Source organism: Streptomyces sp. NPDC029296 (assembly GCF_055569255.1).
Map to the genome: position 1 here is coordinate 1 of NZ_JBVHXT010000045.1, position 54,766 is coordinate 54,766.

Below are 54,766 nucleotides of genomic sequence, written 5' to 3' on the forward strand. Positions count from 1 at the left end.
ACATCCAGCTCCGCAGACCCCCCGGACACCACCACCTGCTCCGGACCATTGACCACCGCAACCTGCAACCCATCCGACAACCAGTCCCTCACCCGCTCCACCGGAGCAAGCACCGACACCATCCCGCCACGCCCCGACAACGCCGTGATCGCCCGCGAACGCAACGCCACCACCCGCGCCGCATCCCCCAACGACAACCCACCCGCCACACACGCCGCAGCGATCTCCCCCTGCGAATGCCCCACCACAGCCGCCGGCCGCACCCCCAACGACCGCCACACCTCCGCCAACGACACCATCACCGCGAACAACACCGGCTGCACCACATCCACCCGCCCCAACAACCCCTCATCCCCACCACGCACCACACCCAGCAAATCCCACCCCTCCACATACGGCTCCAACGCCGCCGCACACTCCCCCATCCGCCCCGCGAACACCGACGAAGACTCCAACAACCCCCGCGCCATACCCACCCACTGCGACCCCTGACCCGGAAACACGAACACCACACCAGACGCCACACCCGAGCGCCCCGACACCACACCGGCGGCCTCACGACCCGCCGCCAACTCACCCAAACTCGAGACGAGTTCGCTCACCTCGGAGCCGAGCACCACCGCCCGGTGTTCCAACGCCGCACGCCCCGACGCCAACGTGAACGCCACATCACGCGCGTCCGGCTCCCCACCCTCGGCCACCCGCTCCAGCAACCGCGCCGCCTGCTCCGCCAACGCCCCACCACTACGCGCCGACAACACCCACGGCAGCGGACCCGGTGCGGCCTGCGGTTCCGGAAGGGTCCGCGTCGGAGGCTGCTCCAGGATGACGTGCGCGTTGGTGCCGCTGATGCCGAAGGAGGACACCGCCGAGCGGCGCGGCCGGTCCACTTCCGGCCACTCCTGCGGCGCGGTCAGCAGCCGCACCGCGCCGGACTCCCAGTCGACGTGGTGCGACGGCTCGTCGACGTGCAGGGTGCGCGGCATCAGGCCGTGGCGCATCGCCTCCACCATCTTGATCACACCCGCAACACCCGCAGCGGCCTGGGTGTGCCCGATGTTCGACTTGACCGAACCGAGCCACAACGGCCGCTCCCGGTCCTGGCCGTAGGTCGCCAGCAGCGCCTGCGCCTCGATCGGATCACCGAGTGCCGTACCCGTGCCGTGCGCCTCGACCACGTCCACGTCCGCCGGCGACAACCGCGCACCCGCCAACGCGGCCCGGATGACACGCTGCTGGGACGGACCGTTCGGCGCCGTCAGACCATTGCTGCCACCGTCCTGGTTCACCGCCGAACCCCGCACGACCGCCAGCACCTGATGCCCGTGGCGTTCGGCGTCGGAGAGGCGCTCGACCACGAGGAGACCGACTCCCTCGGCCCAGCCGGTACCGTCGGCGTCGTCGGAGAAGGCCTTGCAGCGGCCGTCGGGGGCGAGGCCGCGCTGGCGGGAGAACTCGACGAACATGCCCGGCGTGGACAGGACGGTCACGCCGCCGGCCAGGGCCAGGGAGCATTCGCCGTTGCGCAGGGCCTGGACCGCGAGGTGCAGCGCCACCAGGGACGACGAGCAGGCCGTGTCCACCGTCATCGCCGGGCCTTCGAGCCCCAGCAGGTACGAGATCCGGCCCGATGCCACGCTGGTGGTGTTGCCGGTGAGGCGGAAGCCCTCGGTGCCGTCGAGCGGGGCGTGCAGGCGGGGGCCGTACTCCATGTTCATGGCGCCGACGAAGACGCCGGTCCGGCTGCCGCGCAGGGAGGACGGGTCGATGGCGGCCCGCTCCAGCGCCTCCCACGACGTCTCCAGCAGCAGCCGCTGCTGCGGATCCATCGCCGCCGCCTCGCGCGGACTGATCCCGAAGAACTCCGCGTCGAAGTCCCCGGCCCCGGTGAGGAAGCCGCCGTGGCGGGCGTAGGTGGTGCCGGGGTGGTCGGGGTCGGGGTCGTAGAGGCCGGCGAGGTCCCAGCCGCGGTCGGTGGGGAACTCGGAGATGGCGTCCGTCTCGCCGGTCACGGCCTGCCACAGGTGCCGGGGCGAGTCGATGCCGCCCGGCAGCCGGCAGGCCATGCCGACGATGACGATCGGGTCGTCGTCGGTGGCGGTGGTGGTGGGGCGGGCGTCGTGCTCGTGCTGCGGGGTGTCGAGGACGCCGGTGATCCGCTCGTGCAGGTGGGCGGCGAGGGCCTGGGGGGTGGGGTGGTCGAAGAGGACGCTGGTGGGCAGGCGCAGTCCGGTGGCGGAGACGAGCCGGTTGCGCAGCTGCACGGAGCGGGCGGAGTCGAAGCCGAGGTCGCGGAAGGTGGCGTCGGGGTCGGCGGGGGTGTCGCCGAGGGTTTCGGTGAGGTGGCCGGCGAGCCAGCGCAGGAGGAAGCCGTCCGGTTCGGTGCGGATCCGGTCGCGCAGGGCGAGCGTGGCGGAGCTGAGGTGCTGTTCGGCGACGGTGGTGGCGGGGCGTTCGTCGAGCCAGTGGCGTTCGCGCTGGAAGGCGTAGGTGGGCAGGTCGACTATGCGGGCGGCGCCGATGGTCTCGGCCCAGTCGACGTGGACGCCGGCGGTCCACGCTTCGGCGAGGCCGGTCAGCAGGGTGTGCAGTTCGGGGCTGTCGCGGTGCTGGAGGGCCACCGCGATCTCGGTGTCGGTGGGGTGGACGAGCGGGGTGAGGACGGAGTCGGGGGCGAGTTCCACGAACCGGGTCACGCCCTGCTCTCGGCAGGCGGTGATCGCGTCGTGGAAGCGGACGGTGGCGCCGACGTGTCCGAGCCAGTACTCCTCGGTCATGGCGGTGCCGGTGCGGCCGGTGACGGTGGAGACGATCGGGATGTCCGGTTCGGCGACGGCCAGGCCGTGGATGCGGCGGGCGAACTCGTCCAGCATGGGCGCGGTGAGCGGTGAGTGGGCCGCGTTGCGCACCCGGAGCCGGGTGGTGCGCCGGCCGTCGGCCCGGAACCGGTCGGCGATCCGGGTGACGGTGTCCTCGGCGCCGGACAGGACGACGGCCCGGGGTCCGTTGATGACGCCGATGGAGACGTCGTCGATGCCCTGGAGGGCGGCGGTGGCCTCGTCCTCGGTGGCCTCTACGGCGATCATGGCGCCGCCGGGCGGCAGGTCCTCCATCAGCGCGCCGCGGGCGGCGGCGAGGGCGGCGGCGTCGGCCAGGGAGAGGGAGCCGGAGACGTGCGCGGCGACGATCTCGCCGAAGGAGTGGCCGACGAGGAGGTCCGGTCGGACGCCCCAGGAGGTGACCAGGCGGTACAGGGCGACCTGGAAGGCGAAGAGGGCGGGCTGCATGTACCGCATGCCGTCGAGGGCCGCCGCGGCGTCCTCGCGTTCGCCGAAGAGGACCTCGCGCAGTCCGAGCGCGGGGTCGAAGTGGCCGAGCACCTCGTCCAGGGCGCGGGCGAAGACGGGGTGGGCGTCGTACAGTTCGCGCCCCATGCCGATGTGGTGTGCGCCGCCGCCGGCGAAGAGGAAGGCGGTCTTGCCCGGGGTCGTGGCGACGCCGGTGACGGCCTCGTCGTGGAGCCGGGTGAGGCGCGTGGTGAGGTCGGTCCGGTCGGTGCCGATGACGACGGCGCGGTGTTCGAGGGCGGAGCGGGTGGCGGCGAGCGACAGGGCGATGTCGGCGGCGTCGGCTTCGTGGTCGTCCTGGAGGTGGCCGAGGAGTCGTGCGGCCTGGGCGTCCAGGGCGCGGCCGGTGCGGGCGGACAGGACCCAGGGCAGGGGGCGGCCGGTGGCGGGGGGTGTCGTGGGGGCGTGGGGCCGGCCGGTGTAGGGGCCCTCGGTGAGGACGACGTGGCAGTTGGTGCCGCCGACGCCGAAGGAGCTGACGCCCGCGACGAGGGGGGCGTCGGAGTCGGGCCAGGCGCCGAGTTCGGTCTGCACCCTCAGGTTGAGTTCGTCCAGCGGGATCGACGGGTGGGGGGTGTGGAAGTGGAGGGTGGGCGGAAGCTGCCGGTGGCGTACGGCGAGGGCGGCCTTGAGCAGGCCCACGATGCCGGCGGCGGCTTCCAGGTGGCCGATATTGGTCTTGACCGAGCCGACGCGCAACGGGCGGCGGTCCGCGCCGCGGCCGAGGACGGCGGAGACGGCGGCGGCCTCGACGGGGTCGCCGACCGGGGTGCCGGTGCCGTGGAGTTCGACGTACTGCACCGCCTCCGGGCTGATCCGCGCGTTCGCGTAGGCGCGGCGCAGGACGTCCTGCTGGCCTCGGACGTCGGGGTCGGTGAGCCGGTCGCCGCCGCCGTCGTTGTTGACGGCGCTGCCCTGGATGACACAGTGGACGGGGTCGCCGTCCGCGATCGCGCGCTCCAGCGGCTTGAGCAGGACGACGCCTCCGCCTTCGCCGCGTACGAACCCGTCGGCGCTCGCGTCGAACAGTGCGCACCTGCCCCGGACGGACAGGGCCCCCAGTCCGGCGGTGGCGACCATGCCGTCCGGTGCGAGGATCAGGTTGACGCCGCCGGCGAAGGCGAGGTCGGACTCGCCGCGGCGGATGCTCTCGCAGGCCAGGTGGACGGCGACGAGCGAGGAGGCCTGTGCCGCGTCGACGGCGAGGCTGGGACCTCGCAGGCCGAGGGTCCAGGAGACGCGGTTGGCGATGATGGCGCGGTGCCGGCCGGTGAAGTCGTGCGCTTCGCCGCGGCCGGTCCGCTCGCGGGAGGCGAGGGTCGCGTAGTCGTCGGAGGAGACGCCGACGAACACACCGGTGCGGGAGCCCTGGAGGCGGTCGTCGCGCAGGCCGGCGTCCTCCATCGCCTCCCAGACGAGTTCGAGGGCGAGCCGCTGCTGCGGGTCCATGGCGGCGGCCTCGTCGGGCTGTACGCCGAAGAAGGCGGCGTCGAAGGAGCCCACGTCGTCGAGGAAGCCACCCCGCCAGGACGCGCGGCCCGGGCCCCGGTCCGCCGGCCAGGAGGTGACGGCGTCGGTTCCCTCGGTGAGCAGGCGCCAGAACTCGGCCGGGTTCGCTGCCGCGGGGACGCGGCAGGAGATGCCGATCACCGCGATGGCCGTGTCACGGGAGCCGTCGATCACCTGGTCACCAGACATGGATGGCTTCATGGCGGAAGTATCCGTGTGCGGCCGGGGCGCGGCTTCTGCCAGAGGAACGGGCCCGGTGCCAGGGCTTCGGTACAGGTCGCGGCGGCCGGTCCAGGACTTTAGGTCAGGTCGTCTTTCGGCCGACCGCCGTGCCGCAGTTGGCGGTTGGAGTGCGCGCACGCCGACGGGGGGCCTGTCCGCGGACAGGCCCCCCGTGCCGGCGCTGGGGTGTGCGTCAGCCGGCGGCGGACGCGATGAGCTGCGCCCGGGACGCCATGTGTGCCTTGGCGAGCACGTTGGACACGTGGAACTTGATGGTCTTCTCGCTGAGCCCGAGCTGGCGGGCGATCTCCTTGTTGGCCAGGCCGCGCCGTACGAGTGCGAGCACCTCGGACTCGCGTGAGGTCAGGGGCGTGTGGGTGGGGACGAGGGAGAGGCGGCGGGGCGGGGTGGCGCGTACGCAGCGGAGCAGCGAGCCACTGAGGCCGGGTGAGACGTAGCCGCTGCCGTCCTGGGCCCGGCGGACCGCCGTGACGAGTTCCTCCTCCGGGTCGTCGGAGTGGACGAGCGCGGTCACGTCGGCGTGGGCGCTGCGGATCCAGTCCGCGGCGGTGTCCGCGTCGGCCACGACGACCACCACGCAGGCGTCGAGACGGACCAGGTCGTGGGTGTCGCCGTGCGACCGCGCGGGGCTGTCGACGAGGACGACGACGTCGGGTGCGCACCGCGCGGCGACCGAGACGAGTTCGCCGAGGTCTCCCGCCTCGCCGACCACGGTCAGTCCAGGGTCCTGCTCCAGCGCCGCACGCATACCCAGGCGCGCGTAGGGATGTCGATCACATACAACGATCCTTGTCTGGGGTCGACTTTCCAAGTTTTTCCGCTTTCCTGCTTGAAGTGGAATTCACGCAGGGGTGAGAACGCGCCCCGGAATACCGGTTCCGGGGATTTTTTGGGCACGGCTTTGCCGGACGGTGGCATGGGAAAGGAAATGCCGGAATGTTCCCGCGGAAAGGCGCGGTGGTCCGCTCCGTGTGTGCGGTGAAACCGTGTCCGGGCCGTCGGCCGCCGGTTCGCATCGGCGGGCGACGGGAATTCAACGGGCCGGCAGGAGGCGCGGCCCGCGGTGCACGGCGTACTCGACCCCCGTCTACGGCCTCGTCAGTGCGAGGCGACCTGGTCCGTGACGCCGATCGCGCCGACCGGACACAGCTGGGCGGCCGTCTCCACCGACGCGCGCAGGTGCTCCGGTGGCTGTGGGTCGCGCAGCGTCACCAGTCCGTCCGCGTCGTCCTGGTCGAAGACGTCGGGCGCGGTCACCACGCAGTTGCCGGAGCCGCAGCACAGCTCCCTGTCGACTGAGATCCGCATGGTCCTCACCAGGTCACCGGCAGCTCGGCCACGCCGAAGGTGACGGCCATGGGACGCTTGGGCACGTCCGCCAGGGTGGTCTCGGAGCGCAGCGTGGGGAACCGCCGGGCGAGTTCGACCAGGGCGATGCGCAGTTCGGCGCGGGCCAGCGGCTGGCCGATGCACTGGTGCAGGCCGAAACCGAACGCCATGTGGCGGTGGGCCTCGGGCCGTGCCGGGTCGAACAGTCCGGGGTCGTGGAAGACGGAGGGGTCGCGGTTGGCCATGGACAGCATGGCGACGACTCCTTCGCCGGCCCGGATGGTCGTGCCGCCGATCTCGGCGTCCTCCAGGGCCAGCCGGGGCAGGCCGGTGCGGACGACGGTGATGTAGCGCAGCAGTTCCTCGACCATGCCGGGGGCCACGGCGGGGTCGTCGCGGACGGCCTGGAGGCTTTCGGGGTGCTCCAGGAGGGCGAGGGCGGACAGCCCGATCATGTTCGCGGTGGTCTCGTGGCCGGCGACGAGCAGCAGCATCGCCATGCTGAGCAGCTCGTCCTCGCGCAGTTCGCCGGGGACGACGCGCTCGGCCACCAGCCTGCTGAGCAGGTCGTCGCCGGGTGTCGTCCGCTTGAACTTGATCAGTTCGCCGAGGAAGCCGCTGAGCGCGCCGAGGGCGGCCTCGACCTCCTCGGGGCCGGAGTTGCGGTCCATGATCGCGCGGCTGTGGAGCTGGAAGAAGTCGTGGTCGGAGTAGGGGACCCCGAGCAGGTGGCAGATCGTCATGGACGGCACCGGCAGCGCGAAGTCGTTCATCAGGTCCGCGGGCGGACCGGCGGCCCGCATGCGCTCCAGCGCCTCGACCACCGTCTCCTCGATCAGCGGCTCGATCCGCCGGATGTTCTTGATCATGAACTCGGCGGTGAGCATGCGCCGGAAGCGGCTGTGCGCCTCGCCGTCCATGAAGATGAACAGGCCGGAGGCGTCCTCCTGCTTCGGCGGGATCGGGTTCAGTACCGGAAAGCCGGGACGGTACTGGTCCGAGCTGAAGCCGGGGTGGCGCAGCAGCTGGCGGACGTCCTCGTGCCGGGTGACCAGCCAGGCCCAGCCCCCGAACGGAAGCCTGACCCTGCCCGTCGGTCCGCCCAGCCGGGCCTCGTCGTCCGGCATGACGGGAATGAAGGGATTGCTGTCCGGACCGATGAAGGGGAAAGCTGGAAGCTCTGTGACATCAACGCTCGACAATTCCGTCAATTCGACCCCCGTAGAACTGCGTTGAAATGACGGATTAACCCTAGCAAGAAACCGGCCAAATATCGGCTGTGACCTGGGTCACAGACCGTTGAGTACGCTCCGGGTGTAGGCGCCATCCGGGGGATGCGTCCCCTTTCCGTAAAACGGGCGTCAACATCCGGAAAACTTCGGCGGGGGCCCGATCCATCCGGTGGGTGGGATAAAAAATGACCGTCAGGGAAATGCGCAGCTCAAAGCCGTCCCGACCGGTGCCGTCGCGAGCGGACGCCGTCGCCCCGGGGACGCGGGGGCCGTCGGGAAGCGCGGGATCCGGAGGCCGGTGGCGAAGGTGTGGTCACCGGCCTCCGGATCCGGTCAGGCGGCGGCCGGAAGCGCGAAGCGCACGCCGGTCAGTCCCTCCGACAGCTCCCACAGCCGGCTGCCGGTCGCCGGGTCGGCCGCGCGCGGGGCCAGCCGCACCTGCTTGGGCGCGCCCCGCAGTTCGGCCATGCCGTCCGGCCCGAACAGCTCGCCGCCGCGCACGCCGTCGGCGGTGGCCGCGTACAGCTGCGGCAGGGCGCCCTGGTCCGGGGCCTGGGCGAGCGGCAGCAGCAGGCGGCCGAAGAGGAATTTCACCATGCCGACGGGGGCGGCCGTCTGCAGGTTGGTGGCCGTGTACCCGGGGTGGGCCAGCACGCTGCGGACCGGACTGCCGGCCGCGCTCAGCCGCCGGTGCAGCTCCCAGCCGAAGACGGCGTTGGCCAGCTTGGACTGGTTGTAGTAGCCCATGGGCGAGTACGAGCGCTCACCGGTCGGATCGTCGAAGAACAGCTTGCCCTGGCGGTGGTTGGTGGAGGTCACCGTGACCACGCGGGGGTCCTCGCCCTGCGCCAGCTGGTCGAGCAGCAGCCCGGTGAGGGCGAAGTGACCGAGGTGGTTGGCGGCGAACTGCACTTCCTGGCCCTGCGCGGTGAGCGTCCTGGGCGGGGCCATCACGCCGGCGTTGTTGACGAGCACGTCGGGGCGCACACCGTCGGCACGCAGCCGGTCGGCGAACGCGCGGACCGAGTCCGGGTCGGACAGATCCAGCCGCCGCACCTCCGCCCGGGCCCCGGACACGCCGGCCGTCACCTCCGCGACCGCCCGCCGCCCCTTGGCCTCGTCCCGCACGGCGAGGATCACATGGGCGCCCTTGCGCACGAGCGCCCGGGTGGTGGCCAGACCGAGGCCGCTGTTCGCTCCGGTGACGACGAACACCCGTCCCTTCTGGTCCGGGATCTGATCGGCGGTCCAGCGCTTCTGACTCGTCATACGGCTCACCGTGCCTTACCTGTCACCAAGTGTCAAGTGTGACACTCTGGGCCATCAGCGGCACGGCGGATACGATGGGTGGATGACTTCCCGCCCTGTAGGAACCCTGGCCCAGCGCAAGCGGCAGCTCGTCGCGGACGAGTTGACCCAGGCGGCGCTGGGTCTGCTGGCGCGCGGCGGATTCGACGCGGTCACGGTGGACGAGATCGCCGCCGCCGCGGGAGTGTCGAAGCGGACGTTCTTCCGGTACTTCGCGTCCAAGGAGGACGTGGTCGTGCAGTTCCTGACCGGGCTGGGCGCGGCCATGCGGGAGGAACTGGCGGGCCGTCCGGCGCCGGAACCGCCGTCCGCGGCCCTGCGGCACACGGTGTGGCGTTCCATCGACGCCTGCGCGGGCGAGACCGAACGGACCCTGAGTGTCGTGCAGTTGATCCTCGGGACCCCGGCCCTGCTCGCCCGTTTCCTGGAGCGGCAGGCCCAGTGGCGCGAGGAGCTGGCGGCGGAGGTGGCCGGACGCCTCGGCCTCGACCCGGTGACGGAGCTGTACCCGCGCCTGGCCGCGGGGATGGCGCTGACCGCCTTCCACACGGTGCTGCAACGGTGGAGCGAGAGCGACGGCACGGAGGATCCCGCCGCGCTGACCGACCGGTGTTTCGCGGTCATCGCGCCGGCGCTGGACACGGTGCCGGGCGAGTAGGCCGCCGTCGGCGTCACGGCCGGACGGTCCGCGCGCCGCACGGAGTACGGGCACGGGTGTATCACGGCACATGCGCACGGTGCCGCACGTGCTCAGGCGAGGGACACACCTGAGACGCCAGGCCCCGGCCGGCCGTCTCGTCCGGCGGCCGGACCGGGCCTGGCGCGGGTACTCACCAGGCGCTCAGGACGACGCGTCCGCCCCGGCGCCCGCCGTCTCGCGGGCGGGCACGGTCGCCGTGGCCTCGCGGGCCCAGGCCGCGCGCCGCCCGGCCAGCCGGCAGGCGACACAGCCGGGGTGGCCCTGCCGCGCGGACTCGTCGCGCACGCCCAGGGGGTGCTGCCCGGCGGGCCGTACTCCCGGCGGCTTGCCCCAGCCCGCGAGGTGGAGGACCCATGTGACGACCACTGCGGCCACCGTGAGGGCCAGGCCCAGCCAGATTCCCGGGCGCCAGCCGCAGACGCCGACACCGATCACCGCGGTGCCTATGGTCGCCACGGTGCAACCGGTCCATCCTGCCACCGTGTGGCCTTCGTCGTGTGCGCTCACGTGCCCCCTCCTCGCGCCGCCGGAATCGGCCTGTTCGCGTCATGGCCGGACAGCGGCACTCGACCTAAAATAACTTAGCGAGTAAGGAATCTATCCCAGGGACCAAGGGAGTCGCAATGGAGGCCCCGCAGCGGAGATCTGACGTTCCATCAGACACGATCCGCGCACTCGGCGACCTCGTCGCGACCAGCGTCGTCGGGCAGCAGGAGTTCGCCCGGAGCCTGGGACTGAGCATGATGGACCTGATCTGCCTCGCCCACGTCCTCGCGGCCGGGGACTCCCCCGTCACCGCCGGCGACCTGGCCGCCCGCGCCCACGTGACCACGGGCGCGGTGACCGGCATCCTCAACCGCCTGGAGCGCGGCGGTTTCGTCACCCGCGAGCCCGATCCCGCCGACCGCCGCCGCGTCCTCGTCACCGCCGTCCCGGCCGCCGCGGACCGGGTCCGGACCGCCTACGGCCCCTACTACGCACGGCTCACCGAACTGTGCGCCCAGTACACACCGGCCGAGATCTCGATCGTCACCGACTGGTTCACCCGCGCGGCGACGGTGACACGCACGTATCTGGAGGAGGCCTGCGAGTCGTAGCCCGAGAGCCCGAGGGCCCGGCCGAGTCCGGTCCAGGACGCGTGGGTGTGGGGGGCTGCCGCTTCCACTGCAGGGCCCAAGGCCCGCGCCGACGGGCCGCACCGGAGACAACGAAGCACCGGGGAGCCGGATCGATGACCTATGCCGACTACCAGTACGAGATCTACCTCGACGGGCTGCGCGGAGTGCTGCCCGGCCTGCCGATGACCTACGCGGACCTCGAACCGCCGGCCCTGGCGGCGATGCCGCCGTCGGTCCGCTCGTACGTGGCCGGGGGCGCCGGCGACGAGCACACCCAGCGGGCGAACGTCACCGCGTTCGAGGGATGGGGTCTGGTCCCGCGGATGATGGTCAGCCCGACCCGACGCGACCTGTCCGTGGACCTGTTCGGCCTGCGCCTGCCCACGCCGCTGTTCATGGCACCGGTCGGGGTGATCGGGCTGTGCGCCCAGGACGGCCACGGCGACCTGGCCGCCGCGCGGGCCGCCGCCCGCACCGGCGTGCCCATGGTCGCCTCCACCCTCACGGTCGACCCGATGGAGGACGTGGCCCCCGAGTTCGGCGACACACCCGGGTTCTTCCAGCTCTACACCCCCGCCGACCGGGAGGTGGCGGAGAGCCTGGTGCGCCGGGCGGAGGACGCCGGGTTCAAGGGCATCGTGGTCACCCTCGACACCTGGATCCCCGGCTGGCGGCCGCGCGATCTCAGGGACAGCAACTTCCCCCAGCTGCGCGGCCATTGCCTGGCCAACTACTTCTCCGACCCGGTCTTCCGCTCCCGGCTCGCCAAGTCCCCGCATGAGGACCCGGCGGCCGCCGTGATGCACTGGGCGCAGATCTTCGGCAACCCTCTCACCTGGAACGATCTGCCCTGGCTGCGGTCGATGACCGATCTGCCGCTGATCCTCAAGGGCATCTGCCATCCCGAGGACGTCCGCCGCGCCAAGGACGGGGGCGTGGACGGCGTCTACTGCTCCAACCACGGCGGCCGGCAGGCCAACGGCGGTCTTCCCTCGCTCGACGCCCTGCCCGGCGTGGTCGAGGCCGCAGACGGCCTGCCCGTCCTGTTCGACTCCGGCGTACGCACCGGGGCCGATGTCCTCAAGGCCATCGCCCTGGGCGCCACGGCCGTCGGCATCGGCCGCCCCTACGCCTACGGCGCGGCCCTCGCCGGCGCCGACGGCATCACCCATGTCCTGCGCGCCCTGCTCGCCGAAGCCGACCTGATCATGGCCGTCGACGGCTACCCCGCCCTCGCCGACCTCATCCCCGAGGCCCTGCGCCGCGTCCGCTGACCGGCAGCGCGGCCGTGCATGCGGGCGGCGGAGCGGCCGGAAACGGCCGCACGGCCGCCGCACGCCGTCGGTCGCCGCGGTCCCGCCGTACGTCGGCGTCGGGCGAGGGCGGTGCCCGCCCGGCCGACGGCACCGGCGGCGCGGTGACAAGCCTTGCACCCCGTCGCAGTCACCTGTCAAGATGGTGATGTGAATCTTGATCATGTCTTCGTGTGCGGGCACCCGGCGCTCGACTTCGCGGCCACGCTGCGCGCCCGGCGCTCGGCCCGCTTCGAGATGTTCGCGACACCGGACCGGCTCACCGCCTGGTACCTGGAGTCCGGGCTCGTGGACGCGCTCACGCCCGGCGAGGAGGACGACGTCCGCGAGGCGATCGCGGTGCGCGAGGCCGTCTATCTGCTGGTCACCAACCGCCGCCTCGGCGAGGACTTCGACCGGCGGGCGCTCGCGGTGCTGAACGCCGCCGCGCGCCAGACCCCGGCGACGCCGCAGCTCACCCCGGCGGGCCGGCACACCGAAGCGACGCCCGGCCAGGCCCTGGCCACCCTCGCCCGGCAGGCCGTCGAACTGCTCGGCGGCCCGGACGTCCCGCTGCTCAAGGAGTGCGGCAACCCCGAGTGCACGCGGGTCTACATCGACCGCTCACGGGGCATGCGGCGCCAGTGGTGCGGCATGGAGTCCTGCGGCAACAAGATCAAGGCGGCGGCCTACCGCGCCCGGAAGAAGACGGCGCCCGTCGCGGCCGGAAGCTGATCCGGCGGGCGCGGGCGCCCGTACGAGGGACAGTTCAGGTGATACGAGCACCCGGGGTGGCGTAGCCCGCGATGATGAACGCGGACGGACCGGCCCCCGAGGCGAGGGAACCCGTGGCGGACTCGCGGCCGGCGGAACGCGAAGGAGAGCGACCCCGATGAGCATCCCCGGCCAGGCCGGCTCCGCGGACACACCCTTGCACGCACACCAGTGGGCCGACATCGGCCGTCTCGCCGCACTGTTCACGACGCTGGACACCGCGCGCGGGATGACCCCGGAGCAGCAGTGGATGCTGCAAGCGCTCAAGATCTCCGAGGAGGCGGGCGAGACCGCGCAGGCCGTGATCGGCGCTTGGGGCACCAACCCCAGGAAGGGCCGGAGCCATACCTGGCGGAACGTGCAGGAGGAGGTCGCCGACACCGCGATCACCAGCTTGGTGGCGCTGTACCGGATGCTCGGCGAGGAGGCTCCCGCGTTCTTCGCCGCCGTACTCTCCGAGAAGTCCGCGAAGTTCCTCTCCTGAGCCCGCCGTTCGCGGGAGGAGTGCTGAGGGCCGCGGCACCCTTCGCCCTGTGCGGTCCGGCAGCCTTCCGCCGGGAAAACCATGTGCCGTCGCCCGGACGGTAGTTGATAATCCACGCGTGGCCACCATGAACGTCGACGGGGCGGAGCACGGCCCCTCCCCCCGCTCCTCGCTGACCGCGTCGGCCCGACGCGGCTTCGACGCGATCCCGCCGACGGCACTGGTCCTGCTCGGCATCGTCAGCGTTCAGGTGGGCTCGGCGCTGGCCAAGCACCTGTTCGACGCGGTCGGCAGCTTCGGGACCGTCGCGCTGCGCCTGTTCTTCGCGGCGGCGGTGCTCGTGCTGCTGTGGCGGCCCTCGCCGCGCATGCCCCGCCGCACCTGGGCGGTGGTCCTCGGCTACGGCGTGACGCTCGGCTTGATGAACCTGTGCTTCTACCTGGCGCTGTCCCGGATCCCGCTGGGGATCGCGGTGACCACCGAGTTCCTCGGGCCGCTGGCGGTGGCGCTGGCCGGATCGAGGCGCTGGCCGGACGCCCTGTGGGCGGTGCTCGCGGCCGGCGGCGTGGTCCTGCTGATGGAGGGAGGCGGCGATCTCGACCTGGTCGGCCTGCTGTTCGCCCTCGCCGCCGGCACGTGCTGGGGCCTGTACATCCTGGTCGGTGCCGCGCTGGGCCGCCACACCTCGGAGGGCGGCGGTCTGGCTCTCGGCATGGCCGTCGCGGCGCTGATCGCCGTGCCCTTCGGCGCGGCCGACAGCGGGACGGCACTGCTCCAGCCGTGGGTCCTGCTCGCGGGGCTCGGCGTGGCGCTGTTGTCGTCGGTGATCCCCTACTCGCTCGATCTCGAAGCGCTCCGCAAGGTCCCCCCGCACGTGTTCGGCATCCTGATGAGCCTCGAACCGGCGATGGCGGCCCTCGTCGGCCTGGTCGTCCTCCAGGAATCGCTGCACTGGACGCAGTGGATCGCCGTCCTGTGCGTGGTGGCAGCGTCGGCGGGCGCCACCCGCGGCACCCGCGCCGACGGCTGAACCCGGACACACCGGCACCGCCCGCGGCAGCGCGGCTACCGCGTCGGCCGGCCGGCCACCGGACGGCTCAGGCGAACGCCGACCGCGCCGCCGCGTGGAACTGCACGTACTCGATGGTCGCCCCTCCGGGGTGGCGGACGGTGAGGTTGCGGCCGGTGGGGACCTCGTTGGGGCCGTCGAGGATCTCGCCGCCGCGCCGCTCGGCGAGGCGCAGGACCTCGTCGATGGACTCGACGATCGTGGTGGCGTGGGTGCCGCGGTAAGGGGCGAGGGCCTCCTCCGTGCCCGCCAGGAGCAGATAGCCGCCCACACTCGCGAGTTCCAGGTCGCGGTAGGTGAACCGGAGTCCCGGCTGCTCCCCGGTCAGTTCGACGAAGGTGGGCAGGGCCGTGTCCAAGTCGTCGACGTAGACGCGGGCGAGGGTGGCAAGCACGGTCACGGTCGTCCCCTAGGTCATTTCGAATTTCCCGAAACGTGGAAGCGATCGGCATACTACGGGTTCGCGGGAGCGGACACGAGGGAGGGCCGGTGCGGCAACACGAGCACGAGGACGGGGACTTGGCCGCCGTACTCCATGCCCTGGGCGATCCGGTGCGGCTCGCACTGGTCCGCCGGATGGCCGAGGACGGCGAGAGCGCGTGCAGTCCGGACGGCATGGACGTGCCCAGGTCGACGCTGTCCAACCACTGGCGGATCCTGCGCGAAGCCGGGGTCACCGAGACCCGCCGGGCGGGAAAGGCCCGCCTGATGACACTGCGCCGCACCGATCTCGACGCCCGCTTCCCGGGGCTCCTCGCCGCCGTGCTCGGCGAAGACGGGCCATGAACCGGCTCCCCTGCGCCGAACCCGGTCCCCGGCCGCCTGGGCGCCGACCCCGCATACGGCCGACCGCACTGGCCTCACCCGGAACACAGCGCCAGCCGGAACCGAGACGGAAAGACGCTCCGGCCAGGCCGTCCAGCGCGGTGGGTCGCCGACGTACGGCCGAGCCGGACCGAGCGGCACAGCGTGGTTGCCGGTGAGGTCCCGCCGGTACCCGGTCAGCGGATACGCCTCGCGCGACGCCGCCGGCGCGCAACTCCGGACGCCCACGCGTCGCCGCGGCCTGTGACGCCCCGGGCGAACGCCCCCCGCGAGAGCGAACTCCCGTCTCGGGCCGGGACGTCATCCGTCCCGTTCACCGGCCCTCGCCGCACCCGGCCACGCCGTGGCCGTCCACGACGCACTCCACCTCCCCGGCCTCCGCCGCACTCCCGTCATGCTGCGCCGCCGGGCCGAGAAGAGTCTCGATGACCGCCCGGAGATACCGCTCCAGCTTGGCGTCCGGCGCCGACTGGAGGGCGGGGGGCCGGATCTCCGTGAGCACGAGACTGGTGCCGAGCACCCACGCCGCCAGGAGTTCCGCCCTCAGGTCGGCGTCGGGTCCGCCGAGGCGGGCGGCCAGGCGCGTGGAGAACACGTCGGTGAAATCCGCCCGCAGTTGCGCGAAGGCCGCGTCCCTGCCGGAGGACCGGAGCACCGAGAGCACCGGGTGGGGGAAGTCCCCGTCCTTCGGCGCTCCCAGGAGCAGCGCGCAGAACCAGTCGGGTATCGCCTCCACCGGTTCCTGGAGCAGCGGCTCGAAGATCTTGCCGGCGCCTGTCACGTCGTTGAACAGCGCTTCCTTCGAGCCGAAGTAACGGTAGACGAGCGCCGCGTCCACCCCCACGTCGCCCGCGATGTCGCGCACGCTGGTGCCCTCGTATCCGTACTTGCCGAACCGGAAGGCCGCGGCGCTCCTGAGCGCCGTACGCGTGGCCGAGGCCGAGCGCCTGCGGGCGGGCCGGTCGGCCACCGCCTTCGACGCCTCGCCGTTGTGTACTCCCGTCACGTCACAAACCTCCATCGCCGGCGGTCCGCCCGCCAACCGCCCATGTTCCAGCCTGGGGCGGCTGGCTCAAAGTCACCGATCGTTGTCATCAATCGTTGACTTCTGTTCGCGCCGCATGCCATACCTGAACGGGTCAACGATGGATGACTTCACTGCTCACTGTCCCAGGGCCGTACGACGGAGTCGGCCCGTTCCAGGTCGCCCGCGCGGCCCGGCGGCACGCACCCCCACCGCGTGCCCCAGACGCCGCGATGCGGGCCCCCTCGACCGGAAATGGTGATCTTCTGTGTCTGCTCAACGCGTCGCCGTGGTCGGAACCGGCTACGTAGGACTGACCACGGGTGCCTGCCTCGCCTCCCTCGGCCATGCGGTGGTGTGCGCGGACGCCGACCCCCGCAAGGTGGAGCGGCTGCGCGAGGCCCGGGTGGACATCCTGGAACCCGGCCTGCCCGAGACCGTCCGGGACGCCCTGGAGGCGGGCCGGCTGGAGTTCACCGGCGACACCGCGGCGGCCGTCGCCGACGCCGAGGTGGTCTTCCTGTGCCTGCCCACCCCCATGGGCGCGGGCGGTGCGGCCGACCTCGCCGCCGTGGAGGCCGTCGCGGAACAGATACGCGACGTACTGCCCTCCGGCTGCGTCGTCGTCAACAAGTCGACGGTGCCGGTCGGGACGAGCGAGCGCGTCGCCGCCCTGCTCGGCCGGCCGGACGTGGCCGTCGTGAGCAACCCCGAGTTCCTGCGCGAGGGCCGTGCCGTCCACGACTTCCTGCACCCGGACCGGATCGTGATCGGCGCCGCCGAACGGGACGCCGCCCGGCGGGTCGCCGGGCTGTACGCCGCGCTGGACGCGCCGCTGGTGCTCACCGACCCGGCGAGCGCGGAACTCACCAAGTACGCGGCGAACTTCTTCCTCGCGATGAAGCTGTCCTTCGCCAACAACCTGGCCACCGTGTGCGAGCGGTTCGGCGCCGACATCGGCGACGTCACCGAAGGCATCGGGCGGGACCCGCGCATCGGCTCCTCCTTCCTGCTGCCCGGGCCCGGCTGGGGCGGTTCCTGCCTGCCCAAGGACACCCACGCCCTGCTCACCGTGTGCGAACAGGCCGGCGTCGACTTCCCGTTGCTGCGCGCCACGATCGACACCAACGTCACCCATCAGCGCCGGCTGGTCGAGCGGGTCGCCGCCGCGTGCGGGCGCGGCCCGGACGGCTCACTGCACGGGGTACGGCTCGCCTTGTACGGCCTGACGTTCAAGGCCGGCACCTCCGACCTGCGCGACTCGCCCGCGCTCGCCGTCGCCCGCCTGCTGCGCGAGCGGGGCGCCGAACTCACCGCCTACGACCCGGCGTTGTGCGACGAGCAGCCCGATCTGAGCGATCTGGCCGAGCTCGCCGACGATCCGGTGCGGGCGGCGGAGGGAGCCGTGGCCTGTGTCGTCCTCACCGAGTGGCCGCAGCTGCGCGACCTCGACTGGGCGGCGATCGCCGCGCGCATGACCGGCCACGAGGTCCACGACTTCCGCAATCTGCTGGATCCGGACCGGCTCGCCCGGGCCGGGCTGAGCTGGCAGGGCATCGGACGCGCGAGCGCGCCGGCACGGGTGGCGTGAGGCCCGGCCGGGTGACCGGCACCCGGACCGCGGGCGCCTGACGCCCGCGCTGCCGGCGTGTCCGGTGTCCCGCGCACACCATCGCCCTCCGCCGCCCGTCCGCCGCGTACGCCGGGCCGTACCCGTCCCTCCTCTCCCACGGCCGGGTTCGCGCAGGCCGTCGTTTCGCGTGTCACCGCCGCAAGTCCACGAGAGAAAGGCCCACCCCCCATGCGCGTTCTCTGCACCACGCTCGGCAGTCCCTCGCACGGGCGTGCCCAGCTGCCGCTGCTGCGTGCCCTCGCCGAAGCGGGGCACCAGGTGCTGGTCGTCACCACCGACGCTCTCGCCCCCGTATTCCGCGACGACGACGTGGAAGTGCGGGCCGCCTTACCGGAGTTCGACCCGGTCGGCATGCTCGGCCCGGACCTCGGTGAACTCAAGGACAGCGGCGGCGACGAGCTGTCCCTGTCCTCGCCGGTGCTGTCCCGGCTGCTGATGCGGGCCCTGGCCGGGCCCGGCGTCAAGCCGCACCTGGACATCCTGCGGCCCCTCGCCCTCGACTTCCGCCCCGATCTGATCCTGCGGGACGGCATGGACATGGGCGCGGTGCTCACCGCCGAGACGCTGGGCGTGCCGCAACTGCCGACACCCTCCGGGTTCTCCAACATCCTGGAGCCCGCCGAGGTGCTGCCCCGGCTCAACGAACGGCGCCGGGAGCTGGGGCTGCCCGAGCGGGACGACCCGCTGTCCGTCGTACCGCACGGCCGCGTCGACTACGTACCGCCCGCCTTCTCCTTCTCCCTGCACCTGCCGCCGACGTTGTCGTACCGGCAGACGGTGGACGTCGAGCGGTACGGGGTGCTGCCCGGGTGGATCGCCGACCTGCCCACGGACCGGCCCCTGGTGTACGCGGCGATCGGCACCGCCCTGCCGGTGCTGCGCGAGCAGAAGGCGGGCGGGGCCCCGCAGTTGCCGGTGAAGATGCCGGAGCCCGCCGAGAGCCTGACGGAGATCCTGGGGGCGGCGGCCGAGCTGGAGGACTGCACGGTGATCGTGTCGACGTCCGGGGTCCCGGTGGACACCGCGGGGCTGCCCGGGCACGTCCACGTCACCGAGCGGGTACCGCAGCCGCTGCTGCTGGAGTCGGTGGACCTGTTCGTCACCCACGGTGGCTTCAACAGCGTCCGCGAGGCCCTGCGCACCGGCACACCGCTGGCGGTGCTGCCGCACTTCGGGGACCAGCACACCAACGCGCGGCGCGTGACGGAGCTGGGGCTCGGCGGTCACCTCACCGAGCGTGACGCGCACGGCATCGCCGACCTGTGCCGCACGCTGCTCACCGACCCCGCGCCCCGGGCCCGGGCCCGGTCCGCGCAGCTGGCGATGCTGACGCTGCCGGACATCGGGCAGTCCGTCGCCGACCTGGAGGGCATCGCCGGGTAGCTCCCGGCCCCGGCACACCGGGGCCGTGCCCGCGGCACGGGCGCGGCCCCGCATCCTCCCCGGCACCCACTCCCTAGGACGGCATGTGACCTCCTCCGAAACCCGACAGCAGGACGCCGCCGGGGACGCGCCCGTGCGGCTCGGCCACCGGCAGATCACCACGGTCATGTCCGGACTGGTGGTGGGCATGTTCCTGGCGGCGCTGGACCAGACGGTGGTCGCCTCCGCGCTGCGCACCATCGCCGACGACCTGCACGGCCTGACGGCCCAGGCGTGGGCGACCACCGCTTACCTCATCACCGCCACCATCGCGACCCCGCTGTACGGCAAGCTCTCCGACATCCACGGCCGGCGGCCCGTGTACCTCGTCGCGATCGGTCTGTTCACGGCCGGCTCGCTGCTGTGCGCGGGGGCCACGTCGATCTACGAACTGGCGGTGTTCCGGGCCGTGCAGGGGCTCGGCGGCGGCGGGCTGATGTCGTTGGCGATGACGATCGTCGCCGACATCACCACTCCGCGTGAACGGGGCCGCTACCAGGGCTACTTCATGGCCGTGTTCGGTGGCGCCAGCATCGTCGGCCCGCTGGCGGGCGGGGCCCTCGCGGACCGGGAGGTGCTGCTGGGCATCGCCGGCTGGCGCTGGATCTTCCTGCTCAACGTGCCGCTCGCCGCCGTGGCGGCCGTCGCGATCGTCCGCGTCCTGCGGTTCCCGCACCAGCGGGTGCGGCACCGGCTCGACTACCCCGGAGCACTCGCCCTGGCCGTCGGGATCGTGCCGCTGCTGACCGTCGCCGAGCAGGGCCGCACCTGGGGGTGGGGTTCGCCGTCGGCGCTGCTGATGTACGCCGTCGGCGCGCTGGGGCTCGTCGTGTTCGTCCTGGTGGAACGCCGGACGGGCGCGGCGGCGCTGCTGCCGCCGCGGCTGTTCGGGATCCGTGCCTTCCGGCTGGGGGTCGGGCTGCACTTCGTCGTCGGCATCGGCATGTTCGGTGCGATGACGACGCTGCCGCTCTACCTCCAGATCGTCCGCGGCATGAGCCCGATGGCGGCGGGGCTCGCCACCCTGCCCACGGTCGCCGCGAACCTCGCCGTGACGCTGCTGGTGGGGCGGCTGATCGCGCGCACCGGCCGCTTCAAGGTGCATCTCGTCGCCGGTATCGGCTCGTTCACCGCCGCGATGCTCGTCTTCGCGACCCTGCGCGTGGACAGCCCGCTGTGGCAGGCGGCCCTCGGCATGGCGCTGATGGGCGCGGGGCTCGGCGCGTCGATGCAGACCCTCACCACGCTCGCGCAGTCCGAGGTGCCCCGTGCGGACATGGGCGCGGCGACGGCGTCGGTCAACTTCTTCCGCTCCAACGGCGGCACGGTGGGCACCGCCGCCTTCCTCTCCCTTCTGTTCTCCACGGCGGGCGGGCGCATAGCCGAGCGGCTGGCCGAGGCCCGCGACGACCCGGCCTACCGCCGGCTGCTGGCCGAGCCGGACAACGCCCACGCCCTCGCGGGTGTCCTGCGCCCGGGCGGCGCTGTCGACCTGGAGGACTCGGCGTTTCTGCGGGCGCTCGACCGGAGTGCGGCGCTGCCGTTCCTGGAGGGGTACGTCGCCTCGATGCGGCTCGTCTTCCTCACCGGTGCGGCGGTGTCCCTGGTCGCCTTCCTGATCGCGGCGTGGCGGGTCCCGAACCTGACGCTCGCCGACGAGTGACCCCCGCCGCCGGGCCGCCCCCGTCCGGGTGCGCGGTGCTCAGTCGGGGCTGGTCCGGAAGCGGCGCCGGTACTCGGTGGGGGTCGTGTCGATCCGGCGGCGGAACGCCCTGACCAGGGTGTCCACGGTGCCGAACCCGCAGGTGGTCGCGATGCGTTCGAGGGTGGCGTCGGTGGTCTCCAGCTCGTGGCGGGCCCGTTCGACGCGGACGGATTCGATGTAGGCGTGCGGGGTCATGCCCAGCTCGTTCTTGAAGATCCGGGTGAGCTGCCGGTCGCTGACGTGGGCGTGTTCGGCGAGGTGCGCGACGGTGAGCGGTTCGGCGATGTGGCGCAGGATGTGGTGGCGGAGCTCCTCGATGCGCCGGGTCGCGGCGACCTGTTCCAGCGGCACGCTGAACTGGCTCTGTCCGCTCGGCCGTTTGAGGTACATCACGAGCTGCCGGGCGACGCGCAGCGCGACGGCCTCGCCGAGGTCGTCGGCGATGAGCGCGAGCGACAGGTCCAGGCAGGCGCTGATGCCGGCGCCGGTCCACACGTTGCCCTCGCGGATGAAGATCGGATCGGAGTCGACCTCGATCGCGGGATGGTCGGCCGCCAGCTGCTGGGCGGTCGACCAGTGGGTGGTGGCGCGTTTGCCGTCGAGGAGTCCGGAGGCGGCGAGGATGTGCGCCCCGACGCACACCGAGGTGACCCGCCGGGTGCGGGGGGCGAGCTGTCTGACGCGTTCCACCACGGCCGGGTCGACGAGCGCGTGCACCCGGCGATGGCTGTCGACCTCGACCGCACCCGGCACCACGAGCGTGTCGATGCTCCGGGTGGTCAGCTCGTCGAAGGTGATGTCGGGCAGGACACGGACGCCGGCGGCGGTGACGGTGGGGGCCATGGTCTCGGCGGCGAGGACCACGTGGTAGCCCGCCGCCTCCTCCGTCTCGCGCCGGGCGAGGGAGAACACCTCCGGAGGTCCGGTGACGTCGAGCAGGTCGACACCTTCGAAAAGGACGATGACGATGAGTCGTTCCACGGTGTGCACGAGCCTCCCCCTGACCGGCGACGGTGATGTCGGTTTCTGCATGCTAGACGACATTGCCGACGCGTGGGGCGGGCCGTAGCGTCTTAGGTGCAGGTCAACGCACCGAATGCACTGCTTTCTCAACTCCCTTTCCTCAGGTGGTACTCCATGCCCAGAACGACGCTGCGTCAGCTCAACGGCTTCGACGAGACGCCCGCGAAGCTCGCCGACTCGACCGTGGTTCTGATCGACTATCAGAACACCTACACGACCGGCGTCATGGAGCTGGACGGCTGGCAGCCCGCCCTCGACGCCGCCGCCCGCTTGCTGGAGCGCGCCCGCCGCGAGGGTGCCAAGGTCATCCACGTCGTCAACGACGGCGGTGAGGGCACGCCGTACGACATCCGTGCCGAGATCGGCCAGATCCACCCGAGCGTCGCGCCGGCCGACGGCGAGGCCGTGGTCGTCAAGCAGGTCCCCAACGCCTTCCACGGCACGAACCTGGGTGACCTCGTCGACGAGGCGGGCAAGAGCGACCTCGTGATCGCCGGGTTCATGACCCACATGTGCGTGGCCTTCACCGCTCAGGGCGCCTTCCTGCGCGGCAACCGGCCCACGGTCGTGGCCGACGCCACCGCCACCCGTGCGCTGCCGGTCGCGGGCGCGGAGGTCGACGCCCGCCAGGTGCACCTCAGCGCCCTCGCCACCATCGCCGACCTGTACGGGGTCGTCGTAGAGACCCAGGAGGACCTCGGCTGATGAAGTCTTCGCGTATCGCCGTCGCGCTCGGCGCCGCCGCCCTGCTCGCCGCCACCGTCACGGCCTGCGGCGGGGATTCCGAGGCCGCCACCGCCAAGGACAAGCCGTCGGCGTCGGCGTCCGCCGCCCGGACGAATGTCGCCAAGGACACGAAGACGCTGCGGCAGCTCAACGGCTTCGACGAGACCCCGGCCACGCTGTCCGACGCGGCGCTCATCCTCGTCGACTACCAGAACACCTACACCGAGGGTGTGATGGAACTCGACGGGTGGCAGCCCGCGGTGAACAACGCGCAGGCCCTGCTGAAGCGGGCCCGCGAGGCGGGCACCCCGGTCATCCACATCGTGGACAAGGGCTACGACCTGAAGTCGAAGGCCGGCCAGATCATCCCGGCGCTCAAGCCCGCCAAGGGCGAGCCGGTCGTCGTGAAGAGCGTGCCCAACGGCTTCCACAAGACCGATCTCGCCGAGAAGGTCAAGAAGACCGGCAAGAAGAAGGTGATCGTCGCCGGGTTCATGACCAACATGTGTGTCCTGTTCACCACGCAGGGCGCCTTCCTCAACGGCTACCAGCCGACCGTGGTCGCCGACGCCTCGGCCACCCGGCCGCTGCCGCTGAAGGGCAACCCGAACGGCATTCCCTCGCAGCAGCTCCACGAGTCCGCGCTCGCCACGGTCCAGGACCTCTACGGCGTCGTGGTGCCGTCGCAGAAGTCGCTGACCTGAGTCCGGCGAACGCGGACCGGCCCACCGGCACACCCCACGCCGGCGGGCCGGTCCGCACGCCGGGCCGCTCCACCCGCGCTCGTCTCCCCCACCCCTGGACTTCCCCCCACGCCTGACCCCCACGCTGAACTCCCCCCGCGCCCCCCACCTTGAACTCCCCCCACGCCTTTCCCCCCCACCCCACGGAACATCGACACCGATCACGGAAAGACGGGGCATGGCAACTCGTAGAGGATTTCTGGGTACCGTTTCGGCAGCAGGGGCGGCCACCTTCCTCACTCAGACACAGACAGCCACCAGCGCGTCGGCCGCACCGGCAGCGACCGACGAGAAGGCGGCACGGGACGCGATACGCAACGTCAACGCCGGGATGCGCGCCAATTACGCGTCCCTCAAGGCCGAGCTGGTCAAGCACCTCAGCCCGGTCATCGTCGTCCAGAACAACGCCGTCGGCGGACGCTTCACCCTGATCAACAACGGAGTTCAGGTCGAGACCGTCGACCCGGTCCCGGAGTACTTCGAACTGGCCAAGTCCATCGCCCACGTTCCGCTGGGCATCTATTCGGTGATCGCCGCCTACCTGAGCGACCAGGTGCCGAACATCCCCAACGCGGACCGCATCGACCCGCACGACCTGGACATGGTCGCGTTCAAGACCCCGGGCGACAAGGGCTGGATCACTCCGCTGAACAGCTTCCGGACCACGCTGAGTTCGGCGCTCACGAAGCTGCCCACCGCGAACCTCCCGCTGGATCTGGAGAACTCCTGCACCAAGATCCTGTCGGAGGCCGTCAAGTTCATCGACACCATCGTCAAGGCGCAGTCCTTCGACATGGTCGCCTACAACCGGTTCGCCGCGACCGTCTACCCCTCGATCCGCGTCAACATGACCTTCGCCGCCACGGCGCAGATCACCGGCATCGAGACCCTGATGAAGCGGTGGCGCACGCAGCTCGGCGAGGCGGCGTGGAGCGACCTGTACGTCACGGTGCTGTCCATCTGGACGACGTCCGAGCTGAACCAGGCGTCCATCATCATCCGCCGCACCATGAACCAGGCGAAGGTGGACACCCACCTGATCGACCTGCCCACCGTGGAGAACCCCTCGGACCCGATCGCCGTGGCCCTGGACAACCTCGCGCGCATCGTCCAGGACAACGTCGCGGCCGAGATGGTCTTCAACACCGACCTGAAGGTCGCCGACGCCCTCAAGGGCAGGGAGGACCTGCTGTCGGACGAGATCCTCCAGCAGGTCGGCGGGACGGCGTCCGCCGCCAAGACCGCCGGCTTCGGCGCGACCGCGGCCGCCGCCTGCCCCATCACCGGACGCACCGCGACGGTGTGACCCCCGGGACCCCGGCCCTGACCGGCCGGACCCCGGAAGAGACCGACCGCTGAACGATCCGTGCCGCTGCGCGACGGGCCCACCGCCCCCGAGGACCGGCACGGATCTTCGGCATGCCCGCGCGGGCGCCCCCGGAGGCCGCGGAGCCGGGCCTCCCGGCGTTCGCGGGTGCCGGTGCGGTGGCCGGTGTCGTGTACGGTTCGGGGCGGCTGTCCTGCGGTGATCGGCGAGAATGGGCCGTCGCGCGCGGCAGTGCGGCGGCGATGTCCCAAGGAGAAGGAGGTGGACGGCGGTGGTCGAGACGAAGCGGGACGGGGACGGCTCCGCCGGGTCCCCTCCGGAGCGGGCGGCGCGGGTGCGCAACCCGCGCGGGCAGGGCGAACGGCTGCGTGAGGAGATCCTGCGGGCCGCCGGGGGGCTGCTGGAGCAGGTCGGCAGCGAGGACGCCCTCTCCCTGCGGGCGGTGGCCCGGGAGGTCGGCATCGCCACCCCGAGTATCTACCGGCACTTCGCCGACAAGACCGAGCTGGTGTGGGCCGTACTGGCGGAGCACTACGAACGGCTGGCCGCGCTGATGGCCGAGGCCGACGCCTCCGCGCCCGCCGGCGCCCCGCTGGAACGGCTGCGGCACCAGCTGCGCGCGTACTGCCGTTTCGCGGTGGCCAACCCGGCCAAGTACCGCCTGGTGTGCGAGATCTGGCAGACCCCGGTGGACGAGGACCGGCTGCACGGCCACCCGGCGGGGCTGCTCCTGCGCGGGCTGAGCCAGGCGCTCACCCACTGCGAGGAGGCCGGCTGGCGGGTACGGGGCACCCGCGCGGAAGCCCCGTACCTGCTGTGGTGCGCGCTGCACGGCCGGGTCACGCTCTGGCAGGTCATGCCGCGCCGCAAGGACACCGCCCGGCTGGACCGGTTCGTCGACGAGCTGCTCGGCCTGCTGCTGGAACGCTGACCCGTCCCGGGTCCTCTTCGGGCACCCCCGCGGCCGGTCGCCCGCCGGCCGCCGCCGTCGCCTGACGCCGCGTCATCTCTGCACCACATCACCTTGTTTCCTTCACCCCTCCTGCCGCCTCCGCCGCACCACACCCTAAGGAAACGGTCGTAAGCTAACGAGTGTTAGTCGAAGGTCTTCTCCCACAAGGAGTGGCATGACCACCACCGCACCGCTTCCGCCGCTGCCTTCCCGGCCGCCGGCCGGCTGCCCCTTCGATCCGCCCGAGGGTCTCGCGCGACTGCGCCTGGAAGAGCCCCTGTCCAAGGTCGCGCTGGACGACGGCGGCTGGGCATGGCTCGCCACGCGGTACACGGACGTCCGGGCGATCCTCGGCGACGCGCGGTTCAGCTCCGACACCTCCGCCCCCGGCTACCCGGTCAGCGGGATGACCGGCGGCAGCCCGCGCCCCGGCGCTACGCGGGGCTTCATCCGCATGGACCCGCCGGAGCACACCCGGCTGCGCCGCATGGTCACCCGGGACTTCATGGTCAAGCGGGTGGAGGCGCTGCGCCCGACCCTGCAACGGCTCACCGACGAGCTGTGCGACGCGATGGAGCGGACCGACCGTAGCGAGCACCCCGTCGACCTGGTCCAGGCCCTGGCGCTGCCGCTGCCTTCGCTCGCCATCAGCCTGCTGCTGGGCGTGCCCTACGAGGACCACGACACCTTCCAGCGGCTGACCGGTACCCTGCTCTCCCGTGACCTCACCGAAGAGCAGCGCGAACCCGCCCGCCGTGAACTCCTCGCCTACATCGACCGGTTGGTGAACGCCAAGAAGGCCGACCCGGGCGACGACATCATCAGCCGACTCGTCACCGAGCAGTACGCGCGGGGCGAGCTGACCCACGAGGACCTCGTGGCGTTCGCCGTGCTGCTGCTGGTCGCCGGCCACGAGACGACGGCCAACATGATCGGCCTGAGCGCCCTGTCCCTGATGCTCGACCAGGAGACCGCCGCCCGGCTGCGCGAGGATCCCTCCCTGGTCCGCGGCGCCGTGGAGGAACTGCTGCGCTTCCACAGCATCATCCGCAACGGCCCCCGGCGCGCGGCCCTGGAGGACGTGGAGGTCGGCGGGCGGCTCATCCGCCGGGGGGAGGGCGTCATCGTCGCCGTGCCCTCCGCCAACCGCGACGAGGACACCTTCCCCGACGCCGGCCGGCTCGACATCACCCGTGCGAACGCCCAGCACCACGTCGCCTTCGGCTACGGCATCCACCAGTGCCTCGGCCAGGCGCTGGCCCGCGCCGAGCTCCAGGTCGTGATCACCACCCTGCTGCGCCGCTTCCCCGGCATGCGTCCGGCCGTGCCGGTCGAGGAGATCCCCTTCCGCACCGACATGGTCATCTACGGCTGCCATGCCCTGCCGGTCACCTGGTGACCTCCGCCCTCCCGCCCCTCTCCCACCACTGAAGGAAAACCTGATGCAGATCACCATCGACGAGGCGAAGTGCTGCGGCGCCGGCCAGTGCGTGCTGGTCGCCCCCGAGGTTTTCGACCAGCGTGACGAGGACGGCATCGTCGTCCTCCTGGACGCCGCCCCGGACGCCGCCCGGCACGCCGCCGTGCGCGAGGCCGCCACCATCTGCCCCGCCGCGGCCATCCAGGTGCGCGAATGAGCGCCCCCGACGCCCCCCGTCCCCGGATCGCCGTCGTCGGCGCGGCGGCGGCCGGGCTGGCCGCGGCCGAGGGGCTGCGCCGGCTGGGCTGGGACGGGGAGATCTCCCTCATCGGCGACGAACCCCACCCGCCCTACGACCGCCCTCCGCTGTCCAAACAGGTGCTGTCCGGCGCCTGGGAGCCGGAGCGCACCGCGCTGCGGGACACCGGCCGGCTCACGGAGCTCGGTCTGGACCTCAGGCTGGGCACCCGCGCCGTCGCCTACGATCCCGCGCGCCGCGCGCTCACCCTCGGCGACGCCGGGCGGACCGTGCTGCGCTGCGCCGGTGTCATCGTCGCCACCGGTGTGGTGCCGCGCACCCTGCCCGGCTGCGACGCGGCCGAGGGGGTGCACGTCCTGCGCACCCTGGACGACGCGCTCACCCTGCGCCGGCGCCTCGCCACGCCCGGCCGGCGGCTGGCCGTGGTCGGCAGCGGCGTGCTCGGTGCCGAGGCCGCCGCCGTGGCGCGTACGCTCGGCCACCACGTCACGCTGATCGGCACCGGGGACACGGTGATGGGGCGGGTGCTGGGTCCGGAGGTCGGCCGGCTCCTCGCCGACGTCCACCGCGCCCACGGCGTCACCCTGCGCACGGGACAGGCGGTCACCGGCATCCGCCGGAAGGCACACCGGGGGACCGGTGTCGTGCTCGCCGACGGCACCGTGGTCGAGGCCGACGAGGTCCTGCTGGCCGTCGGCTCCGTCCCGGCCGTCGACTGGCTGCGCGGCCCCGGCGCCGAGGCGGCGGGCCTGGACCTGTCGGACGGGCTGCGCTGCGACGAGTTCTGCGCCGCGGCCCCCGGGCTCTACGGCGCCGGTGACGTCGCCCGCTGGTACCACCCGGTGCTGGGGCGCGAGGTGCGGATCGAGCACCGTATGAACGCCGGCGAGCAGGGCCTCGCCGCGGCCCGCAACCTCCTGTCCGAACTGGACCCGGAACGCTTCGGCGAGCGGCTCCCGTTCACCCCGGTGCCGTACTTCTGGTCCGACCAGTACGACATGAAGCTCCAGGCCCACGGCGTACTGGCCGGCGCCGACCGGATCGAGGTCCGCGTCCTCGGCAAGGACCCGCTGCGGCTGGCAGCCCTCTACGGCACCGGCGACCGGGCCACCGGCATCCTGGCGCTCGGCCTGCCCCCGCGCCGAACCCGTGCGCTGCGCGCCCTGGTCGCCACACCCACCCCTTGGCCGGAGGCCGTCACCGGGCTGACGGAGGCGGTGGACGCCTGACCCGCCGGACCGCGGCGGCGGGCCCGCGCTTCGGCTGCGGGGCCCGCCGCCGCGGTTTCCTTCGGAGGATCAGGGACACGACGATGGTGAGGACGGGCAGGGCGTACAGGACCGAGGTGGTGGTCTCACGAAGGCGTTGGACTCCGTCGAGGTGTACCGCCCGAGCAGCGGTGTGGACAGCACGAAGCGGAGGCTCTCGGCAAGCGCCGCCGCGAGGGTGAGGGCCACACCGAGGGCGAGCCGGATCCATACGGGCCTCGTGCCGTCGGCGCCGTCCGCGGTGTGCCGGGTGCCGGTGCCGGTCAGAGCCGTGCGCGTGGTCGGGGGGCGGTGGCGGCGCGGCGGCGATCACTACGACCGGACGGCCATCGTATGCGTCGCCCCCTCGTCCGGTACACGCCGTGGACGACGGCCGTCCCGCGCCGGACAGGCCCGCATCGGCCCGCCCGGGGCGGGGGCGCCCCGCCCCGTGCGGGCCCGGGCGTCAACCGCCGGAGCAGACCGCGCCGTTGAGGCGGAAGACGGTCGGGTCCGGGTTGGGGCCGTCGTTGGCGCCGACGAAGCCGAAGGAGACCGTCGACGCACCGTCAGGGGCCAGTGGCCCGGCGCCGTCGGGGGCGGTCACCCGCACATGTGAGCCGGTCTGGTGGAACGTGGCGTTCCAGCCGGAGGACACCGACTGGCCACTGGTCGGCCAGTCCCAGTCCACGGTCCAGCCGGTGATCGGGGTGTCCGAGAGGTTGCGGACGGTGATCGTGGCGACGAAGCCGTTCCCCCAGCCGGTGTCGCGGTGGTAGGTCACCGCGCAGGCGGCGTCCGTCGGGGTGCCGGTGGTGAAGGTCAGCGGCGAGGACGGGGCGGAGAGGCGTCCGGACGCGTCGGCCGCCAGCACGTTGACCGTGTGGGTGCTGCCCGCGGGCAGGTTGCGCAGGGTCACGGAGGTGCCGGTGGACTCGCCGACCACGCGGGTGTACGTGCCGTCGCGTTCCTGGACCACGTAGCGGGCGGCGCCCGTCGCGCCCGCCCAGGACAGGCGCGCGGTGGTGTCGGTCACCGCGTCCAGCCTCGGCGTGCCCGGCGTTGCGGCGGCAGACGCCCCGGGCCCGGTGCCGGCCCGCGGTCGCAGCGTGACGGTGAGCAGCGCGTACGGTGGCACGGTGACCCGGGAGGCGGACTCCGCCCCGGCGGCGACCTCGGTGATGTCGCTGTCGCCGCGTGCGTAGCGGTGCACCTCGGGTGCGGTCGTGGACGGGGTGAAGCCCGCGTAGTCCAGGTCGACGGTCCGTGCGGCGTCCGGGTTCTTGTTGACGAGCAGGACGCTCAGGCGTCCGTCGCGCCGCAGTACGGCGTGTGCCGAGACGTCCCGCGCGGAGGACTCGGCGGCGACCATGGTGTCGCCCGCGGTGCCCAGTTCGCTGGTCATCTTCATGCCGTAGTACGGGTGGAACGGCGTGTTCGGCGCCGGTTCGCAGACGTCACCGGTGCAGGCGCCGCTGGAGAGCATCCCCATGTCGCCGTAGTCGGTCTCGCCGTCGACGGTGGTGATCTGGCCCGCGCCGTTGTGGGTGTCCCACCAGTCGACGTTGAACACCCCGTTCTCCAGGGCCGTCATGAAGGCGTCGGCGGCGAACAGGCCGTTGGGGCGGGCGGTGAGCCGGGCCCCGCCGGTGTTGGTGTTGATCTCGGTGAGGGCGATGCCGATGCGCGGCGAGTCCGCGCCCGCGTACCGGTCGAGCTGGGCGCGGACCTCCCGCAGTTCGCCGGGCAGCCGGGTCAGCCGGGACATGGCGTCCTGGGCGGTGGTGTCCGACCCGCCCGCGTACCAGTGGACGCTGACGAAGTCGATCACGTCGGTCACCTGGGAGAGCACGGTGTTGTTCCAGTCGCCGGGGTCGCCCTCGCCGACCACGCCGTCCGGCCACTCGCCCGGAGCGGTGAGGACCGCGCCGATCTTGACCGTCGGGTCGACGGCCTTCATGGCCTTGGCGTACGCGCGGACCTGGCGGGCGTACTCCCGCGGGCTCTTGTCGGCGTGGTCGTCGTGCTCCCAGCCGCTGCCGTAATGGCCGTTGCCGTAGATCTCGTTGCCGATCTCCCAGTACTTCGCGCCGTAGTCCTTGGTGACGTTCGCGTACCTGACCCAGCCGGCCGCCTCCTCGGGCGTTCCCGAGCCGTAGTTGGCGATGAGGATCGGCTGCGCGCCGGTGGCGCGGACGGTGCCCATGAAGGCGTCGAAGCCGGTGCCGGGGGCGACGTATCCCCCGGGCGCCGTGTGCGTCTCCCAGTGGTAGATGTCCGCGTAGGAACCGCCGGGGTAGCGCATCATCCCGACGTCGGCCGCCTTCATCAGGCCGGCGACCTCGGGGTCGTTCATGTGCGAGTCCCAGATGGCGGTGTTGACGCCGCGCGCGGTGTCGGTCAGCCGGCCCAGCGCCGCTTGGGCGTTGACGCGGACACCGGCATCCGCGGCGGACTCCGTCCCGGGTGCGGCGGGTGCGACGCCGGCCAGTGGGGGCAGCAGGGCGGCCGTGGCGGCCAGCACGATCGCGGCGCGCGCGAGGGCGCGAGGGCCCCCGGCGCCGGCCGGGCGGCCGGGTCTGTGCAGTGGTGGCATGGGGTCCTCCCTCGTGGGTCCGGCGGCGCGGCAGGGTGCCGGACGGAACCGCCGGACAGGCTAGGTCGCCGACGCGGCGGCAGGGCGTTCCACGCCGGTGACACAGGAAAAGGAGCGGACGGAGCGGGGGTGCGGGGCGAGCGTGCGCATGCGGGCGGGACGGCCGGATCCCACCTGTGGGAGCGCTCCCATGATGAGAGGGGTGTGACGCCGTGTCAACGCCTGGGCGGGAGGGGAAATCGGGGGGCCGCGCACGGGCAGCGGGGGCGCACGGATATGCGGCCCGGACGAGGGGGGCACGGCCCGCGCGGGTTCACTGCGCGCTCTGTGCCGGCCCGGCCGTCGGACCCGGTCGGCTCCCGGGCCCGGCGTCCACCGGCCGGCGCCTGTCCGGCGGCCGACCGGCCGGCATGCCGGGTCAGCCGGAGTGCGGTCGCCCGTCCCGGGCCCAGGTCACGACGACGAGAGCCGCGGTGACGTACATCAGGATGCTGAAGGTGGACACGGATTCGACGTACTGCTCGTAGCCCCGCGCACGCAGTTGCAGCGCGAGAGAGCCGAGCACCGTCCCCAGCGCCGCGGTAGCGGCGGCCATGGTGACGAACGGGGCCTTCGTCATGGGCAGTTCCTCCAAACGCACGAGATCACCGATGAAGATGGAGCCTACATGCATCGCGGCGACGCACGCGGCGCTTCGGCGTGCTAGCACTCCAACATCTGAGTCGCAGAGTTTTCGACGCACTTCACTCGTACGTGCTGTTACCCGACATGCGGTTAAACGATGAACTCATGTGACCTTCATCACATATGAACAGCGTTCTGTCAGTTTCATGTCACACACTGTGATGCAAAACGCCTGATCAGGCCACACCACCCAGGGCGGCGATCGTCACCGTGGGCACCTGAGTGGTCTCCGAACGTAAAAATCGTTCACTGACGTATGCGTGTTCGGGGCTTTCGACCGGTTGAGTAGTTCACGCCGGCGCACCTCCGCGCCGGCCCCTGGAACCCTCAACGAAGAGGACCGATGACCGAAGAAGTCGGCGAGGACGACGGCCGGATCCCCGTGGCCGAAGCCCCTCTCCCGCTGCCCGTGGAGTTCGAGGCGCTCTACATCCTGCACCAGAAGGCGTACCACGACTTCGCCCTGGCCACGCTGGGAACGAACGACGCGGCCGAACGGGCCATCCACCGCGCCTTCCTGGAGATCCTGCGCCACTGGGACCGGCTCAGCTCGGAGAGCGAGGACCTTCAGCAGGAGGTCTGGGCGATCGTACGGCGCACCGTCATATCCGAGGAGCTGCTGTCCCTCCGCGAGCAGATGGCGGCCCTGGACAGCGGCAGCGGCCTGTACGCGGCGCTCGGTTCCCTGCCTCCGCGCCAGTTCGACGTCATGGTCCTGCGGTACATCGGCGGCCACGACACCAAGCGCATCAGCTGGTACATGGGGGTCACCCAGAGCACCGTCGACTACCACTGCCGCAAGGCACGGGAGCGGCTCGCCCCGATCTATTACCGGCTCCTGAAGTCCCAACGGGAGGACAACGCGTGAACACATGGGAAGACCGCCTGGCCGGCACCTCCACGTGCGAGCCGCGCCGCCCCTTCGACGTGGCCGCCGGACTGCGCCGCCTGGCCCAGGACGCCGGGTACCTCCCGCCCCCCGCCGCGGAACGGCCGGAGAGCGCGGCGGCCCGGCAGCGGCTGGAGGCCGTCACCGTGCGGGGTGTCACCGAAGCCGACGCGGCGGCGCACATGAAGGACCTCACCGACGTCATCGACGCTCCCGGCACCACCTTCGAGGGGTGGACCGACGACCTCGACATCGTCGGGATCCACGTCTTCGCCTGCTCCCTCCATCTCGCCGACCACCCCGAGAGTGCCCGGTTCTGGTGGCAGTTCGCCGCGGGCGCGGGCCACGGCGTGGCGGCGTACTGCCTGTATCTCCAGCACCTCATCAGCGGGGAGCTGGGGGAGGCGGCGCACTGGTGGGAGCAGGTCGGCGCCATCCTGGCCGGCCCGGGCGGCGGCGCGGACCTGGACGCCGGGGAATTGGTGAGGCTGATCGAGGTGTGGGAGTACTTCGCCGGTCACAGCGCCTCCACCCGTGCGCGACGGGCCGTCCCCATCGGCGGTCTGAAGGCGGAGGTGGACCGGCTGGCCGACCTGCACGACGACGGCGGCCTGCTGTGCCGTCCCGACCGCCGCCTCGCGGACCGCCTGCGCGAACTCACCAGCCACTGATCGCCCCCCCCTGAAGGGAGTCCGCGCCGCCGGACATCCCCGGGGAGGGCTCCCTTCTCCGTACCCGCGGAAGGACCGTCCCATGACCACCACCCCCGTCCCGCCGGGCGACCGGCCGTCCCGGTTCCGTCGGTACGGCGCACGGACCCGCGGACAACACCGTGCCGCCGCGGCGCACTTCGTCCGCGGGCTCGCCTACGGCGCCGGGGTGACGCTCGCCGGTCTGCTCGGACACGGAATCCGCCACCTGCTGTGACCGCACCGCTTCCGATGGGCGCCTGCGGGCCGGACGCGGCACCCGCACGCCTCCGGGCGGTGAGCCCCACCGAGCCCCGCGGACTTCCCCGATTCCCCTGCCGGGTCGCTGAGTTGGCAGCGGCCGCCGCCCGTTAGGGTGACCCGGTGAGCGACGAGAGCGTGGACATGCCGGACCGCTTCCGGGCCGAGGCGGCGTCCTGCGGCCTGCCGGCGGCGGAGGTGGAGGAGTGGATCCGCGTCGCCCTGCCGGCGGTGTATCTGGCCGAGGGCGGTGACGGTCCGCTCGTGGCCCGGATCGGCGGCGACCCCATGCTGCCGTACGGCGTGCCGAAGCCGTCCGACCCCTTCGTGGCCTCAGTGGATCTCGCCGCCCTCCCACCGGGCGCCACCGGCCTCCCGCTCCCCCGCGACGGCCGCCTCCTCTTCTTCGCCGGCCCCGATGCGCACGGCGTCGGGGGACAGGTGCCCGACGCCGTGCTGTACGTCCCCGCCGGGACCCCGACGGTCCCGACTCCGCTCGCGCACGGCCGGCGCAAGCCGTACCGGTCACGAGAACTCCGCACGGTCTGGCATCAGTTGAGCCCTCAGATGCCGGAGAGCTTCGCCCTGGACACCTGGGGCGGCCTCCCCGACGAGGAGCAGTTCGAACTCGCCGACGAACTCGGCGACGCCTGGGCGCACGTGGGCGGTTACCGGCCTCCTTGGGCGCTCCAGATCGGCGGCCACCCGGTCTCGCCCCAGAACGACCCCGTCCACTACGCCCGCGATCCGGGGGCGGACGGCAGCTCGGAGAAGGGTGACGCGGTGGAGAACGGCTCCGTGAGCGAAGGTGACTGGGCTCTGCTGGCCACCTGGAGGTGCGGCGACGACGTCACGGAACTGGACTCCGGCGTGGCCCACTGGGTGATCCGGCGCCGGGACCTGGCGGCCCTGCGCTTCGACCGCGTGTACCGCTGCGTCGAGATGGCCTGACGGTGCCGGGCCGGTAAGGCGTCGCGGATCGCCCCGGACGCGAGGGGCCCTCCCCCGCCGCCCGCCCCCGGCCGGGTCAGCGGCGCAGCAGGTCCCGGATCGCTCCCGCGATCTCGTCCGGTGCCTCCTCGGCCATGAAGTGCCCCGCCCGGGTCAGCCGGTGGTCCAGGTCCGGCGCCCAGGCCCGCCACACCGCGGCGGCGTCGTAGCCCAGTCGGGCGCCCCAGTCCTGCTGGACGACCGTCACCGGCATGGCCAGCCGGGACCCGGCGTCGTGGTCCGCCTGGTCGTGGGTGATGTCGATGCCCGCCGAGGCGCGGTAGTCGGCGACGATCGACGGCACCGCCGCGGCACTCGCCCGCAGGTACGCGGCACGCACCGGTGCCGGCATGGCGGCCGGGTCGTTCGCCCAGGTGTCGAGGAACGAGCCGAAGTAGGCGTCCGCGCTGTTGGCGATCATCGTTTCCGGCAGGCCCGGCGGCTGCGCCATGAGGAAGAGGTGGTAGCCGACCGCCGCCGGGACGCCGTGCAGCACGTCCCACATGTCCAGCGTCGGCACGATGTCGAGGATGCCCAGGTGGGTGATCGTCTCCGGATGGTCCAGCCCCGCCCGGAACGCGACCAGGGCGCCCCGGTCGTGGCCCACGAGGGCGAAACGCTCGTGGCCGAGCGCCGCCGCCAGGGCGACCACGTCGGCGGCCATGGTGCGCTTGGCATACACCTCGGGGCCGGTGGCCGCCGGCTTGTCGCTGGCGCCGTAGCCGCGCAGGTCGGGACAGATCACCGTGTGCTCGCCGGCGAGCCGCTCGGCGACGTGCCGCCACATCAGGTGGGTCTGGGGGAAGCCGTGCAGCAGCACGACCGGACTGCCGCCGCCGCCGATGGCGGCGGCCAGTTCGACTCCGTCCGCGCCGGGCAGGCGGACATGGTCGAAGCCGGGGATGGTGAGCGTCATGAAGGGCCCTTTCCTGGGTCGCGTGGTCGACGGGGCCAGCGTGGACGACGGCGATCAGCAACCGATCAGTACGCCGCGGCGCGACGGCCGGGCGGCACGGAAGATGGGGGCATGCGAATCGACGTACTCGGCGCCGTGCGGGCCCTCCGTGCCGACGGCACCCCGGTCGACCTGGGCGGGCCCCGGCATCGGGAGGTACTCGGCCGGCTTGTCGCCGCCGGGGGACGGGTGGTCGCCACCGACACGCTCGTCGACGACCTGTGGGCCGAGCCGCCGGCCCGAGCCGTGGGCGCGTTGCGTACGTTCGTCGCCGCGCTGCGCCGCGCCCTCGAACCGGACCGGCCGCCCCGTACCCCGCCGCGCGTCCTCGTCACCGAAGGGTCCGGCTACGCGCTGCGCCTGCCGCGCGAGCACGTGGACGCCCACCGGTTCGAGGACGCCCTGGCGGGTGCCCGGCGCACCCCCGCCGCGGTGACCGGACTCGACGCGGCCCTCGCCGCCTGGCGCGGCCCCGCCTACGCCGACGTGACCGGCTCGGCATGGGTCCTGCGCGAGCGGGCCCGGCTGGAGGAACTGCGACTGGAGGCGGTGGAACTGCGTGCCCGCCTCCTCCTCGACTCCGGTGCGGGGGCCGGCCTCGTCGCGGACCTGGGTGCCCACGTCGCCGAGCATCCATGGCGCGAGCCGGCCTGGGGGCTGCTCGCCCGCGCGCTGCACCAGGCGGGTCGCCGGGCGGACGCGCTGGCCACCCTGCGCCGCGCCCGCACGATGCTCGCGGACCGGCTCGGACTCGACCCCGGGGCCGACCTCCGGCGCCTGGAGGCCGACATCCTCGGCGGGGCCGCGGCGCTCGGGCCCACGTCCACCGTGTGGACCGGCGGCGTGCGGCTCGGCCCGCGCACCACCGTGGACCTGGCCCGTACCCTCGCCCTGGCGGGCGGCGACGCCCTCGTGCACGCGCGGCGCGACCGTCTCGCCGCCGTCCAGGCGGCGGAACGCACCGGAGACGTCACCCTGACCGCCCGCGTCATCGGCGCCTACGACGTGCCCGCCCTCTGGAGCCGGGCCGACGACCCCGGACAGTCCCGCGCCGTCGTCGCGGCGGCCGAGCGCACGCTCGCCGCGCTCGGACCCGAGGGCCCCGCCGGACTGCGCGTGCGCCTCCTGGCCACGGTCGCCGTCGAGAGCCGCAGCGCCGATGCGACCGGCCCCGAGCGCGAGCGTGCGCGGCGGGCGGCGGACGCGGCCGAGGCGCTGGCCCGGGAGCTGGGCGACCCCGCGCTGCTGGTGTTCGCCCTCAACGGCGTGTTCCTCCAGTCCTTCGCCCGCCCCGGGCTCGCGGCGGCCCGGGACGCGACCGGCGCCGAGATCCTCGACCTGGCCACCCGGCACGACCTGCCGGACTTCGCCGTCCTCGGCCGGCTCATCCGCCTGCAATCCGCCTCCGCGCTCGGCGACCTCGACGCCGCGACCGCGCACGCGCGGGCCGCCGAGCAACTCGCCGTCCTCACCGAGGCACCCCTGGTCCCCGTGCTCACCGGCTGGTTCCGGGCGCGGGTCACGGCCGCCCGCAGCGGCGAGCCCGGCGGTCCGAGCGCCGCCACGGCCGCGGCGCACTACCGCACCGCCGAGGAAGCCCTCGCCGCCACGGCCGGCATGCCCGGACTGCACCGCGGCCTGTTCCCCCTGGCCCTCCTGGGTCTACGCCTCCTGCACGACCGCCCCGCACCCGCCGACCCCCGCCTCGACTGGGGCCCCTACGCCCCCTGGACCCGGCCCTTGGTCCTGCTCGCCCGGAACCGGGCCGAGGAGGCCCGTGCGGCCCTGCGCACGGCGCCCGTACCTCCGCCGGACCACATGCAGGAGGCCCTCTGGTGCCTGACCGCGCACGCCGCCGCCCGTCTCGGCGAACCGGCCATCGCCGCCCGCGCCGCGACGGCCCTGCGCCCCGCCCGCACCGAGCACGCCGGCGCCGCGAGCGGAATGCTCACGCTGGGCCCGGTGTCGCGGTACCTGGCGGAGGCGGAGGCATGCCAACAGCCGGGAGGGTTCCGGCGGTGACCGTTCCGAAAGGGGACAACCCTCTTGGCCTGAAGTCTGGTCGAGGTCTCACGACGGTGCGGTGACCGACGACGGAGTCATTCTGATCGACGCCTGGGAACTGCCTGCCCTAGGGCCGGATCGACGAGTCGACGGCGCGCAGGAGGGAGCGCGTCGGGCTCATACGCGACGCCCCCGGTTTCCGGGATGCATGGCTGCACCGCGGACTGGTCCCGCGGATCGACGAATTCCCGCCGTACTGGCTCGGCCGGGCGGAGCCGATGAGCAGGGCGTCCGGCTTCCGGGGCAGCCGGCTGTACCGTGCGGTCGACCCGGGCACTCGTTTCCAGTTGGTCGGCATCACGCACTGGGACAGCCCCGACGCGTGGCGCGCGGCGGACGACGACCCTCGCTTTTGGCAAGACCCGTCCGGCTCCCCCGGCTTCGCCACCGCCACGCCCGGACTCTTCCGGGTCGTCGCGTTCTGAGGGCGGGTGCGCTCCCGGTTCGCTGTCCGGCAGCCGGTGGGCAGCAGGACGGGCTGTCCGGTGGGGTCGTCGGTGCCGGAGCACGGCGGCCGGATCTCAGGGGCGGAGCCGGGGGTCACCGCGCCGGCTCACCGCACACCTCGGCGGTCAGCCGGTCGGCGGCGTCGAGTGCGGCGTCGAGCGTCTTCGGAGTCGTGCCGAGGGCGGAGAACAGCCCGTGGGCCCGGTCGGCGAAGTCCGCCGGGGCATGGGGGAGTTCTCCCGCGGCCCGCACCGCGCCCTTCTCGTTGAGGACCCAGCACCGGGCGTGGGCGTGGAGGGCGTGTACGAGAAGCCCGACCGCGCGGAAGAGGCAGCCGGCGACGAAGAAGGCGTCACCGCGAGCCGCCCCCTTGCGGGCGCCGGCCAGGATGAACGGCGCCTCCCATCGCGCGTTGGCGATGAGCGCTTCGCGCAGCGGCTCGGGGTAGCTGCGCGTCCGCTCCCGCAGGCCGCGCAGTTCGCCGGTGGGGTCGGCGAAGACGCGCCCCAGGGCCAGCTCGCCGACGTAGGCGTGGGAGTAGACGCCCAGGGGGTGGCCGGGCTGGGTCCCGATCTCGAACCGCCCGGCGCGGCACTGCTCCCAGACGCGGTGGACCCGGTCCAGGTCCCGGTAGATCCAGTCGACCCGGTGGCCGTCGACGGTCAGCCAGGCACCACCGTCCACCCACGGTCCCCAGCCGCCCGGCTCGGTCACCTCCACCGCCTCACCGGTCAGTTCGGCGGCGAGCACCCGCAGGGCGGCGGTGTCGAGCGGCGGCCGATAGTACAGGCCGAGGTCGAAGTCGGAGCCGGGACCGTGCGTTCCGCTCGCCCGGCTACCCCCCAGGCACACCCCGACGATCCCGCCGACACCGGCCAGCCGACCCGCGATCTCCGCCAAGCGCTCCACGCCCCTCAGTCTGCCGGGACCGATCACCATGCGCGACCGGATTACCCGGCACCGACACGGCGTAGTCCCTCGCCGTCGACGCCGGTCCGTGTGGTGGTGCCGAGCCTCCTCGATCTCGCGGACGAGGGCGCCCGGCGACGACGCGCCGGGCTCGGCACGTCCGCCGACGACGCCCCGGCCGGGGAGAGCCGCGGTCGGGACTGCGTTTCCGGGCGAAGGCGCGGCCGTCCTGACCGGGGACGACCGCTCCGACCGTCCATGTTCGCGGCGGCGGACACGAGCACACCTGTGTCGTCGTCCACCGTCACGTGGTGCCGGTCGTCCGGCGTGTCCTTGGCTCAGGGCCGTGCCCGGCCCCCGGTCCCGCAGGCGGTGATTCCCGCGAGGATGAGGTCGATACCGGCGAGGAACTCCTCCCGGTCGTCGTGCTCGCGCAGTTGTCCGGCCACGTCGCGGGTGAACGGGTACCGGTCGGGGTCCAGCTCCGCCCACGCGGTCGCCGTGGCGTCGAGGAACGCGGTCCGGTCGGTGTCCGGCCGTGCCGCCCGGGTGTTGGCGGCGTTCTGGCCCGCCACTCCGACGATGTAACCCATCAGGGCGGACGCCGCGGTGAACCGGGCGGCTTCGGGTACGCGGAGCGCCTGCACCTGGCGTCCGATGCGTTCGAAGACCGGCAGCATCGGCGACCGCCCGGGCGTGCGGGGGAGCCGGGCGAGCAGCGTCCCGACCCATGGGTGGGCGTCGATCGCGTCGAACACCCCGAGCGCGAGGGCGCGGATCGTTTCCTGCGGCGTCGCGCCGGTGTCCTGACCGGCGACGACGGTGGCCACGACGGCGTCGGTCGCGGCGACGAGCAGTTCGGTCTTGCCCGTGACGTGCCAGTAGATCGCTCCCGGGCCCGTCTCGAGGCGCTCGGACAGGGCGCGGAACGTGAGCCCGCCCTCGCCGACGGTGTCGAGGAGTTCGACGGCCGCGGTGACGATGCGCTCCCGGGAGAGCGGTTCCTGCCGTCGTTCCGGACGGCGCTTCCTGGTGGCCATGCCGTCGATCCTAGACGGACTGGAACACCATTCCAGCTTGACAAGGTCTGGAACGGCATTCCAGTCTGGAAGAGGTCTGGAACAGCGTTCCAGTCCCCTGCCGGGTGCGCTTCCTCCTGGGGCCCCGCCCCGGCGGCCCGCGATCAGAAAGGACGCACCATGACCACTCCGGTCACGATCATCGGCGCGGGGCTCGGCGGACTCACGCTCGCCCGTGTCCTCCACGTCCACGGCATCCCGGCGACGGTCTACGAAGCCGAGACCTCCGCGACGGCCCGCGCCCAGGGCGGTCTGCTCGACATCCACGAGCACAACGGGCAGCTCGCGCTGAAGGCGGCCGGGCTGTACGAGGAGTTCCTCGGCATCATCCACCAGGGCGCCGAAGCCTCCCGGGTCCTCGACAAGGACGGAAGGGTCCTGCTGGACGAGCCGGACGACGGTACCGGCGGGCGGCCCGAGGTGCCCCGCGGCGCCCTCCGGCGGATCCTGCTCGACTCGCTGCCCGCCGGCACGGTCCGCTGGGGACGCAAGGTGACGGGCGTGCGGCCCCTCGGGAACGGCCGGCACGAGGTGGTGTTCGCCGACGGGGCGACCGTGACGACCAGCCTGCTGGTGGGCGCCGACGGGGCGTGGTCACGGGTGCGTCCGCTGCTGTCGGACGCCGAACCCGAGTACGTCGGCACCTGCCTGGTCGAGACCTACCTGTTCGACAGCGACTCCCGCCACCCGGCCAGCGCCCGGGCCGTCGGCGACGGTTCGCTCTTCGCGCTCGCCCCCGGCAAGGGGATCTCCGCCCACCGCGAGCCGGACGGAGTCCTGCACACCTATGTGACGCTCACCAAGCCACGGGAGTGGCTGGACGCCATCGACTTCGGCGACCCCGCGGGGGCCGTCGCCCGCATCGCCGCGGAGTTCCACGGCTGGGCCCCGGAACTCCGCGCCCTGATCACCGACGGCGAGACCCCACCGGTCCCCCGCACCGTCAACGCCCTGCCGACGGGGCACCGTTGGAAGCGCGTGCCCGGTGTGACACTGCTCGGCGACGCCGCCCACCTGATGTGTCCGTCCGGCGAGGGGGCCAACCTCGCCATGTACGACGGCGCGGAACTGGGCAACGCCCTCGCCGCGCACCCGTACGACACCGAGGCCGCGCTCGCCTCGTACGAGGGCGCCCTCTTCCCGCGCGGCGCCGCCGCTGCCGCCATGGCGTCCCGCGTCCACGCCCTGTGCCTCGACGCCGGCGCCCCGCACAGCCTCGTCGCCTTCTTCACCTCGCACGGGCAGGCCGGCTGAGGCACCGGCGCCCCGGCTCAGCGGCGGCGCCGCAATGACGGGTCGAGCAGCGCGGGCGGGGTGTCGAACTTCTCCTGGGGGGCGAGGTCGGTGCCGGGGGCGACGACGGCGTCGACGGCGTCGAGCACGTCGGCGGACAGTACGGTGCCTGCGGCGGCGAGTTGCGCATGCAGGTGGTCGAGCGTGCGGGGCCCGATGAGGGCGCTGGTCACGCCCGGGTGGGCGGTGACGAAGCCGAGCGCGAGCTGGATCATCGTCAGGCCCGCCTCGTCGGCGACCCGGGCGAGTCGCTCCACGGCGTCCAGCCTGGCCCGGTTCGCGGGGACGCGGGTGTCGAAGCGTTCCGGCATGAACGTCGCGCGGTGGGTGGTGACGTCCCGGCCCCGGCGGACCGCGCCCGACAGCCAGCCGGAGGCCAACGGGCTCCAGGCCAGCACGCCGAGCCCGTACTCCTCGGTCACGGGCAGCACGTGGGCCTCGATCCCGCGCTGAAGGATCGAGTAGCCGGGCTGCTCGGTGACGTAGCGGCCGAGGTGGTGCTCGCGGGCGGCCCACTGCGCCTGGACGATCCGGTAGGCGGGGAAGGTGGAGGAGCCGAAGTAGCGGATCTTCCCGGCGCGTTGCAGGTCGGTCAGGGCCGACAGTGTCTCCTGGTCGTCGGCGCTCGGGTCCCACCGGTGGATCTGGTAGAGGTCGACGTGGTCGACGCCGAGGCGGCGCAGGCTGTCGTCGAGCGCGGTGACCAGCCAGCGGCGCGATCCGCCCCGGCGGTTGGGGTCGTCGCCCATCGGCATGGCCGCCTTCGTGGCCAGGACGATGTCGTCGCGGCGGCCGGCGATGGCCTTGCCGACCATCTCCTCCGACTCGCCGTCGCCGTACATGTCCGCGGTGTCGATGAGATTGACGCCCGCCGCCAGGGCGGCGTCGACGATGGCGGTGGCCTCGTCCTGGGTGGTGCGCCCGATCCTGCCGAAGTTCATCGCGCCGAGCGCGAGTGTGCCGACCTGTACTCCGGTACGGCCCAGGGTGCGGTACTGCATGAGCGTGTCTCCTCGATCGGAAGGAAGGGCGAGCGTGCCGGCACGGAGCCGTGGACGGCCCGGACGGCCGGGGCGTGGAGGGGGGAGGGCAGGCTTGGTCGCCGGGCGTCCGCTCTGCCATCATGGGCAAGCGGAACCTTGTTCCGGAAGAACGATACGGAACATGGTTCCGTTTCTGCAAGTGGTGAGCGGAAGGAGCGGCGCCGTGAGCGAGAGCGACGAGGGTGCCGGGCGCACGGGCCCGTCCCGGCGGAAGGACGCCCGGCGCAACAAGGAGGCCCTGCTGGACGCGGCCGCCGCGGTCTTCGTCACGGCGGGCGTGGAGGCACCGGTGCGGGACATCGCGGCCAAGGCCGGTGTCGGGGTCGGCACCATCTACCGCCACTTCCCGACCCGGGCGGACCTCATCGTCGCCGTCTACCGGCACCAGGTCGACGCCTGCGCGGACGCCGGTCCCGCCCTGCTGGCGACGAGCGCGACGCCCTATGCCGCGCTGCGCCAGTGGATCGGCCTCTTCGTCGACTTCCTGGTCACGAAGCACGGGCTCGCCGGCGTGCTGCGGTCGGACAACGCCGGCTTCGACACCCTGCACTCCTACTTCCTGGACCGTCTGCTGCCGGTCTGCACGGAGCTGCTCGACGCCGCCGCCGGGGCGGGTGAGATCCGCTCCGGCATCGAGGCGTACACGCTCATGCGCGGCGTCGGGAACCTCTGCGTCGGGGCGGAGAGCGACGACCGCTACGACGCACGGCGCCTGGTCGATCTCCTCGTCGCCGGCCTGGGCCGGACCCGCTGACCACCGGCCGGGAGGAGGTCAGGGGCGGGGCGGGGCGCTCCTCGACCAGCCGCGCGCCTCGCCCTCGTCGATGAGGTGCCGCCCGGCCTTCCACAGCGAGGAGGACGCCTCCCCGATCACCGCCTTGCGGGCGCGGACATCGTCCGCGGTGACCCCCGGGGTGCGCCAAGTGCCGCCGCGCGCCATCCAGTTGAGCAGCAGCGGCTGCAGCCGGTCAATCGCCTTGGCGAACCTGGCCTCGGGGGTGCGGCGTTCCTCGAACTCGTCCCACAGGGAGCGCATCCGCCGCGCCTGGTCGTCCGGAAGCAGGCCGAACAGCTCGTCGGCCGCGGCGACTTCCCGTTCGCGCTGATCGACACCCGCGGCGCTGTCGTAGAGCGGAGTGTCCCCGGCGTAGATCTCCACCAGATCGTGCAGCAGCACGAGCTGGACCGTGTGCCCGACGTCGATGGGCTCGTCGGAGTGTTCGGCGAGGATCACCACCATCATCGCCAGGTGCCACGAGTGCTCCGCGTCGTTCTCACGGCGGTCCGCGGCGGCCAGAGGCGACTGTCGCAGGATGGTCTTGAGCTGGTCCACCTCCACGAGGAAGGTGAGTTGGGCGCGCAGTCGTTCGTCGAGGCCGTCGGGGAAGGGGGTCTTCTCCGCGAGCAAGCGGCGTTCATCACTCATGCGCCCATCGTGGCACGCGGGACACGGTCGCGCCGCTCCCGTCAGCGGTCCGCGACGGAGTCCGCCTCGGCGTCGTAGAGCCGGGCCGGGTCGAAGCGCATGCCGGTGAAGTGGCCCGCGAGTTCGAGGGACAGGGTGCCGTGCAGACGGGTCCAGAACGCGAGGGCGCGGCGCAGGGCCCGGGGCGGGGCCGGGTGCCCTGCGGCCCAGGCACGGTGTTCGTCCAGATGCGTCTCCAGCGGTGACGGCGGCACGTCGGGGAGGCTCTCGGCGGTGCAGGCGTCGAGGATGACGGCCATGACCTCCGAGACGATCCGAGTGGTGTCGTCGGGGGCGCGGTAGCCGGGCACGGGGGTGCCGTAGACGAGGAAGTAGCGCTGAGGGTCGGCCAGGGCCCACTCGCGCAGGGCGTGCGCGAGGTCGCGCAGATCGGTGCCGGCCTCGGCGCGGGCGCGGAAGGTGTCGGCCAGGCTGCGGTAGGCGTCCGTGATGAGCGCGGTGATCAGCTCGTCGCGGCCGGCGAAGTAGCGGTACAGGGCCGGTCCGCTCATGCCCATCCGCTTGGCGATGGCGTTGAGGGAGAGCGCGGACGCCCCGGCGGTCGCGATCTGCTCCCAGGCGTGCTTCTTGATCTCCTCCCGCACCTGGGCGCGGTAGCGCTCCCTGGGAGTGGTGCTCGCATCCGGCTTGCCCACGGTCCGCCTCTCTCCCTGTCCCGGTGATCGTTCCGTTAGAGGCTATCACGGGAGCTATTGACCATCACTCAACCGTGGAGTCACAAGCTGTAGCGAACACGGGAGTTCGCGCACACACCGGAGTGGCCGGGGCGGCAGCATCCGGCGTTTGCGCCATGGCCCGAGCGCCGGCCCCACCCGCCCGGATCACGCTTCTCGCGAGGCGAGGCGCCGAGCACCGTCCCGGGGTCTCAGGAACCTTCCACGAAGCGTGCGCCCGGCCCGGGCGTGCGGCAGACGTCTTCCGGGGCGAGGTGGCTGTGCCCCGCGGCGCACTCGAGGACGACCTTGACCGGCTCGCCGCAGGAGCTCGCGTCGTCGACGGGCCGGTGCCGGACGATGACCGACGGACCCTGCGGGTCGGCGAGGTACGCGTCGCCCCATTCCAGGAGCGCCACGAGCGTGGGCCGCAACGCCCGGCCCTGCTCGGTGAGTTCGTAGGCGAAGCGCTGTCGGTCCCCGGGCTCCCGATAGGGCACGCGGCGCATCACTCCCGCGGTCACCAAGGTCTCGAGCCGAGTCGCCAGGAGATTTCTGGCGATCCCGAGGCGGGAGTGGAACTCCCCGAACCGGCGTGCGCCGTCCAGCGCCTCACGAACGATCAGCAGCGACCAGCGCTCCCCCACCACCGAGAGGGCGCGTGCCACCGAGCAGTTCACCGGGTCGATTCGCCGCGTCTCCATGGGACGAGTGTACCCCCTGGGTTTACAAGCTGTACTTAGCCCTCGTAGGCTCCGTCCTGAGTTGAAAAAATAAACTCACGAGGGAGACCGACCATGCCCATGCTCGACGTGTACCTTCCCGAGGGCGCGCTCCAGCCGGACGCCGAGACGGCGCTGCTGAACCGCATCACCGAGATCCTCGTCCGCAACGAGGGATTCGACCCCGCGGACCCGGTGAGCCGTTCCGCCTCCTGGCTCTGGCTGCACCGACCGGCCGGCGTCTACGTCGGCGGAGAACCCGCGGACGCACCTCGCTACAAGGTCGTCCCGTCCGTCCCCGAGGGCCAGCTCGACGAGCGGAAGCGGGCGAGCGTCATCGCCGAGGTCACGGAGGCGATCCTCGACGCGGAGAACGGTGCCTGGCCGCGGGACGCCAGCCGGATCTGGGTATTCCCCACCGAGATTCCCGAGGGTCACTGGGGCGGCCGGGGCCGGATCAGGCCGCTCGCGACGATCCTCGCCCGGCTCACCGGCGGCGACACCAAGCGGGCCCGTACGCTCGCGCGGGAGCGGATCGCCGCCAGCCGGGCCGAGCACGCCCGTTTGCCCTGACGAGCGGTGGACTGGGCCCCGGTGCGGTTGAGTCGTCGAGCACGAACGCGATGCGGATCCCGGTCGGGGAAGGGTGGGGCTGGAGGCCGGGCGGGCCGCACTCGTCCAGGCGGAAGACGACTTCAGGCGCACCCTCCTCCGGAAGAGGAGTGCGATCGTCGGGGGGATGCGTGTGTGCCAGCGCTTGATGCGTCAGGCGCGCAGGACGACCTTTCCGGCGACGGTACCGGACTCGGCCAGCCGCATCGCTTCGGCGACTTCGGCGAGGGGCAGCTCGGCGGCGATCCGGGCGGTGATCTCCCCCCGCCGCAGGGCTTCGAAGACCTCGGTGAGGTCGTTGCGCAGCCGGGCCCGGAAGCGGTCGCGACGCAGGGCGCGGCCGGCCCAGACGTTGAAGAAGCAGGCGTGGCGGCGGTTGGGCAGGGCGTTCCACAGCCAGACCCGGGCCAGCAGCTTGAGGACGGGCCACTGCTTGGAGCCTTCGTCGTCGCGGGTGGAGGCGCTGCCGTAGGAGACGAGCGTCCCGCCGGGGGCGAGCAGGCTCCAGGAGTCGACGATGCCGCGGCCGCCGACGTGGTCGAAGACGGCGTCCACGCCGCGCGGGGCGAGTTCCCGGACACGGGCGGGGATGTTCTCGGTGCGGTAGTCGATCGGGGTCACCCCCTGTTCCCGCAGGGCGGCATGGTGACGTGCGGAGGCCGTCCCGATCACCCGCGCGCCCGCGGCCCGGGCGAGTTGGACCAGGACGGACCCCACGCCCCCGTTGGCGCCGTGCACCAGAACGGTCTGGCCGGCGCGCACCCGGGCCTTGCGGTGCAGCATCTGCCAGGCCGTGATGCCGTTGATCACCACGGTCTCCGCTTCCGCGGCGCCTATCCCGTCCGGGACGGGCACCAGATCGGCGGCGTCGAGGATCACGTGGCTGGCCCATCCGCCCACCTTCAGCAGCGCGGCCACCCGTGTGCCGACCAGGTCCGCGTCGACACCCTCACCGGTCGCCGCCACGGTGCCGACCAGGTCGTAGCCGGGGACGAACGGGAAGGGCGGCTGGTCGTAGTAGCGACCGCGGCGCATCTGCTGCTCCGCGAAGGAGACACCGGTGGCTTCCATACGGACTACGACCCGGCCCGGACCGGCAGTCGGAACGGCCCCGTGCCGCACCTCGAGCCCCTCCGGCTCGACCCTGCCCGGCAGCACGACCTCGATCATCGTTTCGGCGTTCATGAGACCTCCCTCGACCGGCAGCTCCGTTAGCGACTGCCGCTTTCGTTAGAAGTTATAACGGCAAGAGCGAGTGATGGTCAAGAACGTTCGTAATAGGGTCTAACCGTGAGCCAGTGCCGGACGTTCGCCTCGGCCGCCGCCGGCAGCCGGGCGTGCCGAGATCGAGGAAAGTGCCTGGGAACGGATCGCGGTCGCCGGGGCGCCGGGTCCACCCCTCGACACCATCGCCGAGCAGGCGGGGATGAGCGGCCCCGCGCCGCACCGGTACTTCGCCGGCCGGGACGAACCGATCCGCACCGGGTGCCGATCCGTCCGGCCTCGGGCGCGCACTGCCCGTCCGGGCACCGGCCGATCCCGAGCGCCACTTCCCCGGCAGGCGGGGCCTGGGAGGGGTGGGCGATGAGGTCCGCGCGGCCGGCCCGTACGCAGTGCCCGGGGCGCCGGGGCCAAGGGCAAGCCGGCCACCGCCGACGGCGTCCTGGCCACCGTGCTCTACGTGCGCGGACTCGGCACCCGCGAACCCACGAAGGCCGGATAGACATGGGGAGGTTCCGGCGGGGGCGGGGGATGCCGCCGGGCGTCCCGGAACAGGCGGGCGGACCGCCTGGCGTCACGGACGCCGGGCAGCCGGCGGCAGCGGCTCACAGGGGTGGTCGCCGGCGTCGGCCACCGGCGTCCGCCTCGGCGCCGGGGCGCGTGCCGCCCGCGGGAAACGAATCGGGGGCGTACCCGTCCGCCGACGGGCACGACCCCTCCTCCTCGCGGTGGGTCCGAGTTCAGCAGCTCAGGTTCGAGCCGGGCGTGGTGCCGAGGATCTGGACGAACGCCTGGTACTTGCTGATACGGCTCTGGACCTGGGCGGGGTTGCCGCCGTTGCACTCCAGGCTGCCGTTGATGGAGCGGATGGTCTCACCGAAACCGGCGCCGTTGACCATGGCGTTGTGGGCCGTCATGGTGCCGGGGCCGGACTGCGTGTTCCAGTACCACAGGCCGGTCTTCCAGGCCACGGCGGCGTTCTGCTCCACCTGCCAGGGGTTGCCCAGCAGGTCGATGCCGAGGGCGTCACCGGCGGCCTTGTAGTTGAAGTTCCAGCTGAGCTGGATGGGACCGCGGCCGTAGTAGGCGGCCTGGCCGGCCGGACAGCCGTACGACTGGGTGGTGTCGCAGTAGTGCGGGTAGTTGGCGGTGTTCTGCTCCACGATGTAGACGAGACCGCCGGTCTCGTGGCTGACGTTGGCGAGGAACGCCGCCGCCTCCTGCTTCTTCACCGTGTCGCTGCCGGTGTTGGCGAAGGCCGGGTAGGCGCTCAGCGCCGCCTTGAGGCCGCTGTAGGTGTAGAAGGAGTTCCGGTTCGGGAACATCTGGTTGAACTGCGACTCGCTGACGACGAAGCCCGAGGGGTCGGGCTGGCCGCCGCCGCCCGCCCCGCAGACGCCCTGATCGGCCCAGACGTCCGAGGCGCCCGGACGCTCGTTCTGTGTCCACCACTTCGCGGTCCAGTTGTGCCCGTTGTACGAGGCGGAGCCGCCGCCCGTGTAGACGGACGAGGCGTTCCAGGCGGGCGCGCAGGTGGCCGCGGCGGCCGTGGCGGCGGGGAGGAAGACGAGCGTCGCGACGACCGCCACGAGGGCGGCCAGCAGGCTCATGACACGTTTGATCACGCGATCAGCTCCTTCGGCGCGGTGTCGCCGACGGGCGACACCGCCATGGGGGGCCACCACACTCAGCCAGGTGGTCTGAACCTGTCAAGGTCTAGACCAAAGGTCGTCCGGGACCCGCCGCCGCGCGAGGACGCTCCGCAGGAGTGCCGGCCACGTGCCCGCCACGCTGTCAACTGGGCCGATTCCGCCCGCTGTTCGGGATGAGGGCCGTGTGCGGCGCGTCCGCGCGCGATACATCTTCGGACACGCACCCGAGGAGGAAACCGGCAGTTGAAGCGGGCCGTGTTGCTGTCCGCCGCATGAACAAGAGCGACAAGCGGCCGCGTCAGCAGGTGAGCCCGGACCCCGGTGCCGTACCGACGATCGCGGTGATCCGCTCGTACCGGGCGACCCTCGACGCCACCGACTCCGGGTTGCCGCCGTCGCACTCCAGCGCGCCGTTGAGGGAGCGGATGGTCTGGCCGAAGCCCGCGCCGCCGACCATCGCCTCGTGGGAGGTCATCGTGCCGGGACCGTTCTGGGTGTTCCAGTACCAGAGGGCGGTCTGCCAGGCCACCGACGGGTCGCGCTCCACCATCCACGGGTCGTGCAGCAGGTCCAGGCCGAGCGCGTCACCGGCGGCCTTGTAGTTGAAGTTCCAGCTGAACATGATCGGGCCGCGGCCGTAGTACGCCTCCCGCCCCGCCGGGCAGCCGTAGGGCCGGCTGTCGTCGCACTTGCGCCAGTAGTTGGCCTCGTTGATCTCCTTGACGTACCGCAGCCCGACCGACTCGAAGTCCGCGTGCGTCAGGAAGGCGGCGGCCTCCCGCGCCCGGGTCTGCGGCGTACCCGTGTTGGCGAAGCCCGGATAGGCGTGGAGCGCGTCGATCAGCCCCTGGTACGTGTAGAAGGGGTTGCGCTCCGGGAAGATCGTGTCGAACTGCGCCTCGCTGATGACGAAGTCCGACACCCCTCCGACACAGGCGCCCCGGTCCGCCCAGACGCCGGTGGCGCCCGGATTCTCGTTCCGCGTCCACCACTTGGCGCTCCAGTTGCGCCCGTGGTGGGAGACGGTGCCGCCGGACGGGTAGGCGGTGGTGGCGCTCCACGACGGCGCGCAGGCGGGCGCGTCCCCGGCCGCCGCCGCGGGCGCGGCGGTGGCGACTCCGGCGGCGGCGGGGAGGAAGGCGGCCGAGGCGACGACGGCGCCCAGTACGGTCAGGAACCTCTTGATGCGTTTCAGCGCTGCTCACTCCTTCGACGCGGCGCGCCGAGCACCTCGGCGGGCCCCCATCACGTGCCGGTCACTCAATCCCTGCTGGTCTGGACCTGTCAAGGCCATGACGGCCCGTCAACCCGTCGGCCCGGCCGACTTCTTGACCGTCTGGGGGCGAACGGGAGGGATGAGGTGGACCTGGCGCGCTCCGGCGGCGGCCGGAACGTCGTCGTCAGGCTCGTGCGGTCCGGGCTCGCCACGCAGCCCGAGTTCCGCGGATGTCACGGGCGGGAGATCGCGGCAGCCCGCCAGGGCGGCGGGATGTGGACGGCGCGCGGCTGACGGCGCGGCGCGGGCATCCCCTGGACCGGACCCGCGGCCGGCGAGGGGCTGCGCATCGACGGCGTCCTCGTGCGCACCGGGGAGACACACACCGGCGCCCGGGTCGCCGCGGATGTTCCCCCCGCGGCCACGTTGCCGCGCAGGAGCCCGCAAGCGCGGCCGCGCGAACGAAGGACCGCGGCCGAGGCCCGTACTCACGGCCGGCAGCGGCACCGGCCCCGGGCCGGGGTGCCCGTCAGCGGCCGGCGGTACCGGTCTCCCCCGAGCCCGGGGCCGGGGCCGGGCGCCGGCGTGGTTCGCCGCCGTCGTCGAGGTCCTCCAGGAAGGCGGCCAGGGTGTCGTTGACCTCGTCCAGGGTGCGGGCGCTGAACAGGACCGGCTGGTAGCCGCGGATGTCGTACGGGGTGGCGAGCATGGCGTCGATGTCGAGCGGCCGGACGTCGGCCTCGTGCAGCCGGCCGATCTCGCCGAAGGAGGAGAGCAGGGCCGCGCCGTACGCCTTCGGGGTCCCGCCCTCGTCGAGGACGCCGTACTCCAGGGTGAACCAGTACACGTCGCTGATCATCTGCAGCACGTCCTCGCGCTCCACCCGCATCGCCGCCTTTCCGATCAGGCGGTAGATCCGGGCGAAGGCGGGCGAGGCGAGGTGGATGCCGTGGCCGAAGACGTCGTGGATGACGTCGGGCTCCGGGGTGAACAGCGGTACGGCGGGGTGGCGGACGAACTGCACGGCGTGGAAGTAGCCGTCCGCCATCGATCCCAGGAACCGCTTGTTGGCGACCACTCCCCCGGCGAGGGTGAAGTCGAAGCCCGTCAGCCGCCGCAGCCGCGCGCCGACCTCGGCGTGCTGCGGGATGTGGTCCGCGGGGATCGGGGCGCACTCCCTGGCGTCGAGGGCGGCCCGGCACGCGTGCTCGCCCTGGGCCCTCCACAGTGCCCGGTGGACGGTGCGCCAGGTTCTCTCCTCGCTCGCGGTGTAGTCCACCGTCGGGGACGGGTCGCCGACCCGGTGGCCCCGGGCCAGGGCGGCGATCGCCCGGCGCCGGGGCAGATAGTCCGGATCGCCGAGCCCGGGGTGCTCGCCGGCCTCGCCCAGTCGGCCGTCGGCCGCGACGGGCGTTCGCACCTGGGTGCCGCTCATGAACCGATCGTTCCTTCCCGGTCCTGGTCGGTCTGGCGCAACTCGCGAAGGCCGCCGGCCTGGTGCGGCGCCGCCTCGCCGCCCGGCCGGCGGGAGGGGGGCCGGGTCGGCGGTCCGGGGCGCGGCCCCGCGCGGTCGCCCGGGCATCACCCGGGGCGTCTCGGATGTCGTGGCCGCGCCTCGCGACGGCCGGCGCCTGGCCGGCCGATCGGCGACGAGTTCCGGACCGACTGTTCAGCTGGCTCACTCGTACGAGTGCATCGAGCGTGACGCACGCCTTCCTTGACAGTTTCCTCTCAGCGCGACGGTCCGGCCACCGGCGTCACTCGGGGGCACACCGGGGCCACCCCCCGTCACCGTCGGCACGGAAGACCCGGCGGCCTTCCCGGACCGGCACACGCGCCGGGCGTCCGTGCGGCGTCCTTCCGCGGCGACCGCGACGCGACCGCACCGACACCACCGGCAGGGGCGCCACGGCAGGGCACCACCCGGCAGGGCACCACCGGCAGGGCACCACCGAGGCCGCCTGGCCCACCCGCGCCCCCGAAGCGGACGCCGGCCCCACGACGCGACCGCATAGGCGGCGCCGGACTCACGAGGGGCGGGTCGTCGCCCACAGCAGCAAGGCGGCACAGCTGAAGGCCGCTCCAAGGACGGTCACCCCGGTCCATCCCGCCGCCGCGTACGCCAGGGAGGAGCCGGTGGCGCCGAGGGCGCTGCCGGCCGAGTAGAAGATCATGTAGCCGCCGATGATCCGGCTTCCCGCGTCCGGGCGCACCGCGTGGACGAGGGTCTGGTTGGTGACGTGCACGGCCTGGACGGCGAAGTCCAGCAGGACCGCCCCGACGGCGGGCGCCCACAGCGACTGCCGGGTGAACGCCAGCGGGAGCCAGGACAATGCGAGCAGGACCAGCGCGCCGCCGGTGGTCCGCCGGGCGAGCCCCCGGTCGTTCCATCGGCCGGCGGCGCCCGCGGCCAGGGCACCGGCCGCCCCGGCGAGCCCGAACGCGCCGATCGCGGTGTGCGACAGCGACCACGGGGGGCCGCTGAGCGGCTGGACGACGCTGCTCCACAGGGTGCTGAAGGCGGCGAAGACGAGGAGTGCCAGCGTGCCGCGGACCCGGAGCAGGCGGTGGCGGGCGAACAGGGCGACCGTGGACACGAGCAGGCTCCGGTACGGGAGCCGGGCGTCCGGGGGCGGGCCGCCGGCCGGCAGGGCGCGGCGCAGCAGCACGGCGAGCGTGGCGGTGAGGGCGGCCGAGAAGAGGTAGACGGACCGCCAGCCGGCCAGGTCGGCCAGCACGCCCGCCACCGCGCGGGCCAGCAGGATGCCGGTGATCACCCCGCTGGTGACCGCTCCGACGACCCGGCCCCGGAAGGCGGGGGCGGCGAGGCGGGCCGCCGCGGCGACCATCGTCTGGGCGACGACGGCGAGCGCGCCGACCGTCGCGAGGGCGGCGAGCAGCGCGGCGGTCCCGGGTGCCAGCCCGACCGCCAGCAGGGCGGCGGAGAGCAGGCCGAGCTGGAGCGTGATCAGCCTCCGCCGGTCGGCCAGGTCGCCGAGCGGGACGAGCAGGAACAGACCTGCCGCGTACCCGAGTTGGGTGACGGTGACAAGGGTGCCGAGCAGGGCCGGGCCCAGCGAGAAGCGCTCGCCGAGGGTGACCAGCAGGGGCTGGGCGAAGTAGACGTCGGCCACCGCGCTGCCGCAGGCGACGGCGAACAGCAGGACCAGGCGCGTCGGCGGCGGTCCGGCCGGTGCGAGCGCGATGTCATGGGCCGTCCGTGCGCTCGCGGTGGAGCGGTCACTCGGCATACGGCACCCTCCCCAGATGGTTGCAAGTTGCTACCGGACGGACTCTAGGCCGCACTGGTAGCATGTTGCAACCGCAAGTGAAGGAGGGGAGCCCGATGGTCGCCCGCACCCGGCTCGACGCCGACCCCTGCCCCGTCGCCCGGTCGATCGACGCCATCGGCGACTGGTGGTCGCTGCTGATCGTGCGCGACGCCTTCGACGGCAGCCGCCGCTTCGGCCAGTTCCAGCGCAGCCTGGGGATCGCCAAGAACATCCTCACCACACGGCTGCGCGCGCTGGAGCGGGCCGGGGTGATGGAGACCGTGCCCGCCTCGGACGGCAGCCCCTACCAGGAGTACGTGCTCACGGAGAAAGGACGCGGCCTCTTCCCGGTGATCGTCGCGCTGCGCCAGTGGGGCGAGGCGCACTGCTTCGCCCCGGGGGAAGCGCACTCGCGGCTCCTCGACCGGCGCGACCGGCGCCCGCTGGGCCCGCTGGAGATCCGCACCGGCGACGGGCGTCCGATCGGCCCGGAGGAGACGGTCGTCGAGAAGGTCGACCCCGCCGACGGCACCCGCTGAAGGGTCCCGCCGGGGACAGGTCGCACCCGCGTCGAACCGCGCGGCCCTTGACCAGCGAAAGCGGGGTAGTCGTAGCGGGGAACGGCACTTCGGCGTACACCGACCGAGGGTGGGCCGCCCTCGACACGACAAGGAGATACCTCTCCATGAGCACCGCACACCCCGTGCCCCTCGACTTCTACGACCGCGACGGTGCCGACGGCTACTCCGCCGGCCGTGCGGAACGGGGAGTCCGCCCACGACGGATCGCGGCGGTGCCGGCTCCCCGAGGACGTGCTTTTCCGCACGCGCCCGCCGATCAGCTTCCCGGACCGGAACGGCGGCCGCGCCTGATACCCCCGCTCACCGCCGTCATCCCGTCGTCGGCCGCCGACGCCGTCCACGACGCCGCGCACGCGACCGCCGCCCGGTTCCGGCAGGGCGCCTACTCCCTGCCCTGCCCGGAGTGCCGCGTGCCGGCCGGCATGGTGTGCCGCGGCCGGCACATGCACACCGCCCGCCGCGACGCCTACCGGCAGAATCCCGCGCCCACCGGCCCGGCGCCCCTCTTCGGGGCGCGTGCGCGATGAACGCCTTCACGACGGCCGAAGCCGCGGGAGGGGCCGCGGTCCGGGCGAAGCGCTCCCGGCAGCGCCAGGCTCCGGCTACGGCGGGGACGGTCGGGGCGGGCCGGTTCGGTCGAGGGCGGACAGGCGCCGGGTGACGCAGGCGGTGATGGCCGGGACGACCGCCGTCAGCTCCGGGCGCCAGCCCGGCACGGCGTTCACCTCGCAGAGGGTGTAG

The 54,766-nt window shown here is 72.9% G+C and carries 53 protein-coding genes (1 of these 53 cut by a window edge); 29 read left to right on the forward strand and 24 right to left on the reverse strand.

Features of this window, described 5'->3' with window-relative positions; genetic code table 11:
• The 5 genes from ACZ4W9_RS32235 to ACZ4W9_RS32255 form a co-directional block, all read right to left on the reverse strand.
• Positions 1-5,057 (reverse strand): beta-ketoacyl synthase N-terminal-like domain-containing protein (locus ACZ4W9_RS32235; protein WP_467941705.1); only part of this gene is annotated, 5,057 nt, incomplete at its 3' end.
• A gap of 214 nt (positions 5,058-5,271) precedes the next feature.
• Positions 5,272-5,847 (reverse strand): response regulator transcription factor, encoded by a 576-nt coding sequence (locus tag ACZ4W9_RS32240; protein ID WP_467941707.1) that lies wholly within the window; start codon positions 5,845-5,847, stop codon positions 5,272-5,274.
• Positions 5,848-6,197: 350 nt separating this feature from the next.
• Positions 6,198-6,407: a ferredoxin gene (locus ACZ4W9_RS32245; protein WP_467941709.1), complete on the reverse strand. Its 210-nt coding sequence runs from the start codon at positions 6,405-6,407 to the stop codon at positions 6,198-6,200.
• Between the two features lie 5 nt (positions 6,408-6,412).
• Entirely contained in the window at positions 6,413-7,555 is a 1,143-nt protein-coding gene (locus ACZ4W9_RS32250; RefSeq protein ID WP_467941711.1) for a cytochrome P450, read from the reverse strand.
• 438 nt (positions 7,556-7,993) lie between these two features.
• The gene (locus ACZ4W9_RS32255; protein WP_467941713.1) at positions 7,994-8,929 is read right to left on the reverse strand and encodes an oxidoreductase; all 936 of its coding nucleotides are present in this window, start codon (positions 8,927-8,929) and stop codon (positions 7,994-7,996) included.
• Positions 8,930-9,011: 82 nt separating this feature from the next.
• Between ACZ4W9_RS32255 and ACZ4W9_RS32260 the strand changes: the two genes are divergently transcribed.
• Positions 9,012-9,626, forward strand: a complete 615-nt coding sequence (locus ACZ4W9_RS32260) for an acyl-CoA-like ligand-binding transcription factor (RefSeq protein WP_467941715.1) — start codon at positions 9,012-9,014, stop codon at positions 9,624-9,626.
• A gap of 183 nt (positions 9,627-9,809) precedes the next feature.
• Here ACZ4W9_RS32260 and ACZ4W9_RS32265 read toward each other — a convergent pair whose 3' ends face one another.
• Positions 9,810-10,175 carry an HGxxPAAW family protein gene (locus ACZ4W9_RS32265; protein WP_467941717.1) on the reverse strand — a complete coding sequence of 122 codons (366 nt, stop codon included), beginning with the start codon at positions 10,173-10,175 and terminating at the stop codon, positions 9,810-9,812.
• A gap of 116 nt (positions 10,176-10,291) precedes the next feature.
• On the opposite strand from ACZ4W9_RS32265, the gene ACZ4W9_RS32270 reads away from it, so the two are divergent.
• The 5 genes from ACZ4W9_RS32270 (at position 10,292) to ACZ4W9_RS32290 (ending at position 14,366) form a co-directional block, all read left to right on the forward strand.
• On the forward strand, positions 10,292-10,765 hold the full coding sequence (locus ACZ4W9_RS32270) for a MarR family winged helix-turn-helix transcriptional regulator (RefSeq protein WP_467941719.1): 474 nt from the start codon (positions 10,292-10,294) through the stop codon (positions 10,763-10,765).
• 134 nt (positions 10,766-10,899) lie between these two features.
• Positions 10,900-12,060, forward strand: coding sequence for an alpha-hydroxy-acid oxidizing protein (locus tag ACZ4W9_RS32275; protein ID WP_467941721.1), 1,161 nt, complete (start codon positions 10,900-10,902; stop codon positions 12,058-12,060).
• 189 nt (positions 12,061-12,249) lie between these two features.
• On the forward strand, positions 12,250-12,813 hold the full coding sequence (locus tag ACZ4W9_RS32280) for a CGNR zinc finger domain-containing protein (RefSeq protein ID WP_467941723.1): 564 nt from the start codon (positions 12,250-12,252) through the stop codon (positions 12,811-12,813).
• A 157-nt stretch (positions 12,814-12,970) separates the two neighbouring features.
• Positions 12,971-13,336, forward strand: a complete 366-nt coding sequence (locus ACZ4W9_RS32285) for a MazG-like family protein (RefSeq protein ID WP_467941725.1) — start codon at positions 12,971-12,973, stop codon at positions 13,334-13,336.
• Between the two features lie 127 nt (positions 13,337-13,463).
• On the forward strand, positions 13,464-14,366 hold the full coding sequence (locus ACZ4W9_RS32290; protein WP_467941841.1) for an EamA family transporter: 903 nt from the start codon (positions 13,464-13,466) through the stop codon (positions 14,364-14,366).
• Between the two features lie 67 nt (positions 14,367-14,433).
• Here ACZ4W9_RS32290 and ACZ4W9_RS32295 read toward each other — a convergent pair whose 3' ends face one another.
• Positions 14,434-14,805 (reverse strand): VOC family protein, encoded by a 372-nt coding sequence (locus ACZ4W9_RS32295; protein ID WP_467941727.1) that lies wholly within the window; start codon positions 14,803-14,805, stop codon positions 14,434-14,436.
• An 89-nt stretch (positions 14,806-14,894) separates the two neighbouring features.
• Here ACZ4W9_RS32295 and ACZ4W9_RS32300 point away from each other — a divergent pair, with 89 nt between their 5' ends.
• A complete protein-coding gene (locus ACZ4W9_RS32300; protein WP_467941729.1) occupies positions 14,895-15,191 on the forward strand; it encodes an ArsR/SmtB family transcription factor in 297 nt (98 codons plus the stop codon).
• Between the two features lie 352 nt (positions 15,192-15,543).
• Here the strand turns inward: ACZ4W9_RS32300 and ACZ4W9_RS32305 are convergent, their stop codons facing one another.
• The gene (locus tag ACZ4W9_RS32305; RefSeq protein ID WP_467941731.1) at positions 15,544-16,236 is read right to left on the reverse strand and encodes a TetR/AcrR family transcriptional regulator; all 693 of its coding nucleotides are present in this window, start codon (positions 16,234-16,236) and stop codon (positions 15,544-15,546) included.
• A gap of 286 nt (positions 16,237-16,522) precedes the next feature.
• Between ACZ4W9_RS32305 and ACZ4W9_RS32310 the strand changes: the two genes are divergently transcribed.
• From ACZ4W9_RS32310 to ACZ4W9_RS32320, 3 genes are all read left to right on the forward strand, one after another.
• On the forward strand, positions 16,523-17,845 hold the full coding sequence (locus ACZ4W9_RS32310) for a UDP-glucose dehydrogenase family protein (protein WP_467941733.1): 1,323 nt from the start codon (positions 16,523-16,525) through the stop codon (positions 17,843-17,845).
• Positions 17,846-18,055: 210 nt separating this feature from the next.
• Positions 18,056-19,270, forward strand: coding sequence for a glycosyltransferase (locus ACZ4W9_RS32315; protein WP_467941735.1), 1,215 nt, complete (start codon positions 18,056-18,058; stop codon positions 19,268-19,270).
• Positions 19,271-19,355: 85 nt separating this feature from the next.
• A complete protein-coding gene (locus ACZ4W9_RS32320; RefSeq protein WP_467941737.1) occupies positions 19,356-20,972 on the forward strand; it encodes an MDR family MFS transporter in 1,617 nt (538 codons plus the stop codon).
• 39 nt (positions 20,973-21,011) lie between these two features.
• Here ACZ4W9_RS32320 and ACZ4W9_RS32325 read toward each other — a convergent pair whose 3' ends face one another.
• Positions 21,012-22,004 carry a GlxA family transcriptional regulator gene (locus ACZ4W9_RS32325; RefSeq protein WP_467941739.1) on the reverse strand — a complete coding sequence of 331 codons (993 nt, stop codon included), beginning with the start codon at positions 22,002-22,004 and terminating at the stop codon, positions 21,012-21,014.
• Between the two features lie 147 nt (positions 22,005-22,151).
• Here ACZ4W9_RS32325 and ACZ4W9_RS32330 point away from each other — a divergent pair, with 147 nt between their 5' ends.
• The 7 genes from ACZ4W9_RS32330 (at position 22,152) to ACZ4W9_RS32360 (ending at position 28,693) form a co-directional block, all read left to right on the forward strand.
• Positions 22,152-22,742, forward strand: a complete 591-nt coding sequence (locus tag ACZ4W9_RS32330; protein ID WP_467941741.1) for a cysteine hydrolase family protein — start codon at positions 22,152-22,154, stop codon at positions 22,740-22,742.
• A complete protein-coding gene (locus tag ACZ4W9_RS32335) occupies positions 22,742-23,467 on the forward strand; it encodes an isochorismatase family protein (protein ID WP_467941743.1) in 726 nt (241 codons plus the stop codon). Before ACZ4W9_RS32330 ends, ACZ4W9_RS32335 begins: the two co-directional genes overlap by 1 nt.
• 217 nt (positions 23,468-23,684) lie before the next feature.
• The gene (locus tag ACZ4W9_RS32340; RefSeq protein WP_467941745.1) at positions 23,685-24,812 is read left to right on the forward strand and encodes a hypothetical protein; all 1,128 of its coding nucleotides are present in this window, start codon (positions 23,685-23,687) and stop codon (positions 24,810-24,812) included.
• A 292-nt stretch (positions 24,813-25,104) separates the two neighbouring features.
• Complete coding sequence (locus tag ACZ4W9_RS32345; protein ID WP_467941747.1) at positions 25,105-25,764, forward strand: TetR/AcrR family transcriptional regulator; 660 nt, start codon at positions 25,105-25,107, stop codon at positions 25,762-25,764.
• 196 nt (positions 25,765-25,960) lie between these two features.
• Positions 25,961-27,184: a cytochrome P450 gene (locus ACZ4W9_RS32350; protein ID WP_467941749.1), complete on the forward strand. Its 1,224-nt coding sequence runs from the start codon at positions 25,961-25,963 to the stop codon at positions 27,182-27,184.
• A 43-nt stretch (positions 27,185-27,227) separates the two neighbouring features.
• Entirely contained in the window at positions 27,228-27,422 is a 195-nt protein-coding gene (locus tag ACZ4W9_RS32355; RefSeq protein WP_181797842.1) for a ferredoxin, read from the forward strand.
• On the forward strand, positions 27,419-28,693 hold the full coding sequence (locus ACZ4W9_RS32360; RefSeq protein ID WP_467941752.1) for an NAD(P)/FAD-dependent oxidoreductase: 1,275 nt from the start codon (positions 27,419-27,421) through the stop codon (positions 28,691-28,693). Before ACZ4W9_RS32355 ends, ACZ4W9_RS32360 begins: the two co-directional genes overlap by 4 nt.
• Positions 28,694-29,177: 484 nt before the next feature.
• Here the strand turns inward: ACZ4W9_RS32360 and ACZ4W9_RS32365 are convergent, their stop codons facing one another.
• Together ACZ4W9_RS32365 and ACZ4W9_RS32370 are read right to left on the reverse strand one after the other, a co-directional pair.
• Positions 29,178-31,307 (reverse strand): cellulose binding domain-containing protein, encoded by a 2,130-nt coding sequence (locus tag ACZ4W9_RS32365; protein WP_467941754.1) that lies wholly within the window; start codon positions 31,305-31,307, stop codon positions 29,178-29,180.
• Positions 31,308-31,725: 418 nt separating this feature from the next.
• Entirely contained in the window at positions 31,726-31,926 is a 201-nt protein-coding gene (locus tag ACZ4W9_RS32370) for an SCO3870 family protein (protein WP_467941756.1), read from the reverse strand.
• A 408-nt stretch (positions 31,927-32,334) separates the two neighbouring features.
• Between ACZ4W9_RS32370 and ACZ4W9_RS32375 the strand changes: the two genes are divergently transcribed.
• The 4 genes from ACZ4W9_RS32375 to ACZ4W9_RS32390 all read left to right on the forward strand — a co-directional run bounded on the left by ACZ4W9_RS32375 (position 32,335) and on the right by ACZ4W9_RS32390 (position 34,781).
• Positions 32,335-32,859, forward strand: a complete 525-nt coding sequence (locus ACZ4W9_RS32375) for an RNA polymerase sigma factor (protein ID WP_467941758.1) — start codon at positions 32,335-32,337, stop codon at positions 32,857-32,859.
• Positions 32,856-33,551 carry a hypothetical protein gene (locus ACZ4W9_RS32380; RefSeq protein WP_467941760.1) on the forward strand — a complete coding sequence of 232 codons (696 nt, stop codon included), beginning with the start codon at positions 32,856-32,858 and terminating at the stop codon, positions 33,549-33,551. The genes ACZ4W9_RS32375 and ACZ4W9_RS32380 overlap by 4 nt, the downstream gene beginning before the upstream one ends.
• Positions 33,552-33,633: 82 nt before the next feature.
• The gene (locus tag ACZ4W9_RS32385; RefSeq protein ID WP_467941762.1) at positions 33,634-33,807 is read left to right on the forward strand and encodes a hypothetical protein; all 174 of its coding nucleotides are present in this window, start codon (positions 33,634-33,636) and stop codon (positions 33,805-33,807) included.
• A 146-nt stretch (positions 33,808-33,953) separates the two neighbouring features.
• Complete coding sequence (locus ACZ4W9_RS32390) at positions 33,954-34,781, forward strand: DUF1963 domain-containing protein (RefSeq protein ID WP_467941764.1); 828 nt, start codon at positions 33,954-33,956, stop codon at positions 34,779-34,781.
• Between the two features lie 76 nt (positions 34,782-34,857).
• Here ACZ4W9_RS32390 and ACZ4W9_RS32395 read toward each other — a convergent pair whose 3' ends face one another.
• The gene (locus ACZ4W9_RS32395; RefSeq protein ID WP_467941766.1) at positions 34,858-35,736 is read right to left on the reverse strand and encodes an alpha/beta fold hydrolase; all 879 of its coding nucleotides are present in this window, start codon (positions 35,734-35,736) and stop codon (positions 34,858-34,860) included.
• A gap of 111 nt (positions 35,737-35,847) precedes the next feature.
• Between ACZ4W9_RS32395 and ACZ4W9_RS32400 the strand changes: the two genes are divergently transcribed.
• Both ACZ4W9_RS32400 and ACZ4W9_RS32405 read left to right on the forward strand, forming a co-directional pair.
• On the forward strand, positions 35,848-37,797 hold the full coding sequence (locus ACZ4W9_RS32400; protein ID WP_467941768.1) for a BTAD domain-containing putative transcriptional regulator: 1,950 nt from the start codon (positions 35,848-35,850) through the stop codon (positions 37,795-37,797).
• A gap of 260 nt (positions 37,798-38,057) precedes the next feature.
• Complete coding sequence (locus ACZ4W9_RS32405) at positions 38,058-38,264, forward strand: hypothetical protein (protein WP_467941770.1); 207 nt, start codon at positions 38,058-38,060, stop codon at positions 38,262-38,264.
• A gap of 115 nt (positions 38,265-38,379) precedes the next feature.
• Here ACZ4W9_RS32405 and ACZ4W9_RS32410 read toward each other — a convergent pair whose 3' ends face one another.
• Together ACZ4W9_RS32410 and ACZ4W9_RS32415 are read right to left on the reverse strand one after the other, a co-directional pair.
• Positions 38,380-39,225, reverse strand: coding sequence for a nucleotidyltransferase domain-containing protein (locus ACZ4W9_RS32410; RefSeq protein ID WP_467941772.1), 846 nt, complete (start codon positions 39,223-39,225; stop codon positions 38,380-38,382).
• A gap of 308 nt (positions 39,226-39,533) precedes the next feature.
• Complete coding sequence (locus ACZ4W9_RS32415) at positions 39,534-40,235, reverse strand: TetR/AcrR family transcriptional regulator (RefSeq protein ID WP_467941774.1); 702 nt, start codon at positions 40,233-40,235, stop codon at positions 39,534-39,536.
• Positions 40,236-40,394: 159 nt separating this feature from the next.
• Between ACZ4W9_RS32415 and ACZ4W9_RS32420 the strand changes: the two genes are divergently transcribed.
• Entirely contained in the window at positions 40,395-41,528 is a 1,134-nt protein-coding gene (locus ACZ4W9_RS32420) for an FAD-dependent oxidoreductase (protein WP_467941776.1), read from the forward strand.
• Positions 41,529-41,545: 17 nt separating this feature from the next.
• On the opposite strand, the gene ACZ4W9_RS32425 is transcribed toward ACZ4W9_RS32420, so the two are convergent.
• On the reverse strand, positions 41,546-42,568 hold the full coding sequence (locus ACZ4W9_RS32425) for an aldo/keto reductase (RefSeq protein WP_467941778.1): 1,023 nt from the start codon (positions 42,566-42,568) through the stop codon (positions 41,546-41,548).
• 205 nt (positions 42,569-42,773) lie between these two features.
• Between ACZ4W9_RS32425 and ACZ4W9_RS32430 the strand changes: the two genes are divergently transcribed.
• Entirely contained in the window at positions 42,774-43,364 is a 591-nt protein-coding gene (locus ACZ4W9_RS32430) for a TetR/AcrR family transcriptional regulator (protein ID WP_467941780.1), read from the forward strand.
• Between the two features lie 18 nt (positions 43,365-43,382).
• Here the strand turns inward: ACZ4W9_RS32430 and ACZ4W9_RS32435 are convergent, their stop codons facing one another.
• The 3 genes from ACZ4W9_RS32435 to ACZ4W9_RS32445 all read right to left on the reverse strand — a co-directional run bounded on the left by ACZ4W9_RS32435 (position 43,383) and on the right by ACZ4W9_RS32445 (position 45,453).
• Positions 43,383-44,036, reverse strand: a complete 654-nt coding sequence (locus tag ACZ4W9_RS32435; protein WP_467941782.1) for an HD domain-containing protein — start codon at positions 44,034-44,036, stop codon at positions 43,383-43,385.
• Positions 44,037-44,077: 41 nt separating this feature from the next.
• On the reverse strand, positions 44,078-44,731 hold the full coding sequence (locus tag ACZ4W9_RS32440) for a TetR/AcrR family transcriptional regulator (RefSeq protein WP_467941784.1): 654 nt from the start codon (positions 44,729-44,731) through the stop codon (positions 44,078-44,080).
• A gap of 230 nt (positions 44,732-44,961) precedes the next feature.
• Positions 44,962-45,453 carry a winged helix-turn-helix transcriptional regulator gene (locus ACZ4W9_RS32445; RefSeq protein ID WP_467941786.1) on the reverse strand — a complete coding sequence of 164 codons (492 nt, stop codon included), beginning with the start codon at positions 45,451-45,453 and terminating at the stop codon, positions 44,962-44,964.
• Between the two features lie 93 nt (positions 45,454-45,546).
• Here ACZ4W9_RS32445 and ACZ4W9_RS32450 point away from each other — a divergent pair, with 93 nt between their 5' ends.
• Complete coding sequence (locus ACZ4W9_RS32450; RefSeq protein ID WP_467941788.1) at positions 45,547-46,044, forward strand: tautomerase family protein; 498 nt, start codon at positions 45,547-45,549, stop codon at positions 46,042-46,044.
• Positions 46,045-46,236: 192 nt separating this feature from the next.
• Here ACZ4W9_RS32450 and ACZ4W9_RS32455 read toward each other — a convergent pair whose 3' ends face one another.
• The 3 genes from ACZ4W9_RS32455 to ACZ4W9_RS32465 form a co-directional block, all read right to left on the reverse strand.
• Entirely contained in the window at positions 46,237-47,268 is a 1,032-nt protein-coding gene (locus ACZ4W9_RS32455) for a medium chain dehydrogenase/reductase family protein (RefSeq protein ID WP_467941790.1), read from the reverse strand.
• Positions 47,269-48,044: 776 nt separating this feature from the next.
• The gene (locus ACZ4W9_RS32460; protein WP_467941791.1) at positions 48,045-48,929 is read right to left on the reverse strand and encodes a glycoside hydrolase family 19 protein; all 885 of its coding nucleotides are present in this window, start codon (positions 48,927-48,929) and stop codon (positions 48,045-48,047) included.
• A 325-nt stretch (positions 48,930-49,254) separates the two neighbouring features.
• Entirely contained in the window at positions 49,255-50,151 is an 897-nt protein-coding gene (locus tag ACZ4W9_RS32465) for a glycoside hydrolase family 19 protein (protein WP_467941843.1), read from the reverse strand.
• A 165-nt stretch (positions 50,152-50,316) separates the two neighbouring features.
• On the opposite strand from ACZ4W9_RS32465, the gene ACZ4W9_RS32470 reads away from it, so the two are divergent.
• Positions 50,317-50,466, forward strand: a complete 150-nt coding sequence (locus ACZ4W9_RS32470; protein WP_467941793.1) for a hypothetical protein — start codon at positions 50,317-50,319, stop codon at positions 50,464-50,466.
• Between the two features lie 235 nt (positions 50,467-50,701).
• Here ACZ4W9_RS32470 and ACZ4W9_RS32475 read toward each other — a convergent pair whose 3' ends face one another.
• Positions 50,702-51,607 carry a phenylalanine 4-monooxygenase gene (locus ACZ4W9_RS32475; RefSeq protein ID WP_467941795.1) on the reverse strand — a complete coding sequence of 302 codons (906 nt, stop codon included), beginning with the start codon at positions 51,605-51,607 and terminating at the stop codon, positions 50,702-50,704.
• 592 nt (positions 51,608-52,199) lie between these two features.
• Complete coding sequence (locus ACZ4W9_RS32480; protein ID WP_467941797.1) at positions 52,200-53,423, reverse strand: MFS transporter; 1,224 nt, start codon at positions 53,421-53,423, stop codon at positions 52,200-52,202.
• 95 nt (positions 53,424-53,518) lie between these two features.
• On the opposite strand from ACZ4W9_RS32480, the gene ACZ4W9_RS32485 reads away from it, so the two are divergent.
• On the forward strand, positions 53,519-53,983 hold the full coding sequence (locus tag ACZ4W9_RS32485; RefSeq protein WP_467941799.1) for a winged helix-turn-helix transcriptional regulator: 465 nt from the start codon (positions 53,519-53,521) through the stop codon (positions 53,981-53,983).
• A 146-nt stretch (positions 53,984-54,129) separates the two neighbouring features.
• Positions 54,130-54,552, forward strand: a complete 423-nt coding sequence (locus tag ACZ4W9_RS32490) for a hypothetical protein (RefSeq protein ID WP_467941801.1) — start codon at positions 54,130-54,132, stop codon at positions 54,550-54,552.
• A 75-nt stretch (positions 54,553-54,627) separates the two neighbouring features.
• Here ACZ4W9_RS32490 and ACZ4W9_RS32495 read toward each other — a convergent pair whose 3' ends face one another.
• Positions 54,628-54,766, reverse strand: the final stretch of a protein-coding gene (locus ACZ4W9_RS32495) for a RimK family alpha-L-glutamate ligase (RefSeq protein ID WP_467941803.1). The gene runs 830 nt beyond the window's last position; 139 of the gene's 969 nt are visible here — the last part of the coding sequence; its start codon lies beyond the right edge, outside the window — the gene reads right to left on this strand; the stop codon is at positions 54,628-54,630.

Bases quoted from the DNA above. Each gene is read 5' to 3' on its own strand.
- ACZ4W9_RS32455 (WP_467941790.1), bottom strand. From the start codon at position 47,268: ATGAACGCCGAAACGATGATCGAGGTCGTGCTGCCGGGCAGGGTCGAG.
- ACZ4W9_RS32360 (WP_467941752.1), top strand. From the start codon at position 27,419: ATGAGCGCCCCCGACGCCCCCCGTCCCCGGATCGCCGTCGTCGGCGCG.
- ACZ4W9_RS32400 (WP_467941768.1), top strand. From the start codon at position 35,848: ATGCGAATCGACGTACTCGGCGCCGTGCGGGCCCTCCGTGCCGACGGC.
- ACZ4W9_RS32420 (WP_467941776.1), top strand. From the start codon at position 40,395: ATGACCACTCCGGTCACGATCATCGGCGCGGGGCTCGGCGGACTCACG.
- ACZ4W9_RS32450 (WP_467941788.1), top strand. From the start codon at position 45,547: ATGCCCATGCTCGACGTGTACCTTCCCGAGGGCGCGCTCCAGCCGGAC.
- ACZ4W9_RS32365 (WP_467941754.1), bottom strand. From the start codon at position 31,307: ATGCCACCACTGCACAGACCCGGCCGCCCGGCCGGCGCCGGGGGCCCT.
- ACZ4W9_RS32475 (WP_467941795.1), bottom strand. From the start codon at position 51,607: ATGAGCGGCACCCAGGTGCGAACGCCCGTCGCGGCCGACGGCCGACTG.
- ACZ4W9_RS32270 (WP_467941719.1), top strand. From the start codon at position 10,292: ATGGAGGCCCCGCAGCGGAGATCTGACGTTCCATCAGACACGATCCGC.
- ACZ4W9_RS32415 (WP_467941774.1), bottom strand. From the start codon at position 40,235: ATGGCCACCAGGAAGCGCCGTCCGGAACGACGGCAGGAACCGCTCTCC.
- ACZ4W9_RS32335 (WP_467941743.1), top strand. From the start codon at position 22,742: ATGAAGTCTTCGCGTATCGCCGTCGCGCTCGGCGCCGCCGCCCTGCTC.
- ACZ4W9_RS32445 (WP_467941786.1), bottom strand. From the start codon at position 45,453: ATGGAGACGCGGCGAATCGACCCGGTGAACTGCTCGGTGGCACGCGCC.
- ACZ4W9_RS32375 (WP_467941758.1), top strand. From the start codon at position 32,335: ATGACCGAAGAAGTCGGCGAGGACGACGGCCGGATCCCCGTGGCCGAA.
- ACZ4W9_RS32285 (WP_467941725.1), top strand. From the start codon at position 12,971: ATGAGCATCCCCGGCCAGGCCGGCTCCGCGGACACACCCTTGCACGCA.
- ACZ4W9_RS32315 (WP_467941735.1), top strand. From the start codon at position 18,056: ATGCGCGTTCTCTGCACCACGCTCGGCAGTCCCTCGCACGGGCGTGCC.
- ACZ4W9_RS32370 (WP_467941756.1), bottom strand. From the start codon at position 31,926: ATGACGAAGGCCCCGTTCGTCACCATGGCCGCCGCTACCGCGGCGCTG.
- ACZ4W9_RS32245 (WP_467941709.1), bottom strand. From the start codon at position 6,407: ATGCGGATCTCAGTCGACAGGGAGCTGTGCTGCGGCTCCGGCAACTGC.
- ACZ4W9_RS32290 (WP_467941841.1), top strand. From the start codon at position 13,464: ATGAACGTCGACGGGGCGGAGCACGGCCCCTCCCCCCGCTCCTCGCTG.
- ACZ4W9_RS32490 (WP_467941801.1), top strand. From the start codon at position 54,130: ATGAGCACCGCACACCCCGTGCCCCTCGACTTCTACGACCGCGACGGT.
- ACZ4W9_RS32250 (WP_467941711.1), bottom strand. From the start codon at position 7,555: ATGCCGGACGACGAGGCCCGGCTGGGCGGACCGACGGGCAGGGTCAGG.
- ACZ4W9_RS32330 (WP_467941741.1), top strand. From the start codon at position 22,152: ATGCCCAGAACGACGCTGCGTCAGCTCAACGGCTTCGACGAGACGCCC.
- ACZ4W9_RS32340 (WP_467941745.1), top strand. From the start codon at position 23,685: ATGGCAACTCGTAGAGGATTTCTGGGTACCGTTTCGGCAGCAGGGGCG.
- ACZ4W9_RS32480 (WP_467941797.1), bottom strand. From the start codon at position 53,423: ATGCCGAGTGACCGCTCCACCGCGAGCGCACGGACGGCCCATGACATC.
- ACZ4W9_RS32240 (WP_467941707.1), bottom strand. From the start codon at position 5,847: ATGCGTGCGGCGCTGGAGCAGGACCCTGGACTGACCGTGGTCGGCGAG.
- ACZ4W9_RS32395 (WP_467941766.1), bottom strand. From the start codon at position 35,736: ATGACGCTCACCATCCCCGGCTTCGACCATGTCCGCCTGCCCGGCGCG.
- ACZ4W9_RS32435 (WP_467941782.1), bottom strand. From the start codon at position 44,036: ATGAGTGATGAACGCCGCTTGCTCGCGGAGAAGACCCCCTTCCCCGAC.
- ACZ4W9_RS32355 (WP_181797842.1), top strand. From the start codon at position 27,228: ATGCAGATCACCATCGACGAGGCGAAGTGCTGCGGCGCCGGCCAGTGC.
- ACZ4W9_RS32385 (WP_467941762.1), top strand. From the start codon at position 33,634: ATGACCACCACCCCCGTCCCGCCGGGCGACCGGCCGTCCCGGTTCCGT.
- ACZ4W9_RS32405 (WP_467941770.1), top strand. From the start codon at position 38,058: ATGAGCAGGGCGTCCGGCTTCCGGGGCAGCCGGCTGTACCGTGCGGTC.
- ACZ4W9_RS32255 (WP_467941713.1), bottom strand. From the start codon at position 8,929: ATGACGAGTCAGAAGCGCTGGACCGCCGATCAGATCCCGGACCAGAAG.
- ACZ4W9_RS32485 (WP_467941799.1), top strand. From the start codon at position 53,519: ATGGTCGCCCGCACCCGGCTCGACGCCGACCCCTGCCCCGTCGCCCGG.
- ACZ4W9_RS32260 (WP_467941715.1), top strand. From the start codon at position 9,012: ATGACTTCCCGCCCTGTAGGAACCCTGGCCCAGCGCAAGCGGCAGCTC.
- ACZ4W9_RS32275 (WP_467941721.1), top strand. From the start codon at position 10,900: ATGACCTATGCCGACTACCAGTACGAGATCTACCTCGACGGGCTGCGC.
- ACZ4W9_RS32410 (WP_467941772.1), bottom strand. From the start codon at position 39,225: ATGGTGATCGGTCCCGGCAGACTGAGGGGCGTGGAGCGCTTGGCGGAG.
- ACZ4W9_RS32350 (WP_467941749.1), top strand. From the start codon at position 25,961: ATGACCACCACCGCACCGCTTCCGCCGCTGCCTTCCCGGCCGCCGGCC.
- ACZ4W9_RS32425 (WP_467941778.1), bottom strand. From the start codon at position 42,568: ATGCAGTACCGCACCCTGGGCCGTACCGGAGTACAGGTCGGCACACTC.